The 57,671-nt window shown below is 42.0% G+C and carries 61 protein-coding genes and 2 pseudogenes (2 of these 63 running past the window's edge); 30 read left to right on the forward strand and 33 right to left on the reverse strand.

Features of this window, described 5'->3' with window-relative positions; genetic code table 11:
* The 14 genes from truA to AC1EKL_RS03450 all read left to right on the forward strand — a co-directional run.
* A protein-coding gene (gene truA, locus AC1EKL_RS03385) for a tRNA pseudouridine(38-40) synthase TruA (RefSeq protein ID WP_480188301.1) crosses the window boundary here: on the forward strand, positions 1-19 show its 3' end. Its footprint begins 770 nt before the window's first position; the window shows 19 of its 789 coding nt (coding positions 771-789); the start codon falls outside the window, past its left edge; its stop codon occupies positions 17-19.
* 91 nt (positions 20-110) lie between these two features.
* A complete protein-coding gene (gene rplM, locus AC1EKL_RS03390; protein ID WP_006916645.1) occupies positions 111-554 on the forward strand; it encodes a 50S ribosomal protein L13 in 444 nt (147 codons plus the stop codon).
* 13 nt (positions 555-567) lie between these two features.
* Complete coding sequence (gene rpsI, locus AC1EKL_RS03395) at positions 568-963, forward strand: 30S ribosomal protein S9 (RefSeq protein ID WP_480190197.1); 396 nt, start codon at positions 568-570, stop codon at positions 961-963.
* Between the two features lie 136 nt (positions 964-1,099).
* Positions 1,100-1,873, forward strand: coding sequence for a (S)-acetoin forming diacetyl reductase (locus tag AC1EKL_RS03400; RefSeq protein WP_480188300.1), 774 nt, complete (start codon positions 1,100-1,102; stop codon positions 1,871-1,873).
* 125 nt (positions 1,874-1,998) lie between these two features.
* Positions 1,999-2,628, forward strand: a complete 630-nt coding sequence (locus AC1EKL_RS03405; RefSeq protein ID WP_480188299.1) for a glycoside hydrolase family 73 protein — start codon at positions 1,999-2,001, stop codon at positions 2,626-2,628.
* Positions 2,629-2,637: 9 nt separating this feature from the next.
* Positions 2,638-3,207 (forward strand): xanthine phosphoribosyltransferase, encoded by a 570-nt coding sequence (locus tag AC1EKL_RS03410; protein ID WP_480190198.1) that lies wholly within the window; start codon positions 2,638-2,640, stop codon positions 3,205-3,207.
* Between the two features lie 17 nt (positions 3,208-3,224).
* Entirely contained in the window at positions 3,225-4,373 is a 1,149-nt protein-coding gene (locus AC1EKL_RS03415; protein WP_480188297.1) for an ATP-grasp domain-containing protein, read from the forward strand.
* Between the two features lie 156 nt (positions 4,374-4,529).
* Complete coding sequence (gene pcrA / locus AC1EKL_RS03420) at positions 4,530-6,809, forward strand: DNA helicase PcrA (protein WP_480190201.1); 2,280 nt, start codon at positions 4,530-4,532, stop codon at positions 6,807-6,809.
* Position 6,810: 1 nt separating this feature from the next.
* Positions 6,811-8,835 (forward strand): NAD-dependent DNA ligase LigA, encoded by a 2,025-nt coding sequence (gene ligA / locus AC1EKL_RS03425; RefSeq protein WP_480188296.1) that lies wholly within the window; start codon positions 6,811-6,813, stop codon positions 8,833-8,835.
* Positions 8,836-8,839: 4 nt separating this feature from the next.
* Positions 8,840-9,946: a CamS family sex pheromone protein gene (locus AC1EKL_RS03430; RefSeq protein ID WP_480188295.1), complete on the forward strand. Its 1,107-nt coding sequence runs from the start codon at positions 8,840-8,842 to the stop codon at positions 9,944-9,946.
* A gap of 132 nt (positions 9,947-10,078) precedes the next feature.
* Entirely contained in the window at positions 10,079-10,390 is a 312-nt protein-coding gene (gene gatC / locus AC1EKL_RS03435; RefSeq protein WP_480188294.1) for an Asp-tRNA(Asn)/Glu-tRNA(Gln) amidotransferase subunit GatC, read from the forward strand.
* The gene (gatA, locus tag AC1EKL_RS03440; RefSeq protein WP_480188293.1) at positions 10,390-11,862 is read left to right on the forward strand and encodes an Asp-tRNA(Asn)/Glu-tRNA(Gln) amidotransferase subunit GatA; all 1,473 of its coding nucleotides are present in this window, start codon (positions 10,390-10,392) and stop codon (positions 11,860-11,862) included. Before gatC ends, gatA begins: the two co-directional genes overlap by 1 nt.
* Before the next feature lies 1 nt (position 11,863).
* Positions 11,864-13,288, forward strand: coding sequence for an Asp-tRNA(Asn)/Glu-tRNA(Gln) amidotransferase subunit GatB (gatB, locus tag AC1EKL_RS03445; protein ID WP_480188292.1), 1,425 nt, complete (start codon positions 11,864-11,866; stop codon positions 13,286-13,288).
* Positions 13,289-13,302: 14 nt separating this feature from the next.
* Positions 13,303-14,310, forward strand: a complete 1,008-nt coding sequence (locus AC1EKL_RS03450; protein ID WP_480190199.1) for a diacylglycerol kinase — start codon at positions 13,303-13,305, stop codon at positions 14,308-14,310.
* Positions 14,311-14,371: 61 nt separating this feature from the next.
* Here AC1EKL_RS03450 and AC1EKL_RS03455 read toward each other — a convergent pair whose 3' ends face one another.
* Entirely contained in the window at positions 14,372-15,013 is a 642-nt protein-coding gene (locus AC1EKL_RS03455) for an NAD(P)-dependent oxidoreductase (protein ID WP_480188290.1), read from the reverse strand.
* Between the two features lie 105 nt (positions 15,014-15,118).
* Complete coding sequence (locus tag AC1EKL_RS03460; RefSeq protein ID WP_480188289.1) at positions 15,119-15,373, reverse strand: GlsB/YeaQ/YmgE family stress response membrane protein; 255 nt, start codon at positions 15,371-15,373, stop codon at positions 15,119-15,121.
* Positions 15,374-15,672: 299 nt separating this feature from the next.
* Between AC1EKL_RS03460 and rlmD the strand changes: the two genes are divergently transcribed.
* The gene (gene rlmD, locus AC1EKL_RS03465; RefSeq protein ID WP_480188288.1) at positions 15,673-17,046 is read left to right on the forward strand and encodes a 23S rRNA (uracil(1939)-C(5))-methyltransferase RlmD; all 1,374 of its coding nucleotides are present in this window, start codon (positions 15,673-15,675) and stop codon (positions 17,044-17,046) included.
* A gap of 300 nt (positions 17,047-17,346) precedes the next feature.
* On the opposite strand, the pseudogene AC1EKL_RS03470 reads toward rlmD, so the two are convergent.
* The 11 genes and pseudogenes from AC1EKL_RS03470 to AC1EKL_RS03520 all read right to left on the reverse strand — a co-directional run bounded on the left by AC1EKL_RS03470 (position 17,347) and on the right by AC1EKL_RS03520 (position 25,888).
* Positions 17,347-17,667, reverse strand: a pseudogene (locus tag AC1EKL_RS03470) (DMT family transporter).
* 156 nt (positions 17,668-17,823) lie between these two features.
* Positions 17,824-19,410: pseudogene (locus AC1EKL_RS03475) on the reverse strand (recombinase family protein).
* Positions 19,397-19,801, reverse strand: coding sequence for a recombinase family protein (locus tag AC1EKL_RS03480; RefSeq protein WP_480188287.1), 405 nt, complete (start codon positions 19,799-19,801; stop codon positions 19,397-19,399). The pseudogene AC1EKL_RS03475 and the gene AC1EKL_RS03480 overlap by 14 nt, the downstream one beginning before the upstream one ends.
* Positions 19,788-21,341, reverse strand: a complete 1,554-nt coding sequence (locus AC1EKL_RS03485) for a recombinase family protein (RefSeq protein ID WP_480188286.1) — start codon at positions 21,339-21,341, stop codon at positions 19,788-19,790. The genes AC1EKL_RS03480 and AC1EKL_RS03485 overlap by 14 nt, the downstream gene beginning before the upstream one ends.
* A 61-nt stretch (positions 21,342-21,402) precedes the next feature.
* Entirely contained in the window at positions 21,403-21,591 is a 189-nt protein-coding gene (locus tag AC1EKL_RS03490) for an SHOCT domain-containing protein (RefSeq protein WP_003672653.1), read from the reverse strand.
* 97 nt (positions 21,592-21,688) lie between these two features.
* Positions 21,689-22,111 carry a phage holin family protein gene (locus AC1EKL_RS03495; RefSeq protein WP_480188285.1) on the reverse strand — a complete coding sequence of 141 codons (423 nt, stop codon included), beginning with the start codon at positions 22,109-22,111 and terminating at the stop codon, positions 21,689-21,691.
* Positions 22,101-22,481 carry a phage head closure protein gene (locus AC1EKL_RS03500; RefSeq protein ID WP_480188284.1) on the reverse strand — a complete coding sequence of 127 codons (381 nt, stop codon included), beginning with the start codon at positions 22,479-22,481 and terminating at the stop codon, positions 22,101-22,103. The genes AC1EKL_RS03495 and AC1EKL_RS03500 overlap by 11 nt, the downstream gene beginning before the upstream one ends.
* The gene (locus AC1EKL_RS03505; protein ID WP_087448597.1) at positions 22,482-22,760 is read right to left on the reverse strand and encodes a head-tail connector protein; all 279 of its coding nucleotides are present in this window, start codon (positions 22,758-22,760) and stop codon (positions 22,482-22,484) included.
* Positions 22,761-22,773: 13 nt separating this feature from the next.
* A complete protein-coding gene (locus AC1EKL_RS03510; RefSeq protein WP_480188283.1) occupies positions 22,774-23,952 on the reverse strand; it encodes a phage major capsid protein in 1,179 nt (392 codons plus the stop codon).
* A 20-nt stretch (positions 23,953-23,972) separates the two neighbouring features.
* Positions 23,973-24,635, reverse strand: coding sequence for a head maturation protease, ClpP-related (locus tag AC1EKL_RS03515; RefSeq protein WP_480188282.1), 663 nt, complete (start codon positions 24,633-24,635; stop codon positions 23,973-23,975).
* Positions 24,632-25,888: a phage portal protein gene (locus AC1EKL_RS03520; RefSeq protein ID WP_480188281.1), complete on the reverse strand. Its 1,257-nt coding sequence runs from the start codon at positions 25,886-25,888 to the stop codon at positions 24,632-24,634. Before AC1EKL_RS03520 ends, AC1EKL_RS03515 begins: the two co-directional genes overlap by 4 nt.
* Before the next feature lie 80 nt (positions 25,889-25,968).
* On the opposite strand from AC1EKL_RS03520, the gene AC1EKL_RS03525 reads away from it, so the two are divergent.
* Complete coding sequence (locus tag AC1EKL_RS03525; RefSeq protein WP_239460495.1) at positions 25,969-26,106, forward strand: AbrB family transcriptional regulator; 138 nt, start codon at positions 25,969-25,971, stop codon at positions 26,104-26,106.
* A gap of 140 nt (positions 26,107-26,246) precedes the next feature.
* Here the strand turns inward: AC1EKL_RS03525 and AC1EKL_RS03530 are convergent, their stop codons facing one another.
* The 17 genes from AC1EKL_RS03530 to AC1EKL_RS03610 form a co-directional block, all read right to left on the reverse strand.
* Positions 26,247-26,408, reverse strand: a complete 162-nt coding sequence (locus tag AC1EKL_RS03530) for a hypothetical protein (RefSeq protein WP_003672640.1) — start codon at positions 26,406-26,408, stop codon at positions 26,247-26,249.
* Positions 26,409-26,435: 27 nt separating this feature from the next.
* Positions 26,436-28,025, reverse strand: a complete 1,590-nt coding sequence (locus AC1EKL_RS03535; RefSeq protein ID WP_480188280.1) for a terminase large subunit — start codon at positions 28,023-28,025, stop codon at positions 26,436-26,438.
* Positions 28,026-28,090: 65 nt separating this feature from the next.
* Positions 28,091-28,297, reverse strand: coding sequence for a DUF5049 domain-containing protein (locus AC1EKL_RS03540; RefSeq protein WP_003672638.1), 207 nt, complete (start codon positions 28,295-28,297; stop codon positions 28,091-28,093).
* Positions 28,290-28,922 carry a hypothetical protein gene (locus AC1EKL_RS03545; RefSeq protein WP_480188279.1) on the reverse strand — a complete coding sequence of 211 codons (633 nt, stop codon included), beginning with the start codon at positions 28,920-28,922 and terminating at the stop codon, positions 28,290-28,292. Before AC1EKL_RS03545 ends, AC1EKL_RS03540 begins: the two co-directional genes overlap by 8 nt.
* 73 nt (positions 28,923-28,995) lie before the next feature.
* Positions 28,996-30,225, reverse strand: a complete 1,230-nt coding sequence (locus AC1EKL_RS03550; protein ID WP_480188278.1) for a site-specific DNA-methyltransferase — start codon at positions 30,223-30,225, stop codon at positions 28,996-28,998.
* Positions 30,225-30,767, reverse strand: a complete 543-nt coding sequence (locus AC1EKL_RS03555) for a P27 family phage terminase small subunit (protein ID WP_480188277.1) — start codon at positions 30,765-30,767, stop codon at positions 30,225-30,227. The genes AC1EKL_RS03550 and AC1EKL_RS03555 overlap by 1 nt, the downstream gene beginning before the upstream one ends.
* Positions 30,768-30,889: 122 nt before the next feature.
* Complete coding sequence (locus tag AC1EKL_RS03560) at positions 30,890-31,267, reverse strand: HNH endonuclease (protein ID WP_480188276.1); 378 nt, start codon at positions 31,265-31,267, stop codon at positions 30,890-30,892.
* A 134-nt stretch (positions 31,268-31,401) separates the two neighbouring features.
* Positions 31,402-31,872, reverse strand: a complete 471-nt coding sequence (locus AC1EKL_RS03565) for a restriction endonuclease (RefSeq protein ID WP_480188275.1) — start codon at positions 31,870-31,872, stop codon at positions 31,402-31,404.
* The gene (locus AC1EKL_RS03570; RefSeq protein ID WP_480188274.1) at positions 31,841-33,223 is read right to left on the reverse strand and encodes an SNF2-related protein; all 1,383 of its coding nucleotides are present in this window, start codon (positions 33,221-33,223) and stop codon (positions 31,841-31,843) included. The genes AC1EKL_RS03565 and AC1EKL_RS03570 overlap by 32 nt, the downstream gene beginning before the upstream one ends.
* Positions 33,183-33,485 (reverse strand): VRR-NUC domain-containing protein, encoded by a 303-nt coding sequence (locus AC1EKL_RS03575; RefSeq protein WP_480188273.1) that lies wholly within the window; start codon positions 33,483-33,485, stop codon positions 33,183-33,185. The genes AC1EKL_RS03570 and AC1EKL_RS03575 overlap by 41 nt, the downstream gene beginning before the upstream one ends.
* 194 nt (positions 33,486-33,679) lie before the next feature.
* Complete coding sequence (locus AC1EKL_RS03580) at positions 33,680-35,860, reverse strand: phage/plasmid primase, P4 family (protein WP_480190200.1); 2,181 nt, start codon at positions 35,858-35,860, stop codon at positions 33,680-33,682.
* Between the two features lie 2 nt (positions 35,861-35,862).
* Entirely contained in the window at positions 35,863-36,261 is a 399-nt protein-coding gene (locus tag AC1EKL_RS03585; protein ID WP_087449017.1) for a DUF7768 domain-containing protein, read from the reverse strand.
* Positions 36,262-36,355: 94 nt separating this feature from the next.
* Positions 36,356-38,290, reverse strand: a complete 1,935-nt coding sequence (locus AC1EKL_RS03590) for a DNA polymerase (protein ID WP_480188271.1) — start codon at positions 38,288-38,290, stop codon at positions 36,356-36,358.
* Positions 38,291-38,340: 50 nt separating this feature from the next.
* Positions 38,341-38,916 carry a DUF2815 family protein gene (locus AC1EKL_RS03595; RefSeq protein ID WP_480188479.1) on the reverse strand — a complete coding sequence of 192 codons (576 nt, stop codon included), beginning with the start codon at positions 38,914-38,916 and terminating at the stop codon, positions 38,341-38,343.
* Complete coding sequence (locus AC1EKL_RS03600) at positions 38,894-40,036, reverse strand: DUF2800 domain-containing protein (RefSeq protein ID WP_480188270.1); 1,143 nt, start codon at positions 40,034-40,036, stop codon at positions 38,894-38,896. Before AC1EKL_RS03600 ends, AC1EKL_RS03595 begins: the two co-directional genes overlap by 23 nt.
* Complete coding sequence (locus AC1EKL_RS03605; protein WP_480188269.1) at positions 40,029-40,352, reverse strand: hypothetical protein; 324 nt, start codon at positions 40,350-40,352, stop codon at positions 40,029-40,031. Before AC1EKL_RS03605 ends, AC1EKL_RS03600 begins: the two co-directional genes overlap by 8 nt.
* A gap of 288 nt (positions 40,353-40,640) precedes the next feature.
* A complete protein-coding gene (locus tag AC1EKL_RS03610; RefSeq protein WP_480188268.1) occupies positions 40,641-41,174 on the reverse strand; it encodes a sigma-70 family RNA polymerase sigma factor in 534 nt (177 codons plus the stop codon).
* Positions 41,175-41,571: 397 nt separating this feature from the next.
* Here AC1EKL_RS03610 and AC1EKL_RS03615 point away from each other — a divergent pair, with 397 nt between their 5' ends.
* From AC1EKL_RS03615 to AC1EKL_RS03660, 10 genes are read left to right on the forward strand one after another with little or no spacing between them, the layout of a single operon-like run.
* Positions 41,572-42,561 carry an ABC-three component system protein gene (locus tag AC1EKL_RS03615; RefSeq protein WP_480188267.1) on the forward strand — a complete coding sequence of 330 codons (990 nt, stop codon included), beginning with the start codon at positions 41,572-41,574 and terminating at the stop codon, positions 42,559-42,561.
* Entirely contained in the window at positions 42,548-42,985 is a 438-nt protein-coding gene (locus AC1EKL_RS03620) for an ABC-three component system middle component 2 (protein WP_480188266.1), read from the forward strand. The genes AC1EKL_RS03615 and AC1EKL_RS03620 overlap by 14 nt, the downstream gene beginning before the upstream one ends.
* Positions 42,982-44,781, forward strand: coding sequence for a coiled-coil domain-containing protein (locus AC1EKL_RS03625; protein WP_480188265.1), 1,800 nt, complete (start codon positions 42,982-42,984; stop codon positions 44,779-44,781). The genes AC1EKL_RS03620 and AC1EKL_RS03625 overlap by 4 nt, the downstream gene beginning before the upstream one ends.
* Positions 44,782-44,790: 9 nt before the next feature.
* Positions 44,791-44,994, forward strand: a complete 204-nt coding sequence (locus tag AC1EKL_RS03630) for a helix-turn-helix domain-containing protein (RefSeq protein WP_161065273.1) — start codon at positions 44,791-44,793, stop codon at positions 44,992-44,994.
* Positions 44,995-45,031: 37 nt separating this feature from the next.
* Positions 45,032-45,763, forward strand: a complete 732-nt coding sequence (locus AC1EKL_RS03635; protein WP_480188264.1) for a methylase — start codon at positions 45,032-45,034, stop codon at positions 45,761-45,763.
* Positions 45,753-46,799 carry an Eco57I restriction-modification methylase domain-containing protein gene (locus tag AC1EKL_RS03640; protein WP_480189943.1) on the forward strand — a complete coding sequence of 349 codons (1,047 nt, stop codon included), beginning with the start codon at positions 45,753-45,755 and terminating at the stop codon, positions 46,797-46,799. The genes AC1EKL_RS03635 and AC1EKL_RS03640 overlap by 11 nt, the downstream gene beginning before the upstream one ends.
* Before the next feature lies 1 nt (position 46,800).
* Positions 46,801-50,139: a DEAD/DEAH box helicase family protein gene (locus AC1EKL_RS03645; RefSeq protein WP_480188262.1), complete on the forward strand. Its 3,339-nt coding sequence runs from the start codon at positions 46,801-46,803 to the stop codon at positions 50,137-50,139.
* A gap of 1 nt (position 50,140) precedes the next feature.
* Positions 50,141-52,111 carry a DUF262 domain-containing protein gene (locus tag AC1EKL_RS03650; RefSeq protein WP_480188261.1) on the forward strand — a complete coding sequence of 657 codons (1,971 nt, stop codon included), beginning with the start codon at positions 50,141-50,143 and terminating at the stop codon, positions 52,109-52,111.
* 13 nt (positions 52,112-52,124) lie between these two features.
* Positions 52,125-52,379 carry a hypothetical protein gene (locus AC1EKL_RS03655; RefSeq protein WP_480188260.1) on the forward strand — a complete coding sequence of 85 codons (255 nt, stop codon included), beginning with the start codon at positions 52,125-52,127 and terminating at the stop codon, positions 52,377-52,379.
* Complete coding sequence (locus AC1EKL_RS03660; protein WP_480188259.1) at positions 52,337-52,726, forward strand: hypothetical protein; 390 nt, start codon at positions 52,337-52,339, stop codon at positions 52,724-52,726. Before AC1EKL_RS03655 ends, AC1EKL_RS03660 begins: the two co-directional genes overlap by 43 nt.
* Positions 52,727-52,946: 220 nt before the next feature.
* Here the strand turns inward: AC1EKL_RS03660 and AC1EKL_RS03665 are convergent, their stop codons facing one another.
* Both AC1EKL_RS03665 and AC1EKL_RS03670 read right to left on the reverse strand, forming a co-directional pair.
* A complete protein-coding gene (locus AC1EKL_RS03665) occupies positions 52,947-53,108 on the reverse strand; it encodes a hypothetical protein (protein ID WP_480189942.1) in 162 nt (53 codons plus the stop codon).
* A 693-nt stretch (positions 53,109-53,801) separates the two neighbouring features.
* Entirely contained in the window at positions 53,802-54,212 is a 411-nt protein-coding gene (locus AC1EKL_RS03670; protein WP_480188258.1) for a YjdF family protein, read from the reverse strand.
* Positions 54,213-54,422: 210 nt separating this feature from the next.
* On the opposite strand from AC1EKL_RS03670, the gene AC1EKL_RS03675 reads away from it, so the two are divergent.
* The 4 genes from AC1EKL_RS03675 (at position 54,423) to AC1EKL_RS03690 (ending at position 57,312) form a co-directional block, all read left to right on the forward strand.
* Positions 54,423-54,962 (forward strand): TetR/AcrR family transcriptional regulator, encoded by a 540-nt coding sequence (locus AC1EKL_RS03675; protein ID WP_480188257.1) that lies wholly within the window; start codon positions 54,423-54,425, stop codon positions 54,960-54,962.
* On the forward strand, positions 54,959-55,540 hold the full coding sequence (locus tag AC1EKL_RS03680) for an NAD(P)H-dependent oxidoreductase (RefSeq protein WP_480188256.1): 582 nt from the start codon (positions 54,959-54,961) through the stop codon (positions 55,538-55,540). The genes AC1EKL_RS03675 and AC1EKL_RS03680 overlap by 4 nt, the downstream gene beginning before the upstream one ends.
* Before the next feature lie 209 nt (positions 55,541-55,749).
* Positions 55,750-56,460: a CPBP family intramembrane glutamic endopeptidase gene (locus tag AC1EKL_RS03685; protein ID WP_480188255.1), complete on the forward strand. Its 711-nt coding sequence runs from the start codon at positions 55,750-55,752 to the stop codon at positions 56,458-56,460.
* Between the two features lie 156 nt (positions 56,461-56,616).
* Positions 56,617-57,312 carry a class I SAM-dependent methyltransferase gene (locus AC1EKL_RS03690; RefSeq protein ID WP_480188254.1) on the forward strand — a complete coding sequence of 232 codons (696 nt, stop codon included), beginning with the start codon at positions 56,617-56,619 and terminating at the stop codon, positions 57,310-57,312.
* Positions 57,313-57,666: 354 nt separating this feature from the next.
* Here the strand turns inward: AC1EKL_RS03690 and AC1EKL_RS03695 are convergent, their stop codons facing one another.
* Positions 57,667-57,671, reverse strand: the final stretch of a protein-coding gene (locus tag AC1EKL_RS03695) for a hypothetical protein (RefSeq protein WP_480188253.1). It continues 166 nt past the right edge of the window; only the last 5 of its 171 coding nucleotides appear in the window; the start codon falls outside the window, past its right edge; the stop codon is at positions 57,667-57,669.

Below are 57,671 nucleotides of genomic sequence, written 5' to 3' on the forward strand. Positions count from 1 at the left end.
ATTGACTGACAAGGGATAATCAAGTACACTAGTAGCTGGTATTTCTTTTCCATAAATTACTCGGTACACAATTTATTGTAAAAGAAAGACAAAAATTGGAGGACTTAATCGTGAGAACGACATACATGGCAAAACCTGGTGAAGTTGACCGTAAGTGGTACATCGTTGATGCCAAAGACGTTTCTTTAGGTCGTGTAGCATCCGTTGTTGCTTCCATCTTACGTGGTAAGAACAAGCCAACGTTCACCCCTCACGTTGATACTGGTGACAATGTTATCGTAATCAACGCAGCAGATGTTAAGTTAACTGGTAAGAAAGCTAGTCGGAAGATTTACTACCGTCACTCTAACCACCCAGGTGGTTTAAAGCAACGGACTGCTGGTAACTTCCTCGCTGAAGAACCAGCCAAGATGGTTGAACAAACCATTAAAGGGATGCTTCCACACACCCCACTTGGCCGCAAGATGGGTATGAAGTTGCACGTTTACGCTGGTGAAGACCACAGTCATGCAGCTCAAAAGCCTGAAAAACTCGATATCACTAACTTAATCTAAGGAGGGAACGGAATTGGCTCAACAAGTACAATACAGCGGTACTGGACGTCGTAAGGATTCTACTGCACGTGTCCGCTTAGTACCAGGTTCTGGTAAGATTACTATGAACGGCAAAGCAATCGAAGACTACATTCCGTTTGCTAACTTACGTGCCATTGTTAACCAACCATTTGCAGTAACGCAAACTGAAGGTCAATATGACGTATTAGTTAACGTTAACGGTGGTGGCTTCTCTGGCCAAGCCGGTGCAACTCGTCATGGGATTGCTCGTGCTTTGCTCGCCGTCGACCCTGACTTCCGTGATGCCTTGAAGAAGGTAGGTCTCTTAACTCGTGACCCACGGATGAAGGAACGTCGTAAGCCAGGTCTGAAGAAGGCTCGTAAGGCTGCTCAATTTAGTAAGCGTTAATTTCGATTATCGTTTCAAATTAAAAGCATCAGGATTTTTCCTGATGCTTTTTTGTTGACAAAACATTGACTAATGGAAACGCTTTAGATACAATTAAAAATATTTGAGAAACATTTCACAAAAAGGAGAGATTGTTATGACAAAGAAGGTTGCATTAGTTACTGGTGCTGGTCAAGAAATTGGTGAAGCCATTGCTAAGCGTCTTGCAAAGGATGGTTTTGCAGTTGCTTTGGTTGCTCGCCACATGGACAACTTAAAAAAGGTTGCTGATGAAATTGAAAAAGCCGGTGGGGAAGCCTTTCCGGTAACTGCCGATGTCGCAAAGCGTGATGAAGTCTTTGCCGCAATTGACAAGACCATTGATAAGTTTGGCGATTTTAATGTCATGGTTAATAATGCTGGGGTTGCTCCCACGACACCAATTGACACGGTAACTAAGGATGACCTGGATTACGTATATACAATTAACGTTTACGGGACCATTTGGGGAATCCAAGCAGCTCATGACGCTTTTAAGAAGCTAGGTCATCCTGGTAAAATCATTAACGCTACCTCACAAGCTGGGGTTGTAGGTAATCCAAACTTAACAGTTTACTCCAGTTCCAAATTCGCTATTCGGGGAATTACTCAAGTTGTCGCGCGCGAATTAGCTGAAGAAGGAACAACAGTGAATGCCTTTGCACCTGGGATTGTTAAGACACCAATGATGTACGATATCGCACATAAGGTTGGTCAAAATGCTGGTAAGAGTGACGAATGGGGAATGCAAACCTTTGCCAAGGATATTGCCTTAAAGCGGCTCTCTGAACCCGAGGACGTTGCCAATGCCGTTGCCTTTCTAGCTGGTCCTGATTCTGATTACATTACAGGACAAACGCTTGAGGTTGATGGTGGAATGCAATTTCACTAGAATTAATTTTGATTTCCGGTTGGTTATTAGCCAACCGTTTTTTTATATTAAATTCATTTAAATTCTCACTGAAAATGCGGTAAAATTGTTACATTAGAATACTAAATAAAAGGAGTCAACGAAGCGTGGCACGTAAAAGAAGACGACGAACGGGTTCTCGTCGTAAGAAACGTTCGAGTGCATCAAAATGGCTAACGGTCATTTTAGTCATCCTAATCGTTTTAACAGCTGGTTATGTGGGGCACCATCTCTACCAGCGGCATTTGCAGCAAGAAATTATTGAAAAACAGCAACATTCTAAGCAGCTTTTTATCAAAGCAATTGCTCCTGAAGCACAGGCAATGCAGAATCAGTATCACATTAAAGCTTCAATTACGATGGCCCAGGCGATTTTGGAATCCAATTGGGGTACGAGTAAATTAGCTAGTGATTATCATAACCTCTTTGGTATTAAGGGGACGGGTCCCAATTCTAAATTGATGACCACCAAAGAGTATACACGTGGTAAGTGGGTTGTAATTAAGGATCGCTTTAAGGTCTACTCGAGTTGGTCTGCTTCGATTAAGGATCATACTCAGTTGATGCTGAATGGGACGCAATATAAGAAAGAAAATTATCAAAAGGTAATTGATGCAGATAACTATCGTGAAGCTGCTCAAGCATTACAGGATGCTAATTATGCAACCGATCCAGATTACGCTAGCAAGTTAATTAGTGTTATTAAGACCTATCACTTAGACAAATACGACCAATAGGAGAAAAATATGCAAGAACTAAAAGAAAAAATTGAAAAGTACGGTACGGTATTGCCAGGAAATGTTTTAAAAGTTGATGCATTCTTGAATCACCAAGTTGATACAGATTTAATGTACAAAGTTGGTCAAGAATTCGCTAAACATTTTGCTGATCAAGGAATTAATAAAATTTGGACAGTTGAGTCTTCGGGAATTGCTCCGGCGGTGATGACAGGGTTAGCAATGCACTTACCAGTGATCTTTGCTCGGAAGCACAAGAGCCTAACCCTCAACAACAATATGTTTACAGCGGATGTTTATTCCTACACTAAAAAGACTACTAACCGGATCTCTATTTCTAAAAAATATGTTGAAACTGGAGAAAAAGTCCTGTTAATTGATGACTTTTTGGCCAATGGTCAAGCAGTTGAAGGGATGATGGAAATCGCTGATCAAGCTGGCGTTCAAGTTGCCGGCGCAGGAATTGTCATTGAAAAAAGTTTTCAACCGGGTGGTAAAGAATTACGAGACAAGGGTGTCGAAGTTTACTCTCTTGCCCAAATCAAGTCATTAGCGGATGGCCAGGTTGAGTTTGTCTAAAAAGTGAAGGTGCGGTTATGAGTACGGATGTTTTATATCAAGGCAATACCCTTGGGATTATGGGTATTGACCGAAACGGAAAGAAGTTAATTTTAGCTGCTAAGGAAGCCGGCTTAAACGTTGGGGTCTATCTTGATCATCCTGAACCAGAGATTACCAAACAAGCAGACTTTACAGTGATTGGTAATTATCGTGATAAGGATAAGCTCACTGAGTTCGGACAAAATTGTAACGCGGTGATCTATGAAACGGCAGCAATCGACTCCATCGTTATTAAATATTTGAGTCAATATACAGCGATTCCACAGGGGTTGGATCCACTAGAGATTATGCAAGATCGCTTAATGGAACGGGCCTTTTTGGATCAAATTAACGTTAATGTGGCTCCCTATGTAACCGTGATTAGTTTAGATGATATTTATCAATCAATTGATTCTATCGGTTATCCAGCCGTTTTAAAACCAATTCAACGCGGCGTTGGTGAGAACGCATTAGTAATCCACAAAGAATCTGATATTGCGCGAGCAGCTGATTTTATCCAAGCGGGAACCTACTTACTTGAATCTTGGATTGATCATACCGCAGAGTACGCAATTACAATGGCGATTGATGCTGATGGTAATCATCTTTATCCATTGAGCGAATTGCAATATGGGGCTGGTCATCGATTACAGGCGGTTAAGTCACCAGTGGTCGTTCCTGATGAAATGCATCAAGAAATGAAACGGATTGCCAATTCAATCGGTAACCAACTTGGTTATAAGGGAATTATTTCAGTTAATTTCTACGTTACTAGTACTGGCAACCTTTACGTGAAGGATCTTGAACCCGGGGTTTCGACGAGTGGCAATATCTTCTCAGAAAGTGCAAACGTTAGTCAGTATGACCAACAAGTACGGATCTCTGCTGGGCGGCCAGCGCACTTCATTAAAGAAGTTCAACCTGCAATCTTTTTGATTGGGCGTCAGGCACAACTTTCGGCAATGGAACGGCAAGTGTTAATTCGGGATAACTGGAAGTTTAGCTTCTTTGCTGCTAACCGTCATCAAGAGAATCCTGTGGTTGCCTATGTGTGGGCAACTACTGAAGACGGCACGATTGACGAAATCCAAAGTCAGGTTGATGATACCGAAGTTTGGTTTGATCAGGGCAAGGATGCTGAATAATTTAATCCAGATTCATCAATTGATATTGGTACCTTGAGGGGGACAATGAACTAATTAAATTAGTTCTGTCGAACCCTCTTTTTTTGATATAACTCAAACTTAAGTTTGGTATAATATTCACTGACTGATTTTAAGAGAGGATGGAATGGTGTGACAATGCAATCAGCACTGGCAGGAATGAATGACAAGCAACAAGAAGCGGTTTTAGCGACTGAGGGTCCGGTCTTAGTAATGGCCGGTGCCGGATCAGGAAAAACGCGGGTGTTAACCCACCGGGTAGCTTACTTAATTGAAGAAAAAAATGTACTACCATGGCATATTCTCGCTATCACCTTTACCAATAAGGCAGCGCGCGAAATGAAAGAGCGGATTGGTAAATTGCTGGGTGATAGTGCCAATGATATTTGGGTTTCAACTTTCCATGCGTTATGTGTACGGATTCTAAGACGGGATATTGATAAGTTAGGCTTTAACACTTCCTTCACAATTGCTGATCCTGGTGAACAACGGACATTAATGAAACGGATTTGCGCGGAGTTAAATATTTACACTAAAAAATTTGATCCTCGCCAGATTTTAAGTGCCATTTCAAACGCCAAGAATGCGATGTTGACACCAGATGAATACGAAAAGCGGTATCAAGATCCATTTCGAAAAATGGTTGGCCGCGCTTACCGCCTGTATCAACGCGAGTTAGAAACCAACCAAACGCTGGACTTTGATGATCTGATTATGAAGACGATTCAGCTATTTAAGGCGGATGCCGAAACGCTGCAATATTATCAAAACAAGTTCCAGTATATTCACGTCGACGAATATCAAGATACCAACGATGCCCAGTATGAACTAGTTCATATGCTAGCGGATGGCTATCACAACCTATGTGTTGTCGGTGATGCTGACCAAAGTATTTATGGTTGGCGGGGTGCCAACATGAATAACATTTTGAATTTCGAAAAGGACTATCCGAACGCCACGACAATTATGCTGGAACAAAATTATCGTTCCACACAAACGATTTTGAATGCGGCAAATGAAGTGATTGCTAATAATCAAAAACGGAAGGATAAGAACCTTTGGACGGAAAATGGTCAAGGTGAGAAGATTTCATACTATCGTGCCCAAAGTGAGCACGATGAGGCTTACTACGTGGTAAAGAAAATCCAAGAACAAATGCGGGAACATGGGTATAAATATGGCGATTTTGCTGTTTTATACCGGACCAATGCTCAATCACGGATTATTGAAGAAACTTTCCTGAAAAGTTCAGTGCCATACACGATGGTTGGTGGTCACAAGTTCTATGACCGAAAAGAAATTCGTGATATTTTAGCTTATTTAACACTCGTTGCCAATCCGAATGATTCAATGAGTTTTGAACGGGTTGTTAATACGCCCAAGCGGGGAATTGGATCTACCAGTATTGAAAAATTACGGGAATTTGCGGCGACAAATAATATGTCGTTACTGACCGCTACTCAAAACATCATGTTGGCTAACCAAATTTCAACGAGCGTGCGTAATAAGCTTGATGGTTTTGCTCAAGAAATGCGTGCGATTCAAGATCAGGCTGATGAACTTTCCATTACTGAATTAACTGATTTAATTCTGGAGCGGACTGGATATCGTAAAGCATTACAAGACGAAGCCGAAAAGAGTCTTCAAGCCCAATCACGGTTGGACAACCTGGATGAATTTAAGTCCGTAACCCAAGAATTTGATAAGAATAATGCGGATGATGCTGCCAATGCTCAAGAAAAATTAACCCGCTTCTTGACTGATCTTGCGTTGGTCTCTCCTCAAGATGACATTGAAGATCAAGAAAATACGGTAACATTGATGACCTTGCATGCAGCCAAGGGACTAGAATTTCCAGTTGTCTTTCTAATTGGAATGGAACAAAGCATCTTCCCAATGGCTCGGGCCCTTAATAATGCAGAAGAAGAGGAAGAAGAGCGGCGTTTAGCTTATGTTGGTATTACTCGGGCCCAGAAGAAGTTGTTTCTTACGAATGCGATGTCACGGGTTCTATATGGGCGAATTCAAAGAAACCCTGAGTCAGAGTTTGTTGATGAAATTGATGACCAACTTTTAGACTTCGACAGTCAGCAAAGTATGCGAACCCCATTTGGGAATGGTGGGCGCAGTAATTTTGCACAGCGCGCAGCTACGGCCACAACTTATGGTGCTAGTCGGCGGTCACATTCATATGCTTCAGCCGGTAAACGAATTGCCCCGAAGACTAATAATGGTACGGGAGCAGATAAACAATCCTGGAGTGCTGGCGATAAGGTTAAGCATAAGAAGTGGGGAATTGGTACCGTAGTTGCTGTTAATGGTTCAGGAAGCGATATGGAATTAGATATCGCCTTTCCAAAAGAGGGCGTTCGCCGACTGTTGGCAACATTTGCACCAATTGAAAAGGTAGATGAATAAAATGGCTGAAGAGAAAATGACTCTGAATGAGGCTAAAAAAGAGATTGGACCACTTCGTCAGCAATTAATCCAGTGGGGAAAAGAATATTATGAGCAAGATAATCCAAGTGTTGAGGATTATGTTTATGATCGTCAGTATCAACGTTTGGTTGAATTGGAAGCCCGCTTTCCGGAACTGGTTACCCCAGATTCACCAACTCAGCGAGTCGGCGGTCAGACAGATACTCAATTAGCGAAGGTTACTCATGATATTCCAATGCTTTCGATGGGTGATGTTTTTTCTGTGGATGAATTGCATGCCTTTAACGAACGGCAACAAAGTAACCTGTCAGATACTGCACCAATTGAATACGACTTGGAACTAAAAATTGATGGTTTATCCCTTTCTTTGGTTTATGAAAATGGTCGGTTAGTTCAAGCTTCAACACGAGGCAATGGGGTCATTGGTGAAGATATTACGGCAAATGCCATGACGATTAAAGATATTCCACATCAACTCCCGGAACCACTTTCGTTAGAATTTCGTGGTGAATGTTATATGCCAAAGGAGTCATTTGTTAAATTAAATGCTGAACGGGAAGCAAATGGTCAGCCGGTCTTTGCTAATCCACGGAATGCTGCTGCAGGTAGCCTTCGCCAATTAGATCCTCAAGTTACTGCTCGCCGAAATCTGGCAACGTTTATGTATTATGTTCCAGAATATGAAAAGTTAGGTGTGACGACCCAGGAAGAAGCGTTGCAGCGGATGCGTGATTTAGGATTTAATGTAAATCCGCATAATCAAACTATTCGTAGTGAGGAAGAACTGGCTAAGTATATTGATGAATATACCGCACAGCGGGATCAGTTAGCGTATGGCATTGATGGAATTGTCGAAAAAGTAAATGATTTACAACTCCAGACTAAGCTTGGCAACACGGTGAAAGTGCCACGGTGGGAAATTGCCTATAAGTTTCCCCCTGAGGAGCAGGCAACGGTTGTTCGAGAAATCGTGTGGACAGTTGGTCGGACCGGTAACGTGACGCCAACTGCAGTGATGGATCCAGTCCAATTAGCGGGGACGACAGTAAGTCGTGCGTCCTTACACAATCCTGATTATTTACGGGAAAAGGGTATTCGACTGGGTGATACGGTTCTCTTGCATAAGGCCGGCGATATTATTCCAGAAATTTCCCGGGTAATAATTGAAAAACGGCCTGCCGATAGTGAAGAATACCAAATTCCAACGCAATGCCCGGTTTGTGAATCTAAATTAGTCCACCTCGACGATGAAGTGGCACTCCGTTGTGTAAACCCAATGTGTCCAGCACAAATTAAAGAAGGGTTAGCCCACTTTGCGTCACGGAATGCGATGAACATCGATGGTTTAGGACCCAAAATTATTGAACAGCTTTGGGATAAAAAATTAGTTCGTGATTTTGCCGACTTATATCGGCTAAATGAAGAGCAATTATTAACTTTAGATAAATTTGGTGAAAAATCGGCTACTAACCTATTGACATCAATTGATAATAGCCGTCATAATTCAGTCGAACGTTTATTGTTCGGCCTGGGAATCCGCCATGTTGGTGCTAAGGTAGCTCGGTTGATTGCGGAAAAGTTTGGTTCGCTAGATGCGGTAATGGGGGCCTCAGCAGAGGAGATTGCTGCCGTGGATACGATTGGACCAACGATCGGTGATAGTGTTGCTACCTATTTTGCGAACGCGCAGGTTCACCAGCTTATTCAAGAACTGAAGGATGTTCAGGTCAATATGGAATACACGGCTACTTCGCATGTTGATTCTTCTAGTGAGTGGAATGGTCAACAGGTTGTTTTAACCGGGAAATTAGCGATGTTTACACGTAGCGAAGCCAAAGAGTGGCTGGAAGAGCATGGTGCACAAGTTACCGGAAGTGTTTCGAAAAAAACAAACCTGCTGATTGCAGGCGAAAAGGCCGGCAGTAAATTGCAAAAGGCTCAGGAGTTAGGAATTCCAATCTGGGATGAACAACGCTTTAGCCAAGCAATGAAGGAGGATAATTAAGCTCGTGAAAGTTAAAAAATTACTGATCACTGGGTCAGTATTGCTTGCAACGTTTGTACTGGCTTCTTGTGGTAAAAGTTCTAGTAAGGGTAATTACACGACCACTGGTTCATCAAGCGGTACGTATCAAGGAGTCATTAAGGGTGGTCGTTACCGAACTAGCAAGGCTCGGGGAGTCAATACCAGTCAAAATAACAATCAGTATAATTTAAAGAGTTTTGAAAATGGCCTTACGGAAGTTTCAAAACGAGTCTTCTCGACGAAAAACTATATTTTCCAAGAAGGTCAGTATTTAAGTTCAGATACGATTGAGAGCTGGCTTGGTCGGAAGTCGAGCAGTAATCCCAATGGTTTGAATCCTAAGCAAGGGAAAAAGAGTAACCCGAACCCTGAGTATGTTCAGCAAATTGAAGAACAGGATTACATGACCGAAAGTGGTAATTCCTTAAAGCTCAAGGGAATGACGATCGGAATTGGTATCAATAGTGAATATCGCTACCAAAAGAAGACGGATGGCCCATATTACACCAAGAAGATTTCGGATGCCGAAGTCGAACAACAGGGTAAAATTGCGGCGGCCAAGATTTTAAAACGTCTGCGGCAACGAAAGGCCTTGAAAAATATTCCAATTGTGATTGCTCTCTATAAGCAAGCCCCTGATGATAGTCTGGTTGGGGGAACGTTCTTTGCATACAGCAACAACAAGGGAAAGACGGTATCTAGTTGGACTAAGTTGAATTATCGGAACGCTGTTTTGCCAAAGGCAAGTGCAGAAACTAGTGAGAATTCTGGTAGCTCAACTGACAACGACAGTTTCTCCAACTTTAAGAGTCAAGTTCAGAACTTTTTCCCGAACTTGAGCGGGGTAACTGCGCAAGCTCAGTACCACAATGGTAATTTATCTGGGATGCACATTACCATTACCACGCAGTTTTACAGTCAATCGGAAATTACCAGCTTTACGCAATACATTGCTCGAGCCGCTAAACGGTACTTGCCGCATGGGATTCCAATCGATATTAAGATTCAATCGGATTCTGAAATGCAAGCAGTAGTTTACCGGAATTCAGGATCTGATAATTTCCAATCACACGTCTTTAACTCATATTAATTTTTTACAAAGGCTGGAGAGCATTCCGGCCTTTTGATCGTAAAAAGCGCTTTGAAGAGCGGTAAAAGGCCCGGGCTTGTGATAAAATAGTTTCGTGTAATATTTTTGAAGGAATGGAAAGAGGTTAAGAGAATGGCTGAAAAAATCGATCGGCAAGAAGTAAAGCACGTCGCTGACCTCGCCAAATTATCGTTTGATGATGCGGCATTAGATAAGATTACTCCGCAGTTGGAAGAAATTATCGATCTTTTTACTGACTTGCAAAAGGTTGATACGGACGGTGTTGAACCAATGTATACACCAACAACCGAGCATAATGTAATGCGTGAAGACAAGGGAGTGCAGAGTGGTCAACGAGATGAACTGTTGGCAAATGCACCAGAAACGCATGATGGCTTAATTAAGGTTCCAGCAATTATTGACGAAAGTGAGGATAGCGAATAATGAATTTTAATGAAACCAACATTACGGATCTTCACAATCAATTAGTTAATGGTGAAGTAAGTGCCACAGAGCTAACTAAGGAATCTTTCAAGCAAATTAAAAATACCGAAGATGATGTTCAGGCATTTCTGACGTTGAATGAAGATGCGGCACTGAAGCAAGCGGCTGCGTTGGATCAAGCCGGTATTCAGGATGATCAAGTTCTGGCGGGAATTCCGTTTGCAACCAAGGATATGATTAGTACCAAGGGGTTGCGGACGACTGCTGCTTCCCAAATTTTGAAGGACTTTAAGCCCATATACAACGCAACGGTAATTGAAAAGTTAAACCAGGCTGGCTCTATCAACGTTGGTAAGACCAACCTTGATGAATTTGCAATGGGATCTTCAACGGAAAACTCTGGTTTTAAGCAAACTAAGAATCCATGGGATCAGACGCGAGTTCCTGGGGGATCTTCTGGTGGGTCCGCAGCTGCGGTGGCTGCAGGAGATGTTTTAGCTGCGTTAGGGACCGATACTGGTGGATCAATTCGTCAACCAGCATCTTTTAATGGCATTGTCGGGATGAAGCCAACTTATGGTCGGGTTTCTCGTTGGGGAGTCATTGCCTTTGCTTCGAGTTTTGATCAAGTTGGTTGGTTAACTAAGAATGTTAAGGATAACGCGCTGTTGATGGAAGCAATCAGTGGCGTTGACCATCATGATATGACTTCTGCTAACCGGCCGGTACCAAATTGGGCAGCTAATTTAGACCAAGCGAGCGTGAAGGGCCTGAAGATTGCCGTTCCGGAAGAATACGTTAGCGATGCAATTGATGAAGATGTACGTGAAGTAGTTCAAGCAGCGCTGAAACATTATGAATCATTAGGAGCCACGATTGATACTGTTTCATTACCACATACGAAGTATGGTGTTTCTGCATATTACATTTTGGCTTCCTCTGAAGCATCCTCAAACTTGCAGCGGTATGATGGGATTCGTTATGGATTCCGTGCCGATGATGTCAAGAATCTGGAAGATGTATATGTACGAACCCGGACTGAAGGATTTGGTGAAGAAGTTAAGCGACGAATTATGTTGGGAACGTTCTCCCTTTCTGCTGGTTTCTACGATGCTTACTTCAATAAAGCGGCTAAAGTGCGGCGTTTGATTGCGGATGACTTTAACAAAGTCTTTGAGGACTACGATGTTATCATGGGGGCAACTGATGCTTCGACTGCTTTCCCATTTGGTGATAAGATTACCGATCCTACTAAGATGTATATGAATGATGTTTTAACTATTCCTGTCAACATGGCGGGATTACCAGCAATGTCGTTGCCAGCTGGTTTCTCCAAGAAGGATGGCATGCCTGTTGGGTTGCAAATTATTGGAAAACCATTTGATGAACAAACGATTTACAATGCAGCATACGCTTTTGAACAAACAACTGATTTTCACAAAAAGAATGCTAAGTTAGGGGGTCAAGGCTAAGATGAATTTTCAAACAACCATTGGTCTTGAAGTCCACGTTGAATTAAAGACGAACTCCAAAATTTATAGTCCTTCCCCAGTTCAATATGGGGTGGAACCAAACCTCAATACTAACGTGATTGACTGGGCCTATCCAGGAACCTTGCCAACCCTAAATAAAGGGGTCGTTAGAGATGGGATCATGGCAGGATTAGCACTGCATGCTAATATTACCAAGCACATGCACTTTGACCGGAAGAACTATTTCTATCCAGATAACCCAAAGGCATACCAAGTTACCCAATCTGATACGCCAATTGCCACGGACGGTTGGGTTGAAATTGAAGTTAATGGTAAGAAAAAGAAGATCGGGATTGCCGAAATGCACATTGAAGAAGATGCCGGTAAGAACACGCACACTGGGCAATATTCTTATGTCGACTTAAACCGGCAGGGAACGCCATTGATTGAAATTGTTTCAAAGCCGGATATTGCTTCAGCGGATGAAGCAGTTGCTTATTTGGAAGCGCTGCGTCAACGAATTCAATTTACTGGGATTTCTGACGTGAAGATGGAAGAAGGGTCCATGCGGGTGGACACCAACATTTCTATCCGGCCATTTGGTTCTGATCAATTTGGTACGAAGACGGAAATGAAGAACATTAACTCCTTCAACTACGTTAAGAATGCGCTTGAATTTGAAGAAAAGCGCCACCAACAAGTTATCTTATCTGGCGGTACGATTGCCCAAGAAACCCGACGGTATGATGAAGCCACTAAGGAAACGGTCTCAATGCGGAGTAAGGAAGGAAGCGAAGATTATCGTTACTTCCCTGAACCAGATATCCCACCATTGGATGTTTCCGAAGAATGGATTAATGAGATTAAGGGTGAGATGCCAGAAATGCCGGGTGAACGGCGGAAGCGTTACACTAATGATTTAGGACTTTCTGACTATGACGCAATGGTCTTAACCCAAACTAAGGAAATGTCTGACTTCTTCGACGAAGCGGTTAAAGATGGGGCAGATCCAAAGCGGATTGCTAACTACCTAATGAATGACGTTAATAGTTACCTGAACGATGAACAAGTGGATCTTCAAGATACGAAGTTAACGCCAGCTAACTTAGCTGGAATGGTTAAGTTGATCACGGATGGTACGATTTCATCCAAAATGGCTAAGAAGGTCTTCAAGGGAATTATTGCCGGTGAAGAACCAGCTGCCTATGCCAAGGCGCATGGTTTGGTTCAACTATCCGATCCTAAAGAATTGCAACCAATTATTGATGATATTTTGGCAAATAACCAACAATCAATTGAGGACTTTAAGAATGGTAAAGACCGGGCAGTGGGCTACTTAGTCGGTCAAATTATGAAGCAAACCCGTGGGAAGGCAAACCCACAAGTGGTTAACCAACTGTTAATGAAGTCATTGAATGCACGATAATCAGGAGGTCAGCAATGCGGAAACGAGCACGGATTATTTATAACCCAGTCGCTGGTCGTGAAGCGATGCATGATGATCTGGCTGACATTCTGGCAATTTATGAACTGGCAGGGTATGAAACGAGTGCCTTTGCGACTACACCGGAACCAAATTCCGCCAAAAACGAAGCAGCTCGGGCGGCCCAAGAGGGCTTTGACTTAATCATTGCTGCAGGGGGTGACGGAACGCTGAATGAAGTAATCAATGGGATTGCCGGGTTAGAGCAACGGCCGCGTCTAGCAATTATTCCTGCCGGAACCACGAATGACTATGCGCGGGCTCTGCACGTTCCACGAGAAGATCCAGTTGCCGCTGCTAAGCTAATTTTAAATCCTCAGAATCATTTTAAGATTGACTTGGGGAAAGCGGGTGACAACTACTTCATGAATATTGCGGCCGGGGGAACATTGACGGAATTAACTTACGATGTTTCCAGCCAAATGAAGTCCCTCTTCGGCTATCTTGCTTACTTTGCTAAAGGGGCTGAAATGCTACCCCAGGTAAAGCCGGTTCATATGAACATTAAATATGATGGTCATGAATTCGATGGGATGGCCTCAACGGTATTCTTAGCGCTGACTAACTCAGTTGGTGGTTTTGAGCAAATTGTCCCAGGCGCGGCCTTGGATGACGGAATGTTTTCCTTGATTATCGTGAAGGACAGTAATATGGTTGGCCTAATGCAATTGATGGCGAAAGTCCTCAAGGGAACTCATATTGGAGATCCGCGAGTAATTTACGTGAAGGCAAAGGATGTCGAGATTACACCGGTTGAACAAAATGAACGGTTGATGATTAACCTTGACGGTGAGTATGGTGGAGACGCGCCAATGCACTTTCAAGCATTGCGTCAGCATTTGGATATTGTTGCCGATGTTGATGCGATTCCTAATCAGGCTATTTCAACATTGACGCCAGATATGAAAAAGGCGGAAGACGATTTTGTTCGCGGTGTCGATCAAATTAAACAGAACGATAAATAGTTGATGATAATCAAAAACGACTTCAGGATCCTGAAGTCGTTTTCTTATCTCGTAAAATCATTTAAATTTGCTGGATTGCTTCTGTAATTGGGGTGTTGCCCGCGCGCATCATAATGACTTTCCGAATGGTGTTCGGTGCATTTAAGACATCAGCGAGGACTTGCGCCACGTCCGCAATAGAATTGGTAGTATCTTGACCTTCGCCAAACGTAACTTTACCAGTTGCGGGCGTTTCCGTGAGTGAAGCCGGTTGGATAATGGTGTAATCTAAGTCAGTACTGCTTACCAGGTAATCATCCGCAAAGAATTTTGCGATGTTGTAATCGGTAATCGCAGCTAAGGCTGGATAATCCTGCCACTTTTCAGGTTGGAGCGCGTACATCGAACTCAACATGATATAGCGTTTGATACCAACTTGAGTGGCTGCCTGCATCGTTTTCACTGCACCCATGGCGTCTGTTTTCAGTAGATCTTGGCCTCGTGATCCAGCCACAAAATAAATGGCATCAGAACCACTGAGTTGCTTGGCAATTTCTGTAACTTCACTGTGCAGATCTAGTTTGACAGCCGTAACATGATCATTTTGCCAGACTTTCTCAGGATGACGAGCACCGGCGATGACATCATGACCGGCATTGACAAGGTCTTTAATTAAGTCAGATGCAACCCGGCCTGATCCGCCAACAACAAAAATTTTACTCATCAGATTGTCACCTCCAAAGATTATATCTTTATTATAACTTACAATTAGTAAGTTTGAAAGCGAACCAAATAAAAAGACTGGGGAATTTCCCAGCATGATCATTATTTAAGCAGGATCTTTCTTGACCCCGAAGATGAGCGAGACAATTAATACTAGGATGATGGCTCCCACTAATGAAGGGATAATTGCCATGCCAGCGAGGCTTGGCCCCCATGATCCTAATAATGCTTGACCCAGGGAGGAGCCAACTAATCCGGCGATGATGTTAGCAATCCAGCCCATGGAGCCACCACGTTTGGTAATTGCTCCCGCAACTAATCCGATTAAACCACCTACGATTAATACCCAAATCCAGTACATATTTTCACCTTTGGTCTTTCTTTGCCATGAATCAGCAATTGCTAATTCATTGAGTGAATACGATATTGCCGGGTTTGACCATGATAACGAGTTCCTCAGAAATATGTGGTTATTTAGTATCTTAATCATACCTGATTGTTTTATAAAAAGATATATTTACTAAAATGTCTTATCAAAAACATAATATAAAATAACTTTTGCTTAAATCGGATCAAATTGCTTTTTAAAAATGTCGGTATCTGCTACACGAGCTTTGTTATAATGAAAACATTACAAACGTTAATAATGGAGGAAGAACTGTGAAACGCCAAATTCCAGTACACAAAAATGAAGAATATTCAGCAACGGTCACTGATTTAACTTACGAAGGTAATGGCTTAGTTAAAATTGATGACTTTCCCGTGTTTGTCCCAAACGCGCTTCCGGGAGAACAAATTACGGTCCGGATTACGAAAGTTGCTAGTCACTTTGCGTGGGGACGGGTGATGGATTGGCAAACCAAGAGTGCTGATCGGGTTGATGTGCAAGATAAAAAGTATATTCAAACGGGCATTGCGCCACTTGGTCATCTTAAGTATGCGGCACAACTAAAGTTTAAGCAGCACCAGATTCAAGAACTTTTAGCGAAGGCCCATTTAGATAATATTGAGGTGTTGCCAACTTTAGGGATGGAGAAGCCATATCATTATCGTAATAAGGCCCAGGTACCAGTAAAAATGGTTCGTGGCCAGTTAGAAACAGGGTTTTATAAACGGGGTAGCCATACCCTTGTCCCGATTGAAGACTTCTATATCCAGGATCCGGTAATTGATCAGGCAATTGTGGTCGTTCGGGATCTGCTCCGGAAGTATCATGTGACACCGTACAACGAACAAAATGGCCAGGGAGTTATTCGGACAGTCATGGTGCGGCGCGGTTATTATAGTCATGAAGTGATGGTCGTTTTGGTCACCAATACTAAGCACTTGCCGATGAAGCAACAGATTGTGGATGGTATTGTAGCTGGTGTTCCAGAAGTGGAAAGTATTGTGCAAAATATTAATGATCGTCGGACTAATCGTTTGCTTGGCGACCGGGATGTGACACTTTGGGGAGCGGATGAAATTCATGACCAATTATTAGGGATTGATTTTGCAATTTCACCATTGTCGTTCTACCAGGTTAATCCACAGCAGACGGAACGGTTGTATCAAGCGGCCATTGATAATGCAGGACTTGATGGCTCACAGACCGTGATTGATGCCTATTGTGGAATTGGGACGATTTCTCTAGCGGTTGCTAAGCATGCGAAGCAGGTTTATGGGGTCGAAATTGTTCCGGCCGCGATTGCTGATGCAAAAAAGAATGCGCAAAACAATGGAATTACGAATGCGGAGTTTGTTGTTGGCAAGGCAGAAGAGCAGTTTGCCAAGTGGCAAGCGGAAGGCTTGAAGCCGGATGTTGTGATTGTGGATCCACCACGGAAGGGGCTTGCTGAATCGTTAATTGAAGCCACTGGTAAGATGGCACCAAAAAAGGTGATTTATGTTAGTTGTAATCCAGCGACCTTGGTACGCGATATTCAACGGTTTGCGGAACAAGGTTACCACGTCACGAAGCCGATTCAACCGGTGGATCAGTTTCCGCAGACGACGCACGTTGAGAGCGTAACGGTTCTTGAGCGGAAAAAGTAGTGGGCTAGAAACCGCACCGTTAAGGCATTTATAAAATCAAAAAATGTGTATCTTTTTGTGACCAGTTTCCACAGATAGATACACATTTTTCGTAGGTGGCTGGAAACGTTGATTTAATAGGCTTTGTCTAAGGAGTTGACAAATTCTCACAGACGACCTTCAAAATTGCCTTAATTTTGGGGTGTGATCAGTTTCTGCAAACAGGAGCCTAAATAAAGTTGATATGTTTCCACTGTTAGTATTGACAGGTTTCCACAAAGCAAAATAGCACCCATCCGAATTAGCTGAGTGCTATATTTTTTAATGAGCTGAAGTCAGCTTGATGCCAATGATTGATATAATTAGCAGTGCAACGAATGCCCAAGTGATGGGGCTGAGCTGATCGTGGAACCACACGTTACCGACGATAACCGACCCCACGGCACCAATTCCAGTTCAAATTGGGTAAGCTAAGCTGATGGGCAAGTGTTTAGTGGCCATGATTAAGCCAGCAAAGCTGATAATCATCCCAACCACCGTCGCAATTGCCCAGCCTGGTTGCGTAAACCCGTGGCTTAACTTCATAGTGGTAGCCCAGACTACTTCAAAAATTCCTGCAATCATCAATAAAATCCATGCCATATAAAAAACCTCAAAAACAAAAGGAGAGTCAGACATCTCTTCAAAGGCCTAATGAGACGTCCGGCTCTCCTGAATTTTAACTTCCCGGCGGAAGATTATTTATGGATCTATAAATAGATTAGCAAAACTAGAGGTGTTTGGCAAGGAACTATAAGCTTAACCTTTAACCGTAATCACTTCACCATCCTTGAAAGTAAATTCAATTTTGCTTTTGTAGATGGTGATTTTTTCGATCAGGAGGCGGACCATCTTCTCATCAAACTTGGTGAGGCCACCTTGATAGGTTTGGAAGAAGGACTGGATGTTCTTCAGGTTGGAGCGTTTGATGTCGTGGTCGATTTCCTGTTGTATAAGCTGTTCACGTTGTTTTCGTAAGGCTTGGACCTGTTCAGTTAATTGCTCGACGTTCTTATTGTGGGTACTCATATTCAAGAGCAATAACTGTTGATCTTCTAATTGTTGGTCAAGCTAATCCAGGCTAGGGCCGTTGGTGCCTTTGGTGACTTTAAGGATGTTGGCGGCGATTTGCTTATCAGCGAGTTGGTGTTGTTGGATCAACTCGTTCATGGCCTTTAAGCTGGCTTCTTCTAAGTCGGCTTCAGTAATTGTCCGACCCATGCAGCGTTTTCCTTTGTGATTCCAGTGAAGACGGGAATAGCAGCGCCAGACGTTGACCTTTTCGACCTCGCCAATCCTTGGTCGATACCAAACGCACCGGGTGTAGATGTCCTTGCAGCGACCACAGTAGACAATCGAGGAAAAGCAATAGGCGTTAGTATAGCCATGGTGATGCCCACCTTCTGTTGTGAAGCCCTCTCGGCGCATATCCAAGAGCTTCTGGACTTGGTAGAAGACGGCACGGGAGATAATAGCAGGGTGGTTGTTCTCTACATAGTACTGTGGCACTTGGCCATCATTCTTGACCCGCTTCTTGGTTAAGAAATCTACCGTATAACTCTTCTGCAAAAGGGCATCACCGATGTATTTTTCGTTACGGAGAATCTTGATAATCCCAGACGAATGCCACTGCGTCCGACCGATACCATTCTTGATGCCTTCTTTGGTCAGCTCGCGGGTAATTTCAATCGCACTTTTTCCCGTCAGGCATTCATAGAAGATTCGCTTGACGACTTTGGCTTGTTCAGGATTAATGACCAGGTTGCCATCATCATCTTTATCATAGCCAAGAAAGCGGGCAGTATTGACGATTACTTGGCCACGTTGATAGCGGTACTGAAGACCAATCTTAATATTACGCGAAATGGATTCACTTTCTTGTTGGGCAAGTGATGCCATAATGGTAATTAGGACTTCACCCTTGGCGTCCATCGTGTTGATGTTTTCCTTTTCAAAGAAGACCGCAACATGAAGTTCTTTTAATTCCCGGATATATTGCAAGCAGTCGATGGTGTTCCGGGCAAACCGGCTGATGGACTTGGTGACGATGAGGTCAATTTTACCTTGCTTGGCGTCATTAATCATCTGGTTGAACTGATTCCGCTTCTTGGTATCCGTTTCAGAAATTCCATCATCAGCATAGATACCAGCTAGTTCCCACTTGGGATTCTTGGTGATGAATTCTTTATAGTGGGCTACTTGGGTTTCATAACTTGATGCTTGATCTTCGTAGAGGGTTGAGACCCGGCAATAGGCAGCTACTTTGAGCTTAGCTTCCGATTCTTCAATTTGTCGGTTTCGATTACCTTGTTTGACTTGGGCGGGGATAATTCTAACTTTCGCCATAGACTTCCACCTCACTGTAAATTAATTGATAGATATGTTCAGCCTGTTTAAAAGCATCATCAGAGTATCTCTTGATGATCCCGCGGTAAAACTTGGTGGGCGGAGTTGGTTGCTTTTTAGGCTTCCGGACAATCTGCTTTTTCAGTTGCTTCTGTACCTGCTTGAAGTTGGTAGTGGTAATGATTTGTGGGTAGCCGTCTCCACCAACATATTTATTTGAAGTTAAGATTCGCAAAACAGAAGTATGAGTTAAGTTAAATTGGCGCGCTAGATGATTGCGAGTCTGGCCAGCAAGAAAACCAGCGAAGATTTGCTTGATTACTTCAGCTTGGTCAGGGTTGATGACAATTTGTCCCTGTTGCCATTGATAGCCGTATTTAAGCTTTGACATGATGTTTACTCCCTTCAGTTAGATTTAATCCACACTTGAGGTGGAAAGTAAGATTATGGTCTTGATCGACCGTGATTGATTCAATGATTTGTTCAAAGAGCTCGGCGTTGAACATCGTTAAATAGTCGCTTCTTTGGCATAGTTTCAAGAGTTCATGAGCCAGTGGCAATTTGGAATTTTGGCCACCTAATAGCTGCTTGAGGCGCTCAATTTCACTTTGCAGGTTGGCAATTTTCTGCTCAAGTTCGGCATCTTGCTTAGTAAAGAAGTCCTTTTCAATCAGCTCTTGTTTCCTGAGCTGTTGGAGATTATCTTGTTTACTCTGAGTTTCATTGAGTTCGGTTTCAACTTGGCTGAGCTTAGCTACCTGTTCCTGGCTTTGCCTGGCCTGGAGTTGTTTAACTAATGGTTCTAATAGGAACTTCTGGCTAAAGATCAGCTTGTTTACCATGGTGCAGAAGGCTAACTGCAAAGCATCCTCTCTAATCGACTTCACAGGGCAATCTTTGGCGTGCTTGATATGAGTTTGACAGCCCCAGCAGACTTTGCCACTACGGCTTTGTCTTTTAAACAGCTTCTGGCAATTTCCACAGTAGATTTTGCGACTAAAAGTATGTCTTTGTGGCTTAGCTTTTGCTTGTGGATTAAATTTCTGCTTGAACTTGATGATCTTTTGCACTTGTGTAAAAGTAGCTTGATCAATAATCGCTGGGTGGTGTTCTTCAATGATGATTTTGCCTTGTTCACCTTGGTTAGGGTGGCGGTGGTATTCATCATCCGTGAAGGTGTTTTGAAACTCAGTCGTGCCCAAGTAGACCGTATTTTGTAAAATTCCTCGAATAGTGGAGTCATGCCATTTGCCATTTCGTTTCGTGCGAATAGCTTGTTCATTAAGCAATTTGGCAATCTGGCCAGGGCTTTTACCCTCCATTGTCCAATTGAAGATTCGGAGCACCACTTTTCGTTCAATCGGATCAATTATTAAATCCCGATTGGCATCTTTTTGGTAGCCGTAGGGGGGAATCGAATAATGAAACACTCCGTTACTGGCACGCTGTTGATAACCTAAGCGGACATTATGGGCGATTGATTGTGATTCATCCTGAGCTAAACTACCCAGTACCGAGAGGATTAATTCGCTATCCATACTGCCGGTGTTGATATTTTCTTTCTCAAAGATCACGGGAATATCCAGTTGTTTAAGCTGGCGAATGATTCGCAAGCAGTCAGTGGTGTTGCGTGAGAAGCGACTGATTGATTTGGTTAACACCAGGTCAACTTGCCCGTTTTGGCAATCCTTTAACAGCGCTTGTAAGCCAGGACGGTTTTGCGCTTTGGTGCCAGATACGCCATTATCATAGTAGATTTGATGTAGCTGCCAGTTAGGTTGCTGCTGGATGTAGCTTTTAAAATGATCTTGTTGATTAGCTAGGCTGTCTTCTTGTTCATCACTATTAGTTGAAACCCGGCAATAAGCAGCTACTTGTAAGGTTGCCTGGACTTTTGACTGTGGTTTAGTAAGTTTAGTTACGCTTGCCATATTATGTACCTCCTTTCATCAGTGTGTGATGTTAGCTCTAAAAGCTTGATATAGCAACGATTCAGACCATTAACTCAGCTAATAGTGGCGGAAAAGATTGTCGGTTTAATTTTTCAATTTCTTCAAACTGACTTTGATTGATTAGTCCGCGAGCTAGAAAATCTTCTGCGATGGCTTGGGCTTGATGGTAGTGCAAGTCATCAATGATTTCTTGGGTCGTAATTTTAAATTCCATTTTTGGTTTATCCATTGTAATCACCTCTAGTTAATAGCCAAAGAAAATGGAAAAATAAACCTGTGCAAAAGAAAAAAGCCTGCGGAAATTAATCCACAGGCCAAAAAGGAGATTATTGATCATTACGATCGTCATTTTTATCGTGTAGTTGCTTGAGTACTTCCTTAAGTTTTTCAGGAACGGGCAAACCCAAGCGGGGGGCATTCTCTAACAGTGAGATGCCTTCGTTGGAAACATAAAAGAAAATCGTGGCGGTGCGAATTGCCGAGCCATTTTTGAGCAGGTAGACATCCAGGGCATGGGCGATTCCTACCAAAATTAAGATGAGGACTTTACGCATAATGCCCTTAAAGCCAATTTCACTGGATAGCTTCCGCTCACTAATAGCGCGGAGAACACCCGTCAGGTAATCAACGGCCATGAAAATCAACAAGACATATAGCAAGTCATCAAAGCCACCTAAGAACCAGCCTAAAAAAGCTCCGACAATTCCAAACCACGAGTTAACCGAAAAGGCACTTAAACTAATCTTCATCCGGTGGTTGCACTCCTTTACTATAATTTGCTTTGATTTCTAAGTATTCATTCCGATACTTGACGTTATCAATAAAACCAATGTTGTAGCCCCGGCCATCGAACCAAATATTAGTCTTTTCATCAATGTCTGGGCGATAGCGCACGATGAAAGATAGCTGCTTTTCGAGTTTTACTGACACCGCAGTATAGTATTCTTGCCCATGAAGAGCAGAAACTTTGGCCCAAACATTAGCAAAGACCACATTTCTTTCCAGTGGCTGATAAGTATTAGGATTGCGGCCGTAGGTTTCGATTTTCATTAGTTGAATCCGCTGGTTTAATTCGTCAATATCCGCAATCTTGCTGGTTCGATTATTTTGTTTTTGCATCTAAAAGGCCTCCTTTCGGTAGGGTGTTAAGATGGCCCTTAGAAATTTGACCATGGCATCAAAGTCAGCCGTTTCTCGGTACTCATAAAGGTAGGCCAAGCAGTAGAGCACAGCGGTATGGATATCTTCTGGAACCTGGTCAAACTCAGCTAAAGGCCTACGGAGGATGTTTTCTACGATTGTGGCAGCAGAATTGATTAAGCGAGTAATCAGCTGATCTTCATTAGTGCCATCAACTCTTAAGTAGGTCTTAGCTTCCTCCAAACTAACAATTTCCACAAACTCCGCCTCCCTACTTAGCAGCCATTGACATAAACTTGATGGCCTCAGGCAAGATTACCTTAGCATCGACACGTTGCGAACCTAAGTAGCCAACTTGACCAGTTACAGCATAGAGTTCGTTGAGACGCTTGAAGGTGCGACCTTGACGATCGGCAATCCAGTAGTAGTTGAAGTCCCCAAATAAAACTGGCTTGGCGCTAGCAGCTAAGCTTGGCATGTATTGACTGGTAAGAACCGGGCAGTTAAGAATGCGGTCGGGCTGACCAGCTTGCACAGAAGGTTGCCAGATGTATTGATCATTTTTGTCTTTCAGTTTGCGGACAGCTTTGACAGTGTCATCGCTCATGATGAAGACAGCATTCTTGCGGTAAGGTGCTCTCAAGGAATGGAAGAGATCAATCAAGTCATCGAAGTTAATGTCGGTTGCACTCTTGGCAGTTGAGCCTAAAGTAGCTCCAGTGGTGTCATTAAGAATTCCGGTTGGCTGTCCACTTCCTGTCCCGGTTAAGAAGGCCTTTTCTTCTGCATCACCCAATCGGCGACCGAACTCTTCAGACAAATAGCCCATTAAGTTAAAGGCGGAATCGTTGAGAAGTTCTTCGGAAACTTTGATCAAAGTACCAAGTTTGTGCGCACCAAGGGATACTTGACTAAATTGAGTATTGGATTCGGTGTAGGCAGCTTCTTCTTCCATCCAGGCAGCCGTTCCTTCAGTTGCCACAATTGGAATCTTATGTTCACCGCTGTTGGTTTTGATTACATGGCTGATTGAACGAAGAATATTTGCTTCATGAAGCTTTTGAATCAGTTGCTTTTCAAATTCATCTGGGACTAAGTAGCCACCATCAGGGTCCGTGCCTTCTTTTAAGGCATTAGTCACTGGTGCCTGTCCGCGCATTAAGTTCCAGAAGTCTTGGCTGTAGTTTGTGACTAGTCCTTGCTCATCAGTAGCAGGATTGGTGGTTAAAGGTTGACTTGTAGGCAGTTTAAGCTGGTTATCGATTTCCATTTGTTTAGTGAGACGGTCGATTTCCTTGCCAAGACTTACCACGTCGGCTTCCATCTTTTCATAGGTGGCATTATCTTCAGCCGACAAGACATCACTTTCTTGGTGCTTTTCGTCTAAAAAGTCCTTAGCTTGTTGCCAAATCTTGGCACGCTTGGTTTGTAGTTCAGTTAATTTACTCATTGAAAAATTCCTCCTTGAAGTTAGTGGGGTAGTAAAAAGAGCCACCTTTGTAGCGACTCAATTGGGTAGTGATTTTTGGATTGTAATTTGTTGAGAATTTGCAGGTTAACTTGGCGCTCGGAATAAGTATAGCTGTCAGAGACGGTTTCAGAGTTGAGCACTTCATCCGCAAAGCCTAACTCAATTGCTTTATTTGGATTCATCCAAGTTTGCTCATCCATCAAGGCAGCAATCTTGCCTCGTGGTAGGCCAGTCTTGATTTCATAGGCATTGATGATACTTTCTTTAGTTTCATCAAGTTGCTGGATGGCTTTGGCCATGTCAGATCGGTTACCAGCTGCAATGGTTAATGGATTATGGATCATCATTAAAGCAGTGGGTGCCATTGAAACTTTGGTGCCAGCCATGGCAATGACTGAAGCTGCCGAAGCCGCAATGCCAGCTATTTTGACATTAACGTCATCCGGATAACTCATTAACATGGTGTAGATTTGACTAGCAGCTACACAGTCGCCGCCGGGAGAATTGAGCCAGACATCAATCGGGCCACGGCTTTGATTTAATTCGTCTTGAAAAACTTGGGGGCTGACTTCATCATCAATCCATGAATCAGGAGCAATGGTCCCGTTGATGGTTAAGGTTGGGGTATTATTTTCGCTGCTCCAATTCCAGAAACGTTTCATGCTTGATCACTTCCTGTCGTTTTAGTTTGATAAAATTGTCCTGCATCCTTAACTGGTAGCATATTGCCGTTGACCAGATATTCATCGCCACCATCTTCAGCGGGGATTCGGTTAAGGTCTTCTAATTCTCGGATATCATTGGCCGAAAGCCAGCCATTTTGGCGACCGATTGCATAGCCGTTCATCCGGCTTTCGTAGTCACCGCGCATCAGACCGTCAACATTGAATTTGATGAAGTAGCGACCTTGTTCTTCTGGACTAAGAAGTTGTTGGTTCATGGCTTGTTCCCAGCGAACGCACCAAGGGTTCAAGGTATACTTCACGAACTCTAAGGATTGTTGTTCGATATTGGAAAAAGTCGAGCGCTCCAAGTCGCCAATCATATGGGGCGGAATCCGGAAGATGCGGGCAATTTCATCCAGCTGGAACTTTCTGGTATCTAAGAACTGTGCTTGGTCCGGCGGAATGGATAACTGATGAAAAGTCATGCCTTCTTCTAATACCGCAATACTATGACCACTGGGACCTGAGAATTGAGATTGCCAACTTTTACGAAGACGCTCTGGATCTTTGACAACATTGGGGTGTTCGAGAATACCGCCTGGGGTCGCATCATTTTTGAAGAAAGTGGAGCCATACTGCTCAGCAGCTAAAGACAGACCAATGGCATTTTTAGCCAAGGCAATTGGACTGTAGCCAATTAGACCATCAAAGCCAAGGCCAGCAATATGAAGCACTTCATCACTTAGAAGAATGACTTGTTTTGACTCGTCCTTTGCTTGGTAGTCATCATAGTTGCGCGTGTAGGTGTAGTAGAGCTCACCATTGCGAGCTCGGTTAACATCCATGCGATCAGGCATTAGGGGATAGAGCCCGGTAATTTGCCCCTGACCATTACGGATGATCTGGGCATAAGCATTGCCCCAGAGCAGGAGATGGTTCATCATAGTTTCTCTAAAAATAAAACTGGTCATCTCAGGATTAGGGGCATCATGAAGCAGGAAGGATAATGAGTGGTCATTAACCCGTTGCTTGCCACCATCATCAGTTAGCTGGTAAAGATGCAAAGGTAAGGTCGCTAAACTTTCAGCAAGAACGCGGACGCAGGCATAAACGGCCGTATTTTGCATGGCAGTTCGTTCAGTCACGTTTTGCCCAGCCGTAGTGCTGCCAAAGAGAAATGACATGGTACTGGACAAGGTGTTTTTAGGTGAGGCCTTGTTGGTGTGAAATAGTTTATTGAAAATACTCATTGTGAAATTCCTTTCGTGGCTTTGATTCAATACTTATGAGACAATAAAGGTGTCACATGATAATTCGAGAGGTGATATTTATGGATAAAATTCCAACAGCAGAAGATTGGGCAGAGCTACTCAAAAATTTTCCAGTTGAAGATATTGAAATAGATGAGAATGGTCACTATGATCCTGAAAAACATCCTGAGTTTCACGACTGGATGGTTAATGGCTAAGGAGATAGTTGTTAGTAATCCTGCTGAGATTAAAGAGACTACACAGAATTTAAGGCTGTACTACTACATGTGGTATAGCCTTTTTGAATCGGAGCATAATAAAAGCACCGACCCGCTAAAAGTCGATGCCTTAGTGTTTATTAGTTATCGTTTTCATGTTTAAGTAGCTGTGCTTGTACTTGTTCAGCAGTGAAAGTTCTTCCGTTCTCAAAATCGGAGAAACCTTTTTGAATCTCATTATCAAATTGTTCTTTGGTTAGTAATGAGATATCAATTGGCGCTTTGCCTTGCTCATGGTTCATAACAATCTTCCTCGCTTTCTTGAATCATTATATCAACAATAATCCGCGATTGTCATAAACAGAATCTCCATCACCGCCTTCATTGCGGATAGCGCGATCAAGCCCCATGATAGTAGCGACAACGCCATCAATCTTCTCAGTTGACTTGGCTTTGTCAGGCTTAATATTGCCGGCTGGATCAGTGCGAATGTAGATGTTATTCATCATCCAGCGCAGAACCGGCTGACCACCGTGAGCGATTTTCTTTTCTAAGGTTAAGCGCATCAGTTCTTTAGTTGGCGGGGTCATATCCTTGAAGCCCTGGCCAAAGGGAACCACAGTAAAACCCATACCTTCGAGGTTCTGAACCATTTCTACAGCGCCCCAACGGTCAAAGGCAATTTCTCGGATGTTGTACTTCTTTCCCAGTTCTTCAATAATGTGCTCGATGTAGCCGTAATGGACAACATTGCCTTCTGTTGTTTGCAAGAAGCCTTGTTGTTTCCAAATATCATAAGGAACATGATCTCGCCGGACTCGCAAATCAATATTATCTTCTGGAATCCAGAAGTAGGGCAGCAGGGTGAAGCCTTCACTGTCATCAAGTGGCGGAAAGACTAAGACAAAAGCCGTGATGTCGGTTGTCGATGATAAGTCAAGCCCGCCATAACAAGGTCGTCCCCGCAATTGATTTGGATCAACTGGAAAAGCACACGCGTCCCATTTGTCCATTGGCATCCAGCGGACATCTTGTTTTAAGCGCAGCTGGCGGAAAGTATTCTCTTCTGCCGGGTTTTCTTTAGCCGAATTATAGGCATCTTTTACCTTTTCCATGGCTACGGTAACCCCTAAAGAGGGATTGGCCTTTTTCCATACTTCTGGATCTGACCAGTCTTCTTCGCGATCAGCCCCATAGATAACCGGGTAAAATCGCGGGTCATGCTTGCGGCCTTCCATGATGTCGAGCGCCTTTTGATGAACTTGATAACAAATGGAATGCTCATCGGTTCCAGCAGTGGTAATCAAAAAGTAAAGGGGTTGAGTTCTGGCATCACCGGAGCCTTTAGTCATCACGTCATATAACTTACGGTTTGGCTGGGTATGCAGCTCATCAAAGATTACTCCTGAAACATTGAAGCCGTGCTTGGAGTAGGCATCCGCTGAGAGGACTTGGTAGAAGCTGTTGGTTGGTTCATAGATCAGCCGTTTTTGCGAGGCGAGGATCTTACAGCGCTTCTTTAAGGCTGGATTCATCCGCACCATGTCAGCCGCAACATCAAAGACAATGGCAGCTTGTTGGCGATCAGCGGCGCAACCATAGACTTCAGCTCGCTCTTCGCCGTCTGCACAACAAAGCAATAGGGCAACAGCGGCAGCGAGTTCAGATTTACCTTGCTTTTTAGGAATTTCTACATAGGCTGTGTTGAATTGGCGGTAGCCATTGGGTTTCAAAATACCAAAAAGGTCACGAATGATTTGTTCTTGCCAGTCGATTAATTCGAAAGGCTTCCCGGCCCAGGTGCCCTTAGTGTGACAAAGGCACTCGATAAAGGAAACCGCAAAGTCAGCGGCATCCTTGTCGTAAGTAGAATCTTTAGTCATAAAGCGGCTAGGCTGATAATTCTTGAGTTTATTCAAAGAGGGATCACATCCTTTCGGGTAGCTAAAAAGGCACTAACTATAGTGGTCAATGCCTTAGTTGGTTAATTGAATTTTCCTGTCATGATTAAGTTTAAATATCCGGCTCGATCTTCATGAATGTACTCGATAAGGTCGTGGCAGTTGTAGTAATAGGCTAAGCGCTCAACATTTGGCACATCAAACATGTTTACTTCGCCAGTATCTCTGATGGTTAAGACTTGCTTGCGAATCCGGTCGCGCTTAGCTAATTCATCTTCAATTCTACGCATGGTTAGTGGCCCCCTTCCTAAATTCACATGATCCATGAAGCTTACTCAGTAGAATCTTTCTTGCTTCCTTATACTTAGGCCCGATGAAGCCAAGCTGAAGGAGAAAACAGCGGAAAGCATAGCGCGGATTTTCGTATTCGCGCGGTTGCGTAATCACACGGGTTCGTTTTTTGGCGTAATCAACCAGGTGATTTAAAAAGAGCTGATAAGCCTGAGCTTCTTTTGGCTCGATTTCCTTAAACCAGTCTAAGCTCACTTTTTCGTCCGTTACCTCTAGCGGCAAGCTATCAATGGTAAGGACTTCTTTGATTAAGTTGCCCTTAGCCCAGATTAGCTGGCGCAAATGGTCGAGAGAAGATTCATCAAAATTCTGGCGGTTATAGCTGAGCTTTAGGTTGATTTTGTCATCTTTAGGATTAAATCCTTGCTTTGCCAAGGCTATTAATAAGGGCTGGATGTTTTCCTCCTGGTACACCAATTCACCATTTTGGGTGACAGTGTAGGGACCAATCTTATAAGCGTAGGTTGGTGTGTATTGGTATTCGGCCTTGCAGTTTGTGAAGTTGGCAATGGCCGTGACTAATTGCTTGCGGTTTTTACCTGTTACACCAAAGTTAATAATCATTTTCTGTACCTCTCTTTCGTTTTGGTACTGTATATATCACTCTGAAAGGCACAGATAGCAAGGATTTAGCGAGTTATTTATCACGCTTTACCACTTCAGAGTAGGGGATTGTTTTCCCATCTCGCTCCACAGATACATCTTGAACAGAGCCAACTTGCTCGATGTAGCGTTTGACAATGACATCGCAGTATTTTTCATCTAGCTCCATCATGAAGCAGGTGCGCTTGGTTTGTTCACAAGCAATTAAGCTTGAACCAGAGCCGCCAAAGGGATCAAGGACCGTGCAGTTGGTCATGGTTGAGTTCATGATTGGATAGGCCAAAAGTGAAATTGGCTTCATGGTTGGGTGTTCCTTGCTTTGCTTAGGTTTATTGAACTCCCAGATGGTTGATTCCTTGCGGCCAGTGTACCATTCGTGTTTACCAGTTTTCTTCCAGCCATAAAGAACGGGTTCGTGTTGCCACTGGTAAGGCGAGCGACCTAAAACTAAAGATTGCTTCTTCCAGATGCAGCAACCAGATAAATAAAAGCCAGCATCTTGAAAAGCGCGACGGAAGTTTAATCCTTCCGTATCGGCATGGAAAACATAGATGCTGGCATCATCGGCCATAGCTTGATTCATATTTTGAAAGGCAGCCAGAAGAAATTGATAGAACTTGTCACTGGCTTGATGGTCATTTTTGATCTTGCCAGCTTTGCTTTGGTAGTCGACGTTATAGGGTGGGTCAGTAAGAACCAAGTTAACCTGCGTTTTACCGAGCAACTTTTGGTAGGATTCTGCTTCAGTCGCATCACCGCAAAATAGGGTGTGGCGACCAAGATGCCAAATGTCCCCAGCTTGAGAAAAGGTGGGCTGCTTTAATTCAGCATCAACATCGAAATTGTCATCCTTAGTGTTGCTATCAGTTTCTAGCAGGTCGGCAATTTCACTTTCGTCAAAACCAGTTAGGGAAACATCAAAGGCAGATGCTTCTAAATCAGAGATTAAGAGGCCAAGTTTGGCTTGATCCCAGGCACCACTGATTTTATTTAAAGCAACGTTGAGGGCCTTTTCTTTGGCTTCATCAAAGTCAACAACTACACAGTCGACTTCAGTAAGACCTTCGTCTTGAAGGATTTTCAAGCGTTGGTGACCACCAATGACGTAGCCGGTTTGTTTATTCCAGATGATTGGGTCAACATAGCCAAATTCGTGAATTGAGCGTTTTAGTTTTTCAAATTCTGGATCCCCAGGCTTTAAATCTTTACGAGGATTATAGTCTGCAGGGATTAGTTTATTGATCTTTTGTTTGATAATTTGCATTAGTATTTTCCTTTCCGGGTTCTTAATAGCCGCTCCATCACATCATCTTGAGGAGTAGTGCCTTGATAAGCGGCCGCGTTGTTTTCTTTGACCACTTGAAAAATCTGAAACCAAAGCTGACTAGATTGCTTCATGTAATCCCGGCTCATTGCCACGTAAGGTGAAGCGATGGCATTGCCAGTTGTGGGGTGGCGGGCTAGAAAGCCAAACCTTGAGATACACTCTTCACATTGAATCCAGCGAATGACGCTGACTGCGTATTGCTCAATTAGCTGGGTGTTGACTAGTCGTTCACAGCCACGATCAACTAGCCACTGCCAAGTTTCTTTGAAGATGTCTGCGGCATCAAATTCGAGCCCGCTTTTTTGCTCGGCCTTCAGGTACTTTTTAACGGGAGGCATCACATGACCTTCAAGATTAGCGGGTTCTGGCAGGTCGATTACATTTGCTTCTTGCCCGTCAGCGAGCTTATCATGCAGTGATTTAGGTTTTCGTCCAGCCCCGACCCTTGCGCCACCCCGATTAGTACCATCTTTAGCCAAGTTATCCCTCCTCTCTAATGGTGGGGGTTAATACCCCGTTTGAAATCAAATTTTTGTACGCGAAGGCCCACGCCCGTTCCCACGGCGCCTTTTTGTAAGGATTTGAATGGCCCCTTCCTAAGTTAATAGTGATAAGCGCGCCTCTTTTGGTGCCAGCGGTCGTCCATTTGTGCGGTGATGCGTGAGTGGCAGGCTTTACAAAGTGCCATTAAGTTTTTGAAGTCATTAGTTCCACCGTGCTCAAGTGGCAAGACGTGGTGGACTTCAGTAGCCTTAGTAAAGCGATCTTGCGAGCGACACATCTCGCAGAAAGGATGAAGGCGCAGGTAGCGCTGACGAATCTTGGGCCAACCACGGTGGTAGCGTTGGTGATGAGTTTTTGGTCGTTGGTAGTGATTGTAATTGTGATTCATGACTTGAGTGTGCTTCTTGCAGTAAGTTTGATGAGTAAGCTGGGGGCAGCCAGGGTAGCGACACGGTTTCTTTGGTGCGTAAGGCATAAGCAAGCCTCCTTTCTGCGGGCATAATAAAAGCCCAGTGGTCGCTTAGAACCACTAGGCTAGTCGAGTAGCTACTACTTTACACTATTAGTATACCACCGCTCGATAAGAAAAGTGTTCGGATTTTTACCGACTTAGTGGTGGCTGCCATAAAGAAAAAGCGTCAGGTGATCGAGGGCTTGATTTTTCTTGTTGTAAGCAGTCGACTTGGCAATGAAGAAGTGGTTACTGACAAGTAATAGTCCCTTGTTTACTGATTGGTTAGGTGTTCGGTAACAGACATCAAGCAACCACTGCTCATCTTCAGTTAGTTCTTGCCAGGCGGGTTCAAACCACTTTAGGTAGGCTAGTGCTGCCTGGTAGCGTTCGTTGGCCTGTTCTAATTTTGTCAGGCCTTCAATCAGATGATCTTCTTGATGATTGCCAAAACTTGCTCTGCCAGTTGTTAATTTAGGTTGTGGGCTAGTAATGCCTAACATCTTATCTTGAAGATGGCTGCGCTGGTTTTGATAATCATCAATGATGAAGCGCATATCGTTGTAGTCTTTTAAAGCTGCGATGGTCGCATTGCGTTTATCCAAGTAGTTCCACATAATGTTGTTCATGCTCCTTACCTCCATTAAGTTCTGCCTTGACAGCTTCAATCAAGGCCAGCTGGCTCTTATCCTTTCTGGCTAAGGCCTGCATAATTTGTTCATCGATCGTGCCACTGGTAATTAAGTGGTGGATGACAACCGGCTCCTTTTGTCCTTGGCGCCAAAGCCGAGCGTTAGTTTGCTGGTACAATTCTAGACTCCAAGTCAGGCCAAACCAGATAAGGGTGGAGCCACCAGCTTGCAAGTTTAAACCGTGACCAGCAGCAGCTGGATGAATGATGCCGATAGGAATCCGACCCTCATTCCATTCTTTAATGTCGGCAGCGGTTTTAATTTCACGAACCTTGAAGCGCTGTTTAATCTGAACCAAATCATGCTTGAACCAATAGGCGATCAAGACTGGCTTGCCATTAGCGCCTTCAATTAAATCTTCCAGGGCATCAAGCTTTCTCTGGTGGATAAGAATCTGGTGTTTGTCCTCATCGTAGACGCAGCCGTTAGCCATCTGGGAGAGCTTATTGGCCAGCGATGCCGCATTTAAAGCATTGATTTGTTGGTGCTGGACCTCTACGATGAGTTGATTTTTCAAAGTATCATAGGCTGCTTGTTCACTGGGGCTTAACTTTACTTTGACTTGATTCATGGTTAAAGGCGGCATCTGCAAGTAGTCTTTACTGCGCATGGAGATGGTGATGTCATTAATCTGATCATAGATAGCCTCTTCGGCGTGTGGCTTTGGTTTATAGGTCCAAACCACATATTGATTACGTTTGTCTGGCAAAAAGTAACGCTCGCGATAATGTGAGATGTATCGTCCTAATCTTTGCCCCATGTCTAGCACCTTGAATTCGGCCCACAAATCCATCAAGCCATTGCTGGACGGCGTACCAGTTAAGCCGACGACACGTTTAACAAGAGGGCGAACTTTCATTAAGCTCCTAAAGCGTTTAGCTTGGTAAGACTTGAAACTTGATAATTCATCGATGACTAACATGTCAAAGTCAAAGGCAACCCCAGAATCCTCTACCAACCACTTCACGTTTTCGCGGTTGATGATGTATAGATCTGTATCTGCTAGTAGGGCAGCTTTGCGCTGGGCAGGGGAACCAATTACAACTGAGTAGCTGAGGCCTTTTAAGTGGTCCCATTTCTGGATCTCATCAGGCCAGGTGCTTTTGGCCACCCGCAATGGTGCAATCACTAAAACCTTGTGGACCTGGCCTTGCTGGATGAGTTGATTGATGGCGGTTAAAGTGATGACGCTTTTGCCTAAACCCATGTCCAGTAAAATCGCAGCAATGGGGTGTTCTAAGATAAAGTTAGTCGCGTAGGCTTGGTAAGGATGGGCTTTGTATTTCATTCAGGATTCCTCCAATCTGATTTAAGTTGTCACAGACAAAGACCTTAAAGCCCAAGTCTTGTAGTTGCTTGATACAGTTAACTTGCAGAGGGCGAGGGCGTTTGCCGGGAGCTTTCATTTCGACAAAGCCCATCAGACCGTGTGGCAGGAGCACAATTCGGTCTGGTACTCCGGCCATCGATGGTGAAGTGAACTTCAGGCACAGGCCACTGCGCTGTTTGGTGTCTTTAACAAAGGCTGCTTCAATTTGTTTTTCTCGCATTTGTAAGATCTCCTTTCAATTAAGTTTCATCCAGCTGTGTTGGTCGTGATGGTCATCTTCCTATCTTTCTATATATTTTATTTACTCTTTTTACCTTCTATATAAAGTTATAGAAGAGAGTAACACGACATACACAGTAAAGTTAAAGTGCTGATATAAAGACATTCTTGATGATGATTAAGTGCAGGTCGGTGTTAGTCGAGGAAGTCTTCTGCTTTCAGACATAAACCATAAACCAGGACCCCGCTATTTTTGCGATGACGTTTAAAGCCGGCATTTTCTAGAGCCGTGTAAAAGTCGGATGTGCTTCTAGTGTATTCTCCAATACCCTGACAGTATTCACGGTATTTTTGATAGAGTTCTCCCGACTTTTGCGTATAATCATGGCCAACCACACATTTTTCAGAAATGAAGTGTCCCAGCCAGTCGTTATCAGCGTGATAATCTTGAATGGCCTGCTTTACAACTTTGGGGGTGCTTAACTGGTAATTTTGCTGGATGATGCGCTGTGCACCCTCAATAATCCATTGCAAAACTGCTGGCCCCGCTTGCTCGGTTAAGTAGGCTGTGTAGTTTTTAATATCCGAGCGACTAGTGATTTTTGCCTTGAAGGGGATCACGATTAAACGTCGCCAAATACCGTCATCATTACCGCCAACATGGGGTAGGTAGTTGGTATAGAGGACAATCGTGTGGCTAGGTGTAAAGGAGAAGGGTTTCATATATTTCTTTTCGGCATAGATTTCATCCGTTGAACAGAGCTGCTTGATGGTAGAAGTGTTGAGCCGCTTACCTTCTTCAAGTTCAGCCGAGATAATGAGTCGCTTGCCCTTTACTTCTGCCATTTCAGGCTTAACATTGCGTCGGACACCAACAGTCAAAGCATCTGATGATAAATGGCCGGTATAGCTGCCAAGAACGCTAGCGATAGTGTTCCAAAAGGTTGATTTACCATTGCAACCATCGCCATAAGCAATAATTAGGGCCTCAAGGTAAACTTGACCAATGGCAACTAAACCGACAATTTCTTGAACATAATTAATTAAGCCCTGGTCATTACAAAAGAAAGTATTCAGGGATTCTTGCCAGACATCCATTCCTTGAGGACTAGGAGCGCAACTTGTAGATTTAGTAATCAACTCACTGGCCATAATATCTTGCTTGCCCCGCATTCCTTTTTTGAGATTGAATGGACCAACAGGTGTATTCAACAAGAATGGATCCGCGTCAAACTCGTTCAATTCTTTATTAAGTAGTGGCCGGGAGTTAATTAATACACCACTAATTCCGCGCACACTTCGTTCTTTTAAGATGAACTTTTGGTATTGGATAGCTTGTTCATAGTCATTTAAGGTTTGAAGTTGGGTATCGTTTAATTCTTTAATGGCTTTAGCTCGCCCGAGGTTTTTAACCAGCAAACTGACCCCATTTTGATTGATGACTTTCTTTGCTTGCTCAATGCGGATTTGAGCATCATTTAATTGCCTGTCAGTGAAGCGTTGAACTTCACCTAACGCTAAGGGTTCTGACTCCTGCCAAATCTTGCCATCAAACCACATGAAGCCCGATTGGCTGGTGTAACAAACTCGCTGCTTATAGTTATCAACAAAGACGTAAGTTTCGCCGGTATCAGAGTAATCACTGGGTTGTAGAGTATCATCGGGCTGATTGTACTCAGCTGGTGGCACATAGCCAGGCCGGGCGGCCATCTTCTTGCCAAACTTCAAAGCGCTGTGCCAGATTGCGTTGAGTTCCTGATCAGGTAATGGTAGATCACACTTATCGGCTTCATCAAGAAAGGCTTGGTAGGCCTGGTCAGTTGCACCTAGCCGCATAATGACTCGGCCAGCAAAATGAGAAAGGGTGGCATTGCGCTTGCCTTCTGGTATTTGGTTAGCTGCTTGATCAAAGAAACGTTTGCTCATCATGAACTGATCTACCGTTAAGCTGCCTTCATGCAAATCAACTTTAGTAGCAGGCGTGCCAAAAACAAACCGAGCCGCATCTAAAGCATTAGCATCAAAATAAGGAAAATACACGTGAAACTTTGGTCGAGCCGCTTTGCCATGTTTTTCCTTCATGTGGTTACGGGAAAAGGTAATCGCGTAAGCCACGTCTTCAAAGTAATTTGATAGATCGCTGGGTTTAATCCAGCCACCTGGGTCTTCGGTGTGGTCATTATCACAATCCATTACCAAGCAGTCAGCTTGAAGAAAATTAGCTAGCGAGCGTTGTCCATTTTTAAAAAGTCCGCAAACATGGTCATTTTTAACTGCCGTTTGCAAATCTGAAGCAGAATTAATTTCTTGGACACTTTGATAATGGGTGTTGCTGGCAATGCCGCTAACTGTTGCAACTGAAAGAGTGAACTTCATTTTTACCAAGCCTCCATATCTTCATTGAAATAGCGAACGGGGATATCTTTAGCAAAAGCCTTCTTGATGAAGAACTTCATGTCACGAGTCGGCACGCCAAAAGACCAGACTTCTTCGCACTTAGCTAATAGCACTAAGCAAAGAAAGTTCATCACTTGAAAATCATGGTAGTGATGGAGGTTAACAAACTGGGGAAAGTAGAGCTGAGGGCAAATTGGAATCCCGCCAACTTCGTGGATATAACGGCAATAATCCCGCACTTGAGTTAGAACCTCTCTATCACCTTTGACTACTTCGCTAAAAGGTGCAGCCACAAAAATTAATGGGCGGTAATTTGGGTTAGGTCGCCCTATGCGCAGCTTTTTGATAGCTTCTGGAGCTTGAAGAATTTCTTCTGACATTTGTTTCAGATCCTTTCTAAAATTACTATTTGGGGGCAAGAAAAAACGCCCTCATCTAATAGCCAGAAGAGAGCGAAAAATAAACCTATTTGAGTTAATCTTTTTGATAAAAATCACCAACAAAGCCAGCCGCATTTAAAATTAAGCCTTTAGCCCAGCTTGGCGTTTCAGTCATGATGGCAATAATTTCATCGAGAGACTTTCCTTTTGGGGCTTCAATTACCGTTTCATCGTGGATATGCATGACAGATGGGTAGCCGGCTTTTTCCAAACGAAACATAGCCCAAGCTAGTAAATCGCGACTAGTTGCTTGAACGATATTTTCGACCAGCTTAGCACCGTAAGTTTCAATTCGGCCCCACTTCTTGACCGTGTTAATTCCCATGAAGGTAATTGATTCACTGCCAAAACGGTTAAGGCCAATCTTAGGCTGGGGATAACAGAGCCTGCGACCAGAGCGCAGCTGAATAAAAAGGCAGTTGCCCTGGTAGCTGAAGTTCATTCCGTGCGTATTTGTATGAAGGTGAGTACGGATGCAGTTTTTAGCCGCTTGATCGACATCCCACCAAAATTGCACAATGTTGGGACTAGCCTCTCGCCACATGGTAACTAAGGGTGGTAGTTCGTCTTCGGTTAATCCCATCTTGGTTGCTCCCATGGCCTTTAGAGCGCCAACCGATCCCCCATAGCCAAGGGCTAGTTCGGCAATCTTACCTTTTTGACGCAGTTCGCCATTGATGCCATGTTTAACGACCGGCATGCCAAACATCTGACTGGCAGATTCACAGTAAATGTCTTTATTTTGCGCAAAGGCTTCTTGACGCCATGTTTCGCCAGAAAGCCAAGCAATCACACGCGCTTCAACAGCTGAAAAATCGGCTACGTAAAATGAATAGCCAGCTTTAGGGATAAAAGCCGTCCGGATGAGTTGAGAAAGCACATCGGGAACGGAATCATAAAGTAGCCCGAGTGTTTCAAAGTTGCCTTGCTTGACCAAGCTACGGACAGCTTGCAATTCTGGTAGGGAGTTGCGGGGCAAGTTTTGTACTTGAACCAAGCGTCCAGCCCAGCGACCTGTGCGGGTAGCTCCATAAAATTGCAGGAGACCATGGACTCGGTGGTCGTCGCTCATAGCATTTTGCATGGCCTGGTATTTCTTGATGCTAGATTTAGCCAGAAGTTGGCGCAGGGTGAGCACCTCTTTAACTTGGCCGCTGCTAGTTTTTACTAAGTCGGCAACCGCATCTTTAGCCAGGGAATCAACCTGAATGCCTTGCTCGTTCAGCCAAGTCTTTAGCTGGAGTGGTGAGTTAGGATTATCAAGGCCGGTGATCTTTTGCGATTTAGCAAAGTATTGCTTACGGAAGGTTTGGTCACACTTGATGGCATTATCGACTAGCTCTTGGTCAATTAAAATCCCGCGGTCGTTGATCCGTTGGTCCATCCAGTAGAGTTCCCATTCTGATTGGGGGACTAGATAAGAACCGAGCTTTTGTGAGATAGCCATTTCAACTTCCACGTCACGCTGGTTATATTCCTTGAATAGTTGCCACTTATCTGGAGCATGGTAGGGAAAATTCCGGGTGCGACCTTGGTTAATTTTAGTTGGCATGCAAGGCGTGCAGAAATATTTCACTAGTTCTTTACCCGCAGTAATTTTCTGTTTGTCCAGTCCCAGAACTGCACCGACATCTTTAAGTGAGAGTGGCAAGCCCAATGTCGCAGCCCAAACCCTAGAACAGTGCCAACCTTGTGGATTTAATTGGTGTCCGACAAAGCTGGAGAGACAGACGCGTTCAAACTGAGCGTTGAAGGCTGACTTGATAATCCGAGGATCATCGAGGGCTTGATAAATTTCTGTTGGAATTTGTTCACCTTGGGTTAGATCAATTACTTCTACTGGGCCAAAATCAACTGAATAACCAAATAGTAAGAGTTCAAAATAGCTACTAGCAGCATAAGGATAAACGCCACTCTTAGCTAAGTTGACACTAGAGTAGGTTTCAATATCAATCGAGATTTGATGCATAAAATCATCCTTTCAAAAAAGAGCAGCACATTGGCTACTCTTAAGTCTTATTAAGCTAAAAAGTCAGGTTCGCTTTGCTCGCCAATTGCCGTGAAGTCATCACTAGCACTGCTATGACCACCTAAAGGTTCACCGTCACGGATTTTTTGGATATTGCCCAAACCACAAGCAACTCCGCGATTACCATTGGTATTGAAAGCATAAAAGCTGATTGAAACCCGCGCATAACAACCACTGTAGACTTCAGTTTGGTCAAGAATTGGTTGAACTTGTTTATCGACAATTTGTGGAGCGGTGATCGAATTGGCATTAATGAAGTAAGCATCCTTGTAGTTAACATCATCTTTTTCCAGGTCACCATCGCGAAGTGGCAGTTTTAAGGCCGCCTTATTAGGCTTTTTGCCACCAAACTTACCGATGCCTTCTTCAATTGCGACATCAATGGCTTTTTCGATCGCAGTTACAGTCTTAGTGTCAGACTTAGGGATAATCAAGCTAACAGAGTATTTTTCCTTGCCGCCATTGATGGACTTAGGCTCCCAGATGTTAGCGTAAGAAAGACGAGTATTGATTCCAGTAACAACTTTAGTATTTTGAGACATATTATTGTTCCTCCTTGAATTCATCAGCTGGGTTAGATTTAGCAATGTTTGGCCGTGGATCGCCATCAGCTACTAGCGTAGGTTTTCCGGATGGCTTGTAGACTTGATCACCCACAAGTTGGTCGAACTTTTGCTTGCCCAGTTGTTTTTCTAACTTAGTAATTGGTAGTAGTTTCTTCTGATAGATGTCAGTATAGCCGGCTGCCTGCAATTTTTCTGCGACTTTGTCTTCGTCGCGGTAGTGGCGAATTGAGCGACCTTCAACTAATTTAAAACCCGGCCAAATTTTGCCATGGTTGATAGCTAAGTCAGCAGCATAAGCTTTGACTTCATGAGCCCAACGATTGAGATCATCAACGTGTTCAAGCACTTCCCTAACTTCCGCATCGGTTAAAAGGTGAGGTGAAGCTAGCTGAAAACGTTCAAGCTTGTGATGATAATCGTAGCGCGCTCTTAGAACTGCATTGCAGGTTGAAAATTGACACCAAGGCCCATATCTGACACTGCCTTTACCCATGAAAGCTAACTCAGCTTTTTCCTTCAATTCAGTATTGGCCCAGTGCATCAGGTCTTTGACTGGGATAGACCAGGTACTGATGTTGTCCATGCGGGGTTGAAAGATAGTAGTTTCTACCTCGTCGATATTGTAGAGATTGCCAAACATCGCTAAAGCGCCAAGTGCATAGAGTTTCATCTGTGGATTATCGCGAGCAACTACTTTTACACCTTTGCCGTACTTGAAGTCGATAATGTGTAGTAAGTGGTCACTGACAATGACACAGTCGCCGGTTCCAAAACCTTCTGGAACATACTTGGAAAAGTCTAGCTTCAGCTCGACCTTGATCAAAGGATCCTTAGCAAACTTTTTTGCTTTAGTATATTGTTCCATAATATAGGAAGTGTAATCGTCGGTGAGTAGCTCCATTTCATCGCACTGGTAGTCGGAAGCTGGCCGTGGAAACTTCAGATCACCTAAAGCCCGGTGGACTTTGTATTCGGCTAGAGCATGAGCGGCGGTTCCTTCTGCGGCAGCAGTTGAAGTAGGATGCGGGAAGTATTGCTCAAGTCTTGGCAGTGGCGGAGCGCTGAGCCAGCGGTGGGCGTTTGAAGCTGATAAAAGCGCATGTTTAGTTGGACTAGGCATGATCTAACGCCTCGATACTGTAGTAAAGTTCTTCATAGTCTTTGGGATCGACATCCGATAACTTTTCGGCCTTGAACTGATGAAGAAGGTCCCGCACTTCCTTAGTTTTGCCAGCAGCAGCTTTTTCAGCTAGTTTTTGGCGGATCAATTCTTTATCGGCTTGGACGTCACGCTTTGGTGCTTCAATCTCTTGCTCACTTTCATCAGCATTGATATTTGCCAAGGTGTCTTGAAAATCTTGAATCGTCTCATTTAATTGTGCGAGGGATTCACTAAGTTCACGGATGTTTTCGACAAATTCTTTAGTCTTGCTCATGCGTATTTTCCTCCTTGATGCGAATTTGTTTAACACTTGGACCAGGAGCAATTACCAGTACTTGGTTTTTACTTCCTAATAGGTAACGAAGAATTCGTTCACGAATCGTCAGTTGTTTAAAGCTAACTACGCCGTTAGAGCGAGGCTTGTTAGCAACTTAGATGGTAAGTTGATGTTGGGCCATAGTGGTCATCATTCCTTTCTACTGAATTTGGTGGGTTTAATAACCTCACACTTATTTGCCAGATGAAGGAGGGAAATAAACCTCCTTGGAGCAAAATTTTTAAATTACTTTTCTGCGTAATTCTCGTAGAATGTCCGCAGCCTCTTCTTAGCAGCTTCTAAATGTTTGTGAACCATCATCGGTGAGATATGCATTTGTTTAGCAATGATGTTTTGCTTTTCGCCTTTAAAGAAGAAGTGCTTGATAACATATCGTTGTTTGTCTGTTAAGGTATCTAGAGCTTCTGGGAGTAAAGCAACTAGACGTTTTTGTTCAGTAGCATCCTCTTGAGCGATTAACTGATCAAGAATTGCCTCTTTACCATAAGTTGAAGTAGCTTCAATTGATGCACGGTCTGCTAGACTACTGAATGAATCATTTTCGACTTCTTCTTCATTAGCTGATGATTGGAAGAACGAGTCTTGATATCGATAAAAACGATGGTCAGAATTGTACTGGTCATTATTAATGTCAAGAATGACTTCACCAACCGCTTCATCAACGGTGACAGTTTGACCAGACATTCCTTTGATTCGAACGATAAATCCACTGTCTTGCTTAGTAACTACTTCATAATCCGTTTTCTTGAAAAACAACATAAAAATTCCTCCTCTTGGATCTCCCAAGCGAAGAAATTGAAAGGACGCAAAAAGCCACTAGAAAAGCGCGTTAAACAGACCTAAACGACTAAATCGCTTGGGTACTGCAACAGCGCCTTACTAGTGGCTTTGTTACAGAATGATATTTAATTCGGTAGCATGCTAGTAACAGATATTGGCCTTATACCTCATGCTGAACAGCTAAAAAAATATGCGAACGCATAAATTTAATGTTGAGCATCCACTCCGACGCATTTATAATTTAATGTGTGTAGGGGTATTGGTGCCGAGCACTAATCTCTAGCTGATGGTTTGATAATAACAATGTAAGGAAAATGCCTCAGCCAGAAAAAGTCAGATTTAGACAAAAAAGGTCAAATTGGGTGGAGTGACGTTTATGGATGTGAGTTTTAATCAAATACTCGGGATCTTAAAGAAGTACTGGACGGATAAAGATGGTACAGCGGGATATGATGTAGCTAGAAAAGTCATCAGCCTTATAACTACTGAGAAATTGCATGAGTTTAAATCCGATACAACTTACAAAACTATTTTTGCAACTGGTCCATCAAAAAGAGTGACTGCAAAAATACTTAACAATTTAGCCGGAGTAAGTATATTTGCGGATTATATAGAAGAAAATATCTCTGAAAATGGTAGAAGTAACCTTGCTAAAGACCTTAAAAAACTTACTGGAGTGCCTATGGATAGAGGTACAGTTGGGAGGGTATGCTATAACTTATTGGTTGATTCTCTGAAAGAAGGCAGCCATCTAAAAAATAATAAAAATAAAAAATCCCCACTCAAAAAAAGTGAGGAGGAAAAAATCGATGTTCGTAGTGGAGTTCATCAATATATAAGGTATGTGCGTGATAAAGAAGAAATCGATGTTGACGGAGTTTCTTTTAAAGTGTCTAAACACTTAATGAGCAACGAATTAGAAGTAACGCGTACTCTACCGTATTGTTATGCCCTTTTTGAAGCGTATTCGGAAAAAGGAAAACAAAATATTACTGCTGAAAACATAGAAAATAGTGATTATAAGAACCATTTTGAGAGACAAAAAAGGTGTTTTAACGAAGCTGCTTGGTATGAACGATCTTTGAGAGATACGGTGGTTGATTTTGATGATCAATATGATTTATTGAAACAGGATGTCTATGAAGGTATTGAGCCCGTTTATCATGATGAAGACTTCGGCACTGATGGTATCAAGAGGTTAAAAAAGGTTCATCAGCAAGTGGTTATTCTGCAGCTGGACAGATCAAATTTGAAAAATATTGACAATATCCTTGGAAACGACACTAAGAAGGGATTATGCCATGTTTTAGTTAATGATGGGAAAATAAAATCGTGGGTGAAGGTAGATTACGATGAAGTTATTTAATAGCAGATTTGAACTCGTATTACGAGTAATGTTGATACTTAAGAGTGCTAACAAAATAACAAAATCAAAAATATTAGCACTTGATCTAATGTCTACCTATGGTAAATCTTGTAAAATCGCAAATGAAAATTTGCATGGCAACAATCAGTTTGATATTTCAGAGGTAGCCATTCGAAAAAAACTAATTGATCAGGCAATCGCATATTTACGCTTGTATGAGCTAGCCGAGGAACTTTATGATTCAAGCTTAGGGTATACATACAGGCTGACAAGTAATGGAAGAAAAATTATTGATCAAGTCAATGATGATTACTCAAACAGTTATCAAAGGACTTTAAAAAAAGCAATTAAGTTAATTGGTAACAGAGATGATGAACAATTATTTTCAATGCTTAGCAAGCAATTTGATATGGAAGTGGGGTGATTGAATTGTCTTTTTATATCAAATCGGTGTGTGTTCAGGGGCATGGAGTTGAAGATGCAATCGTAAAATTTACGAAGGGCTTTAACTTGATTGAAGGTCTTTCAAATCATGGAAAGACAATGATTGTTCAGTTTATTGAGTATGCTTTTGGCGGTAGAAATCAGAAAGATTCGCTGTCCTTAAATATTGATAGTACAAGCTATACAACAGTAAAAGTAACGCTTCAAACAGAACAGGGTGAAGTAGAGTTAGTTAGAAATTTAGTTAAGAATAAGAGCACGATCAGAGCTATAAGCCAGGACAAAAGATTGCTAAGTGGGGACTACACTGCAAATAGCAGTACCGACAAAAAATTAAATATCGGTATTGCACTCTTACAATTAATAGATATGCCAACGGACCTATATCTCCCCAAAAATGAAAAAAGAGATCCAGGGCATGTTTCTTTCAATGTCTTGAAGCCACTGTGGTTACTAAATGAGAATGATATGCCGAATGATGATTCGGTACTGTTACCATCTAGCAATAGCGGCCTTTTCCTCAGCTCCCTACTGTATCTATTAAATGGAAAACGGATTGATACCTATAATTGGCAGGAAATTGAAAAAAGAAGGATTGTCAGAGACTATATTTCTGGGCAAATAGAAATGGCGGAGGATAAAAAATCTCGGTTAAGACAAAAAAGCAACGGAAATGAACCAAAACTACAGACGGAACTTGATAATTTAACTAAGCAATTAGATGAAGTATCCGTTCTTGTAACAGATAAACTCACTAAAAGTAAGGAACTCTTCAACCAGATGAGTGAGCTTAATGACAATCTGGTAGCAGCAGATGTAACCTTATCAAGGTATGAGTCACTGAAAGGGCAATATGTTTCTGATATTAAAAGGTTAAGCTTCATTGTTGATGGGGAAGTCGCCTTTGAAAACATTGAAGAACCTTTATTTTGCCCAGTATGTGGACAGCCAGTCATTAATGTAGAAAGCGAAACTAAGCACGTTGAAGCAGCCCAGAAAGAACTTTCTAGAACCTTAGCCTTATTAAACGACCTTGAGCAAGCAACAGCTAGTCTTGCCGAGGAGAAACTTTCTTTGCAAAAAAGATACGCTGAGCTAGAAAAGGAAAGTAATGCGATCCAAATAGAGCTTAATGAGAAGCTATATCCACGGTTGGATAAAATAAAAACAGCTGAAAAAGATTATCGAGAACAGATAGAGGTGGTATCGCAGGTTAAGGTTTTTGATGCCTTATTAGGAAAATGGACATTGAAGATTAACGAATTAACGGATGAAGGAATACCAGAAAAGGATGTTAAATTCAAACCAAAACAAGAGCTGGGAGAAAATTTTTATGATGATATGGGCGATATTTTAAATTGTCTGTTAGAAAAGGGAAACTACCCTAAACATCATGTCGCAACTTTTGGTCAAACTTCATTTGATATTATGATTAACGGTAAAAAGAAAAAAGTTAGTCATGGTAAAGGTTTCAGGTCATATTTGAATTCTGTTACAGTTATGGCTTTGAGCAAATATATAAATAAGAATGCACTATATAAACCTGAGTTTCTAATCATCGATACGCCACTTGAAGGACTATCAGAGAAATATAGTGATAATCCTAATGAAAGTATGAAACATGGCATTTTTGAGCTTTTCATAGATAGAGGCAAGAGTTACCAGACGATTGTTGTTGAAAATCCAGACCATTTACCAAGTGATATAGATTTTAAACACGAAGATATCAATGTGATTAGCTACGAAAATGAAGAAGGATTTTTAAAGGAAATCTAGGAGGTTCAAATGCAAATTAGCTATAACAAGTTATGGAAGCTATTAATTGACCGTGGCATGAAGAAAAAAGAACTGCAAGAAGCCAGTGGTGTTAGTGCTGCTTCAATTGCTAAATTAGGTCGCAATGGCAATATTACGACTGAGGTGTTATTGAAAATCTGTATCGCACTTGATTGCGATATCAGTGATATTTGTGAAGTAGAAAGAAAGTAAGGGGTGAATTCTCATAGCAGAAGAAAATGAAATCTCATTGTTTGATGAGAAAGAATTCACGGTAGCAGCAAAACCATTTGAATTACAAGAAACAATCGAATCGGCTGAACTGATTAAATCAAAAGAACGAGTCCAAAATCATGGTGAGGTCTTTACCCCCAAATGGATGGTGCAAAAAATGCTATCCGAACCGGCAATTCAAGAGAAAATTAAAGATATTCACGCGACCTTTCTGGAACCCAGCGCGGGGGAAGGGGCGTTCTTGGTCGAGATTTTGCATCAGCGGTTAACTTATCTTGATCAGCAGGTTAGTAAGACGAACTGGCCAAAGCAGGCAATATGGGCGTTGATGGGTATTTATGGTATTGAACTTTTGCAAGACAACCTTCTTAAAGCTAGGGATGCAATGCTAGAAGTGGTGATTAATCACTACCAAGCAAAGCTGCAAAAACACCTGAGCGTCAAGACGGAATTCTATAAGGCAGCTAAGTTTGTGATTGCAACTAATATAGTCCAAGGAAATACGCTTGAGTACACTACAAACGAGGGCCAGCTGATTGAGTTTAGCCATTGGTGGCCAGTTGATGGGAAGGTTCAACGTGAGGTGTTTACCTATAAATCATTATTTAACAATAGTGATATTGATGATGTAGGGGCTGCGGAAGGACAACTTAGTTTGTTTGGTGAGTTAAAGACAGAAGCTGAAAAAGAATATGCATTATGTGATGTATTGAAGGTCTACAAGGAGGAACGGGAAAATGAGCGGTGAAGATAATCAATTTAAGTTTGATGTGGTGATTGGGAACCCGCCATATCAGGAAGATGGTAAGGGAGATAATGCTCGTGCGGAGCCAATATATCATTATTTTATTGACCAAGCGTACAAAGTATCGAGTATAGCTGAATTTATCACTCCTGGAAGATTTTTGTTTAATGCAGGCCAGACCCCTAAAAAGTGGAATAGACAAATGCTAAATGATGAACACATTAAGGTTACTTTCTATGAGCAAAAAAGTAGCAAAGTATTTGCAAACACTGATATTAAAGGTGGAGTCGTGGTTACTCTAAGAGATGATAAGAGGCAAGAAGGCCCCATTGGTGTATTTACTCCATTTGGAGAACTAAACAGCCTCGTAAAGAAAGTCTGGAGCGATAGTAACCAAGACTCCCTGATGACTGTTATTTCTGCACGTGGTACTTATCGTTTTTCTGAAAAAATGTTTCAAGATTTTCCTGATGCAAAAAATGCAATGGGGAAAGGTTCTGGAAATATGATTGTTTCAAACTCTTTTGATCGATTACCAGATGTTCTACAAAAGGAACAAAAGGAATCCACAGACTATAAAATTCTTGGTAGGTATAATGGAAAAAGAGAATATCGCTTCATTGTCAAAAATTATGTATTAATGAATGAATATATCAACAAATATAATGTTTTTGTTCCTGAAGCTAATGGTACAGGGGCAATTGGAGAAGTGCTTTCAACACCCCTAATCGGGGAACCCCTAATCGGGCATACTGATACCTTTATTTCAATCGGAATGTTTGATAATCAATATGAAGCAAAAAATTGCTTGAAATACATCAAGGCTAGGTTCGCTAGGACAATGCTAGGTGTACTAAAGGTTACACAGCACAATCCTAAATCGACTTGGAAATATGTCCCTCTCCAAGATTTCACCGCAAACTCCGATATTGACTGGACTAAATCTATCCCAGAAATCGATCAACAACTATACAAGAAGTACAACCTTTCTCCGGAGGAGATCGACTTCATTGAAACCCATGTAAAGGAGATGGACTAACATGAATGCACCAACAATTAAATCATTCAAAAAGATCATCCCCATGATTTATGCCTATACCACGCCTAATGATATTTCTCATCGGGGTTGGACGAAGATTGGCTATACCGACCGCCAATCTGTCGAAGACCGAATTAGGCAACAAACCCATACTGCGGATGTCAAAGCTGAAATTCTCTGGAAAGGTAACGCCCGCTATCAAGATGGCTCAGATGAGACTTTTACCGATCATGATTTTCACTATTACTTAACCAGTAAACGCCATGTTGAACGCAAACCAAAGACGGAGTGGTTCCACGTCGACGGCGATACTTCCCACCAGTATTTTTATAAATTTACGGAACGGGACTTTAGTGATGTTCAAGGCACCGATGGCACCCAGTATGAATTGCGTAAGGAACAGCAACGAGCGGTAGATCAAACCATCGATTACTTCCTTAATCACGGCAATGAGTTCTTGTGGAATGCCAAGCCCCGCTTTGGGAAGACCTTAACCACTTATGATTTAGTTCGTCAGATGAACATGCAAAATATCTTGGTGGTAACTAATCGACCAAGCATTGCCAATTCTTGGTTTGATGACTTTGATAAGTTCATTGCTTGGCAGACTAACTTCAAGTTTGTGAGTGAAACGGATGCCTTGAAGAATCGTCCGGTTCTTTCCAGGGATGAATTTATCAACACAATCTCGGATGGTAAAGAGTATGGACAAATTGCCTTTGAGAGTTTGCAAGGGGTAAAAGGTTCTGTCTACTTTGGCGGGAATTACGACAAATTGAAGTGGATTAGTGAACTGAACTGGGATTTGCTGGTAATCGACGAGGCTCATGAAGGAGTAGATACCTACAAGACCGATAAAGCTTTCGATAAGATTAAGCGCAAGTACACCTTACATTTGACTGGAACACCATTTAAAGCTTTGGCGAAGGGGAAGTTTGCTTCAGACCAAATCTATAATTGGTCTTATGCGGATGAACAGCAAGCTAAACTGGACTGGGATGAAAATCAAGAAGGTAGTAGCAATCCTTACGAAGTGATGCCCCAATTGAACATGTACACCTACCAGGTATCAGCAATGATGGCTGACGAGTTAAAGGGCAAGGTTAAACTTGATGATGGTGATCAGGGCGACCCAGCCTTTGATCTTAACGAGTTCTTCAAAACAAAGGAAAATGGTAAATTTGTTTACGATGAAGCCGTCGACCGTTTCTTGGATGCTCTGACCAAGCAAGAGAAGTATCCCTTCTCAACACCAGAGTTACGACAAGAGCTGGCGCATACTTTCTGGCTATTAAACCGAGTCGACAGTGCTAAGGCTCTAGCTAAAAAGCTAAAGGCCCACGATGTCTTTGGTGAATATGAAATTGTCTTAGCTGCCGGCGATGGTAAGCTTGATGATGATCAGTTGAATGAAGATCAGTTGGAACAGGCTAATGAAAAGTCCTTTGATAAGGTCCAGCGTGCGATCGCAACTCACGATAAAACAATCACTCTCAGTGTAGGACAACTAACAACTGGGGTAACTATCAAGCCTTGGTCAGGGGTACTAATGCTCTCTAGTATGAAGAGTCCTTCAGAATACATGCAGGCAGCTTTCCGGGCGCAAAATCCTTATATTTTCGATCGAGATGGTGAGCTGGTTCAAAAGCAAAATGCTTATGTTTTCGACTTTGACCCAACTAGAACCTTGACTATTTTTGATGAATTTGCCAACAATTTACTAGAAAAGACGGCTAATGGTAAGGGCACTGCAGAAGAGCATGAGGCCAACATTCGGCAATTATTGAATTTCTTCCCGGTAATTGGTGAAGATGAGGATGGTAAGATGGTGGAATTAGATGCCAAACAAGTTATGTCAATTCCACGCCATCTAAAGTCTCAAGAAGTTGTTAAGCGTGGTTTCATGAGTAACTTCCTCTTTACTAATATCAGCCGAATCTTTAGTGCTCCAACTGAAGTGCGTGAGATTCTGGATGGCTTAGTGACTGCTAAGGAAGAAAAAAGCAAAAAGAGTCAGTCAGCAATTGAAGGTGCAAAAGACGTTGCTGTTAATGATCAAGGCGAAGTTGAGATTCCTAAGGAACGTGTGATTGGCAAGTCTAAGGATCTTTTTGGCGATAAGGTTTATAGTGATATGGGACAGCAGGTTGCTGATGCCGTTACTAATACAGATCAAACAGATTTTAAGTCTGCAGCTAAGGAGATTGCTAAGCAGTTGAATGATTTTGTTGGTAAAGAAGTCGTTAATCGGGTTAGTGACGATTATGGTTTGAGCAAGTCTGAAGCTAAACGTTATCAAAAGCAAGTAGAAAAGGATACCGAGCAAGCCTTCCATCAACTTGCTGACGAACTAAATGATAAGAAGAAGTTAGCTGAAGTTGACTACAAGCAGAAACAAGCGGCTGCACGGAGCGAAGATGAACTGCATGAGGCAGATCAGGAATATGAAGCAAGGTCGGAAGCTATCTTACAAGAGTTTACTGAGAAAGCTCGCCAGCAAGTTCAAAAGACTGTTGCTGATACGCCTGCTAATGTAATCGAACGAGTGGAAAAGCATCAAGAAGAGCAAAAGATGAAGAATGTCGAAGAGGACGCGCGGGCTCACTTACGTGGCTTTTCACGGACCATTCCAAGCTTCATTATGGCTTATGGTGATGAAAACTTAACCTTTCAGAACTTTGATGATTACACGGAAGACGATGTCTTTAAAGAAGTAACAGGGATTAGTGAAGATCAATTCCGTTTCCTTCGTGATGGTGGCGACTATGTTGACGAAGCTAGTGGTGAGAAGAAGCACTTTGATGGGCACCTCTTTGATGAAGTAGTCTTCAACGATTCCATTCAACAATTCTTGGAATTAAAGGAAAAGCTAAGCGACTACTTTAATGAAGCTAACGATGAAGATATTTTTGATTATATTCCGCCACAAAAGACCAATCAGATTTATACACCAAAAGCGGTAGTTAAGCACATGGTCGATGATTTAGAAGCTAATAACCCAGGAATTTTTGCTGATCCTAATAAGACTTTTGCGGACCTTTACATGAAGTCTGGGCTCTACATTACAGAAATCGTCAAGCGCCTCTTCCAAAACGAAAAGATGAAGGAATTATTCCCGGATGACCAGGAACGTATCGAGCATATTATGAAGCATCAAGTTTATGGTCTGGCTCCAACTCGGATCATTTACTTGATTGCAACTAATTATATTTTTGGTTTTGATGAAAGCTTAAAGAATTCAGTGCTTGGTAAACATTTCAAGCAAATTGATGCTGCCGAATATGCGAAGAATGGAACGCTAGAAGAGGTAATTCAAAAAGAATTTGGAGGTGAGAAATAGGGTGAAAGCAGACAGTATTCATTTGTTTGACTTCCTTGAAAATGGAAAGACCATCTTTGAAATTCCTGTTTTTCAACGAAACTACGAATGGGATGAGCAGCAATGTAGCCAGCTGTTTAAGGATCTGACCATTGCCGCTGAGGATGATCAAGATCATTTTATTGGGGCAATTGTCTATGTTGCTGAAACGGGTCGGAAGCTGAGTCATATTTACCGAATCATTGATGGTCAACAACGGTTAATGAGTTTAATGCTTCTTTTGAAGTCCTTAGCTGATGTAAATGACCAAGTGCGGGCAGAGATTCAAGAGCAGTATTTGACCAACAAATATCTGGAAGAAAATAATCATCTCAAGTTGAAACCCGTTGCTCATGATATGGAAGCCTTTGAGGCCGTGATGAATGACCGACTCGATCAGTATAATGACCCTTCTAAGGTAGTCAAAAACTATCAATATTTCAAAAAGCGGATCCAACAATCCGAATTCTCAAGTACGGAACTCTATGAGGCCTTGAACCATTTCAATATGGTTTATATAGAGCTGACCAATGATGTGCAAGATGAGAATCCGCAGGTGATTTTTGAAAGTTTGAACTCGACAGGGGTATCCCTGTCTGCATCCGACTTGGTGCGTAACTTTCTATTAATGAAGCTAGATTCAGATAAACAATCTCGCCTATACCAAGAATACTGGGTTAAAATGGAGAGAATTTTCACAACCAATACCTTTGCAGATTTCATCAGATTTTACTTAACGATGAAGATGCACAAGATGATTAATAAAGCTAAAATCTATCCGCTTTATAAAGAGTTTTACTATGGACAGGGGTTGGACTCTGAAGAAGCCCTAGCTGATCTGTATCGGTTTGCCATTTTTTATGATCAATTGATCCATGCTGAGACCGGAATTCAGGAGTTAAATTCAATTTTGCGTCATATTAATGCCATGGACAGTCGAGTGGTTTATCCTTACTTTTTCATGATGCTGGAGATGGCTTCAACGGGTGAAGTTAGTCAGGATGATGTGGTTGAAGTTGCTCGGATCATGGAAAGCTATCTTTTCCGACTGAAGGCATGTCAACTCCCTACTAATGGGTTAAATCGCATGGTAATTGCCTTATGTGATAAGACAAAGGCAGCTGGCGATTATCGGGCAAGGTTAGTTTCATTACTGAATACTTCCTTCCCGGATGATAAAAAATTTGCAGACAGCTTGATGAATGTTAACTTGTACAGTCTACGAAATAATCTAGCTAAATTGGCATTAGTGGTTCTAGAAGAATCGCGGACTAAGGAAACCATCGACTTTGATGATGCTCAGGTTGAACACATTATGCCACAACGGCTAAACAATGACTGGCGAATTGAACTCCCTAATGCTAACCGGATTAATGAAGAATTAGGTGGGGTAATTGGGAACCTAACGTTAACTAAATATAATCAGGAAATGGGAAATAAGGTATTCAGTGAGAAACGAGAGGTTTATCAAACATCCAATGTCAGCCTAACCAGAGAAATTGCCACTGATTATTCAGTTTGGAATAAGGATAGCATTGTTAAACGGACGGAACAGCTTACCCAAGAATTGATTGCAATCTTCCCGAAACCAGTTGATACACTTCAAGTTGAAAGTATGACTGGCGAACATGCAATCACGGAATCGATTGATATTACTGGTAAAAAGCCAACTAGATTAACCATTAACGATGAAGATATTCCGTTAGACTCTTGGCGTAAGATGTTGATTAGTTTCATGGAGTATATTTGGCGATTAGATAGTCGTAACTATGAGAAGATTAAAGGTGACAGTTCCTTGAATAAGATGCTGTTTGCTAGTCAACGGTCGCCAGAAATATTGGATAATGGAACCAGTATTGAAACCAACTTCTCAGCTAATGTGGTTTTAGCTTTGATTTCTAAGATAGCTGAAATCTGTGATATCGCCGATGAAGTATCATATACGATCAAGTGAGGTGCTTAGATATATGGCTGAGATTATTGAAAAAATGACACCAGAAAAATTTGTTGATAGATTTAGTGAGTTGATGATGGATCAAGGAGTCCATAATATTTTGGTGAGGGGATACTTTGATGATGATAAAGTATTATTAACTTTCGGAATTTTAAATGATTTGCCACATTATAAAAATGGAACATTAGTAATAGGCAATACGCGAGTTCAAGATGAAAAAATTTTTTGGAACGTGGACTTCGTAAGACATTACCTCGTTTTAATTTAAGAGATATTTTTAAAATTTACGGATTGAATATTCAATTTACACAATGGAAAAAGAATAGGGACTTTCGATTTAATGACAATAAGGATTTTGCAATCTTTCATCCAGTCCAAACAGCGATAAGTGATCTTTCAGAACGAGATAAATTTCGAAAAGTATTGGCAAACTCAAAGGCTAGAAAGAACATTTTGATAACCACCAATGATTTCAACAATGATCCGGAAAAAATATATGATATTGTTAACGCAGTGCTAATTTTGGATACAACAGCTGTAAATGAAAAGAATAAACAAACCTATGACACGATAAAAGCAAATTTAGCAGCTGATGGCAAGGAAGAGCCATATTGAGTGTGTAGTAATTTTTGCTGATTGTTTTTAGATTACGTAGCAAAAATCAAGGTAGGTTACTTGTATTTGGCACTGATGGTTAGAATATCAATGTTCAAAGAAAACTAAGCAGCCTTAAAGATAGCTACTTAGGCTACTAAAAGATCGTCCGCAACTGGCCAAAGTTAACGGGACGGTCTTTTAGTATGTGCAGAATGTGGACAATAGGGTGGCCTTTCCGCTACTTTTGGGGCGCCTTTTTAGCTAACTCTTCTCGACGTTGCTTGATGGCTTCTTCAATCTTCACTAGATCTTCTTCATTAGCTAAATTAAGAATGTATTGTTGAGCTCGAAAAGTCTCTGAAGCATTGTTCCATTTACTGATTAGTTTAAACATACTCATTGCTATTTCACTCCTTGTAGTATTCAATAACTAAATTATAGCATCGATCCCTTGAAACATTGTTATAACGCACTCGACAGGCACTAAGTACGCTATAACATAGTAGCGTTCATTGAGTTCCTGTTAGTTAATGAAATGCTAAAATAGTGAGACTGGGTATGATAAGCAAGCACTCAGCTTAGTTAAATTGCTGTAGAAATTAATCCCTAGAATACTGCAACAAACTGCACTACCACAACGTTTGAGGTGATGTGTGATTAGGATAAGGCGGACGCCACATGTTGAATCCGTAACGGTGCTCGAACGGATAGAAAATAGCCTTTAAATGCCGGTGTGACGGTATTCTTAATAGATGGAAAGTGTACTAATTTCCTTGTTAGTGATTGGAATTAGTACACTTTTTGTTTTTTAGGCTGGAGGGTCGAGTGGACGGCGTGCTGGATTTGCGGGTTGTATGTGCAAGTGTCCATTTTGAAGAGTTGAGTGGGTTAAGGTCGTGAAAGTGGCTGCCAAGGTGTTGATATGACAGCGTTGAAAATAGTTGTAAAAATGGTCAATTTTTGACTTAATGATTGAGTGTACTAAATTACTGCAACAAAAATTTGATTTTGCATTATTGAGGAGAATTGTACACTCAACTATGTTCAGAGAAAAAGAAAAGCATGATCGTCAGTAGAACGACCATGCGGTATATTAATGACCACGACGCTTATCTACTCGTTTTTGATAACGAAGCTTTTGTGCTAATCGTTTTTCAGTAGAGTGCTGCGCTTTTCGTAATTTTTTCTTTTCCTCAAATTGTTTTTGCAAGGTGCTCTGCGCTTTGCTGCTGATACCTTGCGATTTCATTGCTTTATTGGCCAATTGCTGAGCACGTTTTGGATTGATATGTTTAGTAACTATTCCTGTTTCGTCTAATTCATGGTGAAAGTGGAATCTCTGATAATCTTGGTTTATCAATTTTAGAATTAATGACATTTTAGGTTCTGAACTACCAAGCATAACAGATGCGACTGAATAGTTGCTACCATCGTGACATTCCAAAACGGCCTTATAGAAACTACCATCAAAAATAATTGTTAGACAAGATTGAATAACCATCATGTCCCCTCCTTAAATTAGATTAAGAAAGTGGGACATCCCGGAGGGGGGAAGGATACTGATCAGCATATGCTGACGTCCGGACTACCAACCGAACTGTGTTTTTACTTTCTAAGATATAATATCATAATCTTGAAATTTTTTGACAGTGTAAGATAACAGTGTTATATTTTTAACCATAAATAACACTGTTATTTAATGGAGGTATCATGTTTGGATAGTACGGAAGATAAAATCATTAGTGCCACAATTAAATGGATTAAATACGATGATTACGAAAAACTCTCAATGCGGAAATTAGCTGCCAAGATTGGTATGACAACTGGCGCTATTTATAAATACTTTCCAAATAAAGAAGAACTGTTCTATCAGGTATCAATTAAATTATCGCAACAGTTAGCTGAAGGACTGATGGTCGACCAAATAATATCTGCAAAGGTTCAACTACTTTCGATTGCGGGTAAACTCTGCTTACTTAGTCAAAAGCAACCACAGTTAGTAAACTTTTTATTTTTCAATTCCAGTCTGAAGAACTTTTACCATAATACTAACCATGATTTTGAATTTTATAATCAGGTGATGGAACTAGTCCATCAGGTTAACCAAGGCGGCATCACCAATCAGCAATTTTTCACGCAGATCTGGTCCTTTATCCAAGGGTATTCCTTGCTGATATTAAAAGGTGCTACAAATTATGATTCAACCTTGGTTGAACGTACTTTGAACGAAATGATACGAGGTAGTCAAAAATGATTTTGATAATTTATTGTCATCCCTATGAGCAAAGTTTTAATCATGCTGAATTGAAAGCAATTAAAGAGAATTTGAGTGCAGGTCAGCGGGAGTATGAAATAATTGATTTGTATGCGGAACATTTTAACCCGGTGTATTCAACGGAAGAATTGAGGCTTTATCATCGTGGTGAAACGACGGACCCCTTAGTCACCAGGTACCTGAATTTATGTCGGCAAGCAAGGACTGTGATTTTTATTACACCTTACTGGTGGAATAGTATTCCTGGGGTGTTGAAGGGCTTCATTGATAAGGTGATGAAGGAAGGGCCGGGATTATCACATACTGTTACTAAAACAGGAGTGAAGGGTGAGTTGACCAACGTTAAGCATTGTTATGTATTTACCACTTCAACTTCTCCAACATGGTATATTCGGTTCTTTTTGGGTAATGCTATCAAGAAAATCTTTATTAATAAGACTTTGAAACAATTGGGCTTTCGTCATATTACTTGGCAAAATTTTGGAGGCATTAGTAATTCTTCACTTGAGCGACGGAGAAAATATTTATTCAAATTAACTAAACAGCCTTTTAAGTAAAAAAAGCACCCAGTCAAAATAGCTGAGCGCCGCTTATCTTGAATATTCACATCTTAACTTTAATCACTTCACCATATTTGAACGTGAACTCCATGGAGTGTTGGAAGATGGTAATTTTTGATATTTTTAAGTTGGAGGAATATTACTAAGAGTTAAACGTCATTGAGATGTAAAATAAAACTAGAACTATCAAATCGAGGTGGCACGAGATGCGAAAATACATCAAAGCGTTAATCATGATCATCGTAGTGATGATATTAATGGTCGTGGGGCAGATTGCACCGCTAGCAGTAGCTGATCATGTAAACCTTTCGGAAAATGCTGCGGTGATCACGATGACGATTGTTTATCCAATTATTGTCATTGGTGGTGGTTGGTTACTAAATCATTTTTTATTTCGTCAGCATTTACCATTAGTAGCGAAATGGCATTTTCAATGGTGGCCAATATTTTACGCAATTTTGGCGGATGGATTGGTCTACCTATTTTCCTGGTTGGCTCAGACCGGTTTTCATTCATCAGTAACGACGGTGAACAATTGGTGGCTTCAATTTGCCATGACAGTTATTAGTGCTCCATTAGTTGAAGAATATGTTTTCCGTGGGTATGTATTTGGCGCCTTGGATAGTATTTTCAATCGTTCCATAACAATTTGGCTAACGGCATTTATTTTTGGCCTGATTCACCTGTCATCACTTGGAAAAACGGCCTGGTATAATGCAGTATTTCTTGTGGTTGCCTATACAGCAATGGGAATGTTTTTTACCCTCATTGCCGTTTTAAATCGCAGTATTTGGGCCGCGGTTTCTAGTTCACCAAGTATGATGTGGCGTAGTTTGACGGGTACCCTACTGGGGATGGGGATTGCTGCTTACTTAGTCTACCGGAACTTCCTGAGTAACAGTAAAGTTAAAATTTAGAGACCAATTTTTGCTGATCAGTTAGTACAACGATATCAGAGAAAATCTTAATGATTACGTCATCTTCGAACGTGAAGGTGGCGTTTATTTGTGTGGAAAACAAGCACTTTACCCCCCACTTTTTCAGGTATAATCCTAAAAAATGGAGGATTGGATATGAAAAAGGGAATTGATGCGCCCATTACGCCGCTTATGTTCATTATTTGTGGATTGGCTGGATTAGTGGATGTAATGCATTCGGGTAATTACGTAAACTACGTTTTTCCAGTTTTGATGATAATGCTGGCAATAATTTATCTGCATACAAGTTTGATTGGTAAATACAGAATTATCCAGCATGTAGTAGAAAAGTTGGAGATTCCAAGTACTTCCCAGATTTTAGATTTAGGAACCGGCCATGGAGCAGTATTATTAACGGTCGCTCAAAAATTAAGCGTTCCCGGAAAAGTTATTGGAATTGATATTTGGAATTCTGTCGATCAGTCAAATAATTCACGGCTTGTCACGCAACAAAATATAGATCAATTAGGACTGAATGATGTTGCACGACTACAAACAGCTGATATGACTAGTCTGCCTTTTCAAGATCATCATTTTGATTATGTATTTGCAAGTTTAGCAATCCATAATGTTAAGCCCAAAGCACAGCGACGTCTATCAATTGAAGAGGCAATGCGAGTATTAAAGAATAATGGACAATTGGTGATTATTGATATTGAACATGTACAGGAATATAAAAAATTGTTATCTGAATTAGGGTGCAGTGATGTTCAAGTTTATTCTACTGGCTGGGATGGTCTGTGGGGATGGTTACCAACCAAGATCCTGATAGCTAAAAAGAATCCTAGGTGATGAAGATGACATTAAAAAAATTACACGATAAGATTAAAGCTCATTACGAGTCAGGAGAATTTACTACGGCTCGTTCTAAACAATTAAAACCGAGTCCTTTGAAGTCAATAACAGTCAACGTGATTACTTTGTCGTTATTAGGATTAATAATATCTTTGCCACCTACGAGGACGATTATTACCAAATATCATTGGCTTTACAATGTCCTTATAATTTGCTTTGTTCTAAATTGTATTGGTCTGATTTTTTCAATTGGTTATTATTACTATCTAAAAAGGACACCCAACCGCAATCGGTGAGTGTCAACAAATACTTTTACCATCTTAAGGTGATACCTACGGATGGTATTTTTATTTACT

The sequence above is a fragment of the Limosilactobacillus sp. C0001E2 genome (assembly GCF_056590915.1).

Coding starts and splice junctions, on each gene's coding strand:
- AC1EKL_RS03400 (WP_480188300.1), top strand. CDS start 1,100: ATGACAAAGAAGGTTGCATTAGTTACTGGTGCTGGTCAAGAAATTGGT.
- AC1EKL_RS03410 (WP_480190198.1), top strand. CDS start 2,638: ATGCAAGAACTAAAAGAAAAAATTGAAAAGTACGGTACGGTATTGCCA.
- AC1EKL_RS03415 (WP_480188297.1), top strand. CDS start 3,225: ATGAGTACGGATGTTTTATATCAAGGCAATACCCTTGGGATTATGGGT.
- pcrA (WP_480190201.1), top strand. CDS start 4,530: ATGCAATCAGCACTGGCAGGAATGAATGACAAGCAACAAGAAGCGGTT.
- ligA (WP_480188296.1), top strand. CDS start 6,811: ATGGCTGAAGAGAAAATGACTCTGAATGAGGCTAAAAAAGAGATTGGA.
- gatC (WP_480188294.1), top strand. CDS start 10,079: ATGGCTGAAAAAATCGATCGGCAAGAAGTAAAGCACGTCGCTGACCTC.
- gatA (WP_480188293.1), top strand. CDS start 10,390: ATGAATTTTAATGAAACCAACATTACGGATCTTCACAATCAATTAGTT.
- gatB (WP_480188292.1), top strand. CDS start 11,864: ATGAATTTTCAAACAACCATTGGTCTTGAAGTCCACGTTGAATTAAAG.
- AC1EKL_RS03450 (WP_480190199.1), top strand. CDS start 13,303: ATGCGGAAACGAGCACGGATTATTTATAACCCAGTCGCTGGTCGTGAA.
- AC1EKL_RS03455 (WP_480188290.1), bottom strand. CDS start 15,013: ATGAGTAAAATTTTTGTTGTTGGCGGATCAGGCCGGGTTGCATCTGAC.
- AC1EKL_RS03460 (WP_480188289.1), bottom strand. CDS start 15,373: ATGTACTGGATTTGGGTATTAATCGTAGGTGGTTTAATCGGATTAGTT.
- AC1EKL_RS03480 (WP_480188287.1), bottom strand. CDS start 19,801: ATGTCAAAGCTTAAATACGGCTATCAATGGCAACAGGGACAAATTGTC.
- AC1EKL_RS03485 (WP_480188286.1), bottom strand. CDS start 21,341: ATGGCAAGCGTAACTAAACTTACTAAACCACAGTCAAAAGTCCAGGCA.
- AC1EKL_RS03490 (WP_003672653.1), bottom strand. CDS start 21,591: ATGGATAAACCAAAAATGGAATTTAAAATTACGACCCAAGAAATCATT.
- AC1EKL_RS03495 (WP_480188285.1), bottom strand. CDS start 22,111: ATGAAGATTAGTTTAAGTGCCTTTTCGGTTAACTCGTGGTTTGGAATT.
- AC1EKL_RS03500 (WP_480188284.1), bottom strand. CDS start 22,481: ATGCAAAAACAAAATAATCGAACCAGCAAGATTGCGGATATTGACGAA.
- AC1EKL_RS03510 (WP_480188283.1), bottom strand. CDS start 23,952: ATGAGTAAATTAACTGAACTACAAACCAAGCGTGCCAAGATTTGGCAA.
- AC1EKL_RS03515 (WP_480188282.1), bottom strand. CDS start 24,635: ATGAAACGTTTCTGGAATTGGAGCAGCGAAAATAATACCCCAACCTTA.
- AC1EKL_RS03520 (WP_480188281.1), bottom strand. CDS start 25,888: ATGAGTATTTTCAATAAACTATTTCACACCAACAAGGCCTCACCTAAA.
- AC1EKL_RS03525 (WP_239460495.1), top strand. CDS start 25,969: ATGGATAAAATTCCAACAGCAGAAGATTGGGCAGAGCTACTCAAAAAT.
- AC1EKL_RS03530 (WP_003672640.1), bottom strand. CDS start 26,408: ATGAACCATGAGCAAGGCAAAGCGCCAATTGATATCTCATTACTAACC.
- AC1EKL_RS03540 (WP_003672638.1), bottom strand. CDS start 28,297: ATGCGTAGAATTGAAGATGAATTAGCTAAGCGCGACCGGATTCGCAAG.
- AC1EKL_RS03545 (WP_480188279.1), bottom strand. CDS start 28,922: ATGATTATTAACTTTGGTGTAACAGGTAAAAACCGCAAGCAATTAGTC.
- AC1EKL_RS03550 (WP_480188278.1), bottom strand. CDS start 30,225: ATGCAAATTATCAAACAAAAGATCAATAAACTAATCCCTGCAGACTAT.
- AC1EKL_RS03560 (WP_480188276.1), bottom strand. CDS start 31,267: ATGCCTTACGCACCAAAGAAACCGTGTCGCTACCCTGGCTGCCCCCAG.
- AC1EKL_RS03565 (WP_480188275.1), bottom strand. CDS start 31,872: ATGAACAACATTATGTGGAACTACTTGGATAAACGCAATGCGACCATC.
- AC1EKL_RS03570 (WP_480188274.1), bottom strand. CDS start 33,223: ATGAAATACAAAGCCCATCCTTACCAAGCCTACGCGACTAACTTTATC.
- AC1EKL_RS03575 (WP_480188273.1), bottom strand. CDS start 33,485: ATGCGAGAAAAACAAATTGAAGCAGCCTTTGTTAAAGACACCAAACAG.
- AC1EKL_RS03580 (WP_480190200.1), bottom strand. CDS start 35,860: ATGAAGTTCACTCTTTCAGTTGCAACAGTTAGCGGCATTGCCAGCAAC.
- AC1EKL_RS03585 (WP_087449017.1), bottom strand. CDS start 36,261: ATGTCAGAAGAAATTCTTCAAGCTCCAGAAGCTATCAAAAAGCTGCGC.
- AC1EKL_RS03590 (WP_480188271.1), bottom strand. CDS start 38,290: ATGCATCAAATCTCGATTGATATTGAAACCTACTCTAGTGTCAACTTA.
- AC1EKL_RS03595 (WP_480188479.1), bottom strand. CDS start 38,916: ATGAATTCAAGGAGGAACAATAATATGTCTCAAAATACTAAAGTTGTT.
- AC1EKL_RS03600 (WP_480188270.1), bottom strand. CDS start 40,036: ATGCCTAGTCCAACTAAACATGCGCTTTTATCAGCTTCAAACGCCCAC.
- AC1EKL_RS03605 (WP_480188269.1), bottom strand. CDS start 40,352: ATGAGCAAGACTAAAGAATTTGTCGAAAACATCCGTGAACTTAGTGAA.
- AC1EKL_RS03610 (WP_480188268.1), bottom strand. CDS start 41,174: ATGTTGTTTTTCAAGAAAACGGATTATGAAGTAGTTACTAAGCAAGAC.
- AC1EKL_RS03615 (WP_480188267.1), top strand. CDS start 41,572: ATGGATGTGAGTTTTAATCAAATACTCGGGATCTTAAAGAAGTACTGG.
- AC1EKL_RS03620 (WP_480188266.1), top strand. CDS start 42,548: ATGAAGTTATTTAATAGCAGATTTGAACTCGTATTACGAGTAATGTTG.
- AC1EKL_RS03630 (WP_161065273.1), top strand. CDS start 44,791: ATGCAAATTAGCTATAACAAGTTATGGAAGCTATTAATTGACCGTGGC.
- AC1EKL_RS03640 (WP_480189943.1), top strand. CDS start 45,753: ATGAGCGGTGAAGATAATCAATTTAAGTTTGATGTGGTGATTGGGAAC.
- AC1EKL_RS03645 (WP_480188262.1), top strand. CDS start 46,801: ATGAATGCACCAACAATTAAATCATTCAAAAAGATCATCCCCATGATT.
- AC1EKL_RS03655 (WP_480188260.1), top strand. CDS start 52,125: ATGGCTGAGATTATTGAAAAAATGACACCAGAAAAATTTGTTGATAGA.
- AC1EKL_RS03665 (WP_480189942.1), bottom strand. CDS start 53,108: ATGAGTATGTTTAAACTAATCAGTAAATGGAACAATGCTTCAGAGACT.
- AC1EKL_RS03670 (WP_480188258.1), bottom strand. CDS start 54,212: ATGATGGTTATTCAATCTTGTCTAACAATTATTTTTGATGGTAGTTTC.
- AC1EKL_RS03680 (WP_480188256.1), top strand. CDS start 54,959: ATGATTTTGATAATTTATTGTCATCCCTATGAGCAAAGTTTTAATCAT.
- AC1EKL_RS03685 (WP_480188255.1), top strand. CDS start 55,750: ATGCGAAAATACATCAAAGCGTTAATCATGATCATCGTAGTGATGATA.
- AC1EKL_RS03690 (WP_480188254.1), top strand. CDS start 56,617: ATGAAAAAGGGAATTGATGCGCCCATTACGCCGCTTATGTTCATTATT.